Raw genomic sequence first — 48,832 nt, 5'->3', positions numbered from 1 at the left:
ACAGCGGCGATTCGCTCAGCTGCAGGCGGATCCACACCGACACGCCCAGCAGCAGATGAAGTCGGAAGGCAAGGGTTCCAAGACCCCGTTCCGTGACAGCCTCAAGGGCGGCAACCTGAAGCTGATGCTGCTGGTGCTGCTGGGTGCTGCGGCCGGCCAGGCCGTGGTCTGGTACGGCGGCCAGTTCTATGCACTGTTCTTCCTGAGCAGCATGCTGAAGGTCGATGCCACCACGTCCTACCTGCTGATCGCCGCCGCGCTGGCGCTGGGCGTGCCGTTCTTCATCTTCTTCGGCTGGCTGTCCGACCGTATCGGCCGCAAGAAGATCATCCTGGCCGGCTGCCTGCTGGCCGCCGTCACCTACATCCCGATCTTCAAGGGCCTGACCCACTTCGCCAACCCGGCCATCGAAGAAGCCCGCAGCAGCTCGCCGGCCCTGGTGGTCGCCGATCCGAACACCTGCTCGTTCCAGTTCGATCCGGTGGGCCTGCGCAAGTTCACCAGCTCCTGCGACGTGGCCACCGCCGCGCTGACCAAGGCGGGCGTGCCGTATGACGTGCAGCCGGCCGCTGCCGGTTCGCTGGCCATGGTCAACGTGGGCAGCGCCAGCGTCACCTCGTACGAGGCTGCCGGCCTGACCAAGGAAGAAGGCAAGGCCAAGGCCGATGCCTTCGGTGCCGAACTGAAGACCGCGCTGACCACGGCGGGCTACCCGGCCAAGGCCGATGGTTCGCGCATCAACTACGCCGGCACGATCTTCATGCTGTGGCTGCTGGTGCTGTACGTGACCATGGTCTACGGCCCGATCGCCGCCTACCTGGTCGAACTGTTCCCGACCCGCATCCGCTACACCTCGATGTCGCTGCCGTACCACATCGGCAACGGCTGGTTCGGTGGCTTCCTGCCGGCGATCTCCTTCGCGCTGGTGGCCGGTACCGGCAACCTGTACTACGGCCTGTGGTACCCCATCATCATCGCGCTGATGTCGGTGGTGATCGGTGGCCTGTTCCTGCGTGAGACCAAGGACGTGGACATCACCAAATAACCGGTGGGTTCCATGCAATGAAGGAAAGGCCGCGGTGCAGACCGCGGCCTTTCTGCTTGTGGGAACGGGGGTAGAGTCGACCGTTGGTCGACTGCACTTGGCGGGATTGTTGAAAACCCCGCGCTCCGCGCGATAGTCGACCAACGGTCGACTCTACCGTTGCCCGGCGCAGTTGCCCCTCCCATCGAGACGACGGTTGCGCGATCCCGCAGCCCGTATAGTCGGCCCATGACCATCATCGCCTCGGCCGACCTCCCCGCCATCCTGCACACCCTGCGCAGCGCCTGGCAGGCCCAGCGCCCTTCGCTTGACCAGCGCGAGGCCGATCTGCGCCGCCTGCGCGAGGCGCTGAAGGCGCGCATGGATGACATGGCCCAGGCCATCGCCGAAGACTTCGGCCACCGCGCCCCTGTCGAATCGAAGCTGGCCGATGGCATGAGCGTGCTGTCGGCCATCGACCACCTGCGCCGTCACCTGCGCCGCTGGTCGAAACCGCAGCCTGCATCGGCCGGCTGGAAGCTGTGGCCGGCGCGCGCGCAGTTGCGACCGACGCCGCTGGGCGTGGTCGGGGTGATCTCACCCTGGAACTACCCGGTGACCTTGGCACTGGTGCCGCTGGTCACGGCCATCGCCGCCGGCAACCACGTGCTGCTCAAACCCTCTGAACACACCCCACGCACCAGCGCGTTCCTGGCCGACCTGCTGGCCAGCGTGTTTCCACCCGAGCGCGTGGCAGTGGTGCAGGGCGGGGCGGACGTGGCGGCGGCGATGTCCTCGCTGCCGCTGGACCATCTGCTGTTCACCGGCTCGACCGCCGTGGGGCGCAAGGTGATGGCGGCGGCGGCCGAGCATCTGGTACCGCTGACGCTGGAGCTGGGCGGCAAGTCCCCGGCCATCGTCTGCCGCGATTTCCCGCTGGACAAAGCCGCCGCACGCTTGGCCACCGGCAAGTGGTTCAACGCAGGCCAGACCTGCATTGCGCCGGATTACGTGCTGATCGACACCGCACGCCAGCGCGAGTTGGTGCAGGCGTTGCAGCAGCAGGTGCGCGAGCGCTATGGCGATTTCAGCAATGCCGACGACTACACGCGCATCATCAACGACGGCCAGTACCAGCGCCTTCAGGGCTATCTGGCGCAGGCACGCGAGCGCGGCGCGCCGGTGATTCCGCTGGCGCAGGTCGATGAGGCACGTGCCGACCGCGAACGCCTGCTGGTACCGACCGTGGTACTGGACCCGCCGGATGACCTGGACCTGATGCGCGAGGAGATCTTCGGGCCGATCCTGCCGGTGCGGGCCTACCCGGACCTGGATGCCGCGCTGGCCGACGTGCTGTCCCGCGACCGGCCGCTGGCGCTGTATCCCTTCAGCCACGACACGGCGACGGTGGAGCGCATCCTCGGCCAGGTGGTGGCCGGTGGGGTGACGGTCAACGACACCCTGCTGCACTTCGCCGCCGATGGCCTGCCGTTTGGCGGGGTGGGGGCCAGCGGCATGGGCGCGTACCACGGCCGGGCCGGGTTCGATGCGATGAGCAAGCAGCTGCCGGTGCTGTGGCAGTCGCGCTGGGCAGCCAGTGACCGGCTGCGGCCGCCGTATTCGAAGATTGCGGGGTTGTTGAAGCTGCTGCTGCGGTAGTGCCGGCCGCTGGCCGGCAACTGCATCCCGGCCGAGGGTTCATGGGATTGCCGGCCAGCGGCCGCCACTACCGGCGCGGAGCTCGGCGTTCCTGGAACCATGCGTAGGCGGCGGCTTCCAAGTCGCCCTCCTTCGCGATGACAGAGCCATCCTCATCCAGCAACGTGTAGCTGCGCTGGTCATTGCCCAGCGACGCGCTGCCATCCAGGCCGAGGAGCAGCGTGTACATCACGTCTGTGGCGAACGTCCTGAGCAGGTCGTGCAGTTGCGCGGTCTGTTCGGAAGACAGGCCCATTGCGGTGATCTTTGCTTCGCATTCCGTGCCGGGCATGCTGGCCGCTGACAGCAACCTTTCCTTTTCTGCGTACCAGTTGGCGACGAATGCATCTGCGTCCACGGTGATTCCATGCGATGGGGAGGGCGGCCTGGATTGTACGGGAGGGGGGAAGAACAGCCGTCAGCGTGCTGGCGGAACGTTGCCGGCCAGCGGCCGGCACTACCGGATCCGCCCGCCCGGGGCCAGCGGCCGGCAAGACCGGGCCAGCCTGCCCGGGTAGAATGCGCCCATGAAAATCGCCTCGTGGAACGTCAATTCGCTCAATGTCCGCCTGCCGCACCTGCAGCAGTGGCTGAAGGACTTCGGCCCGGACATCGTCGGTATCCAGGAAACCAAGCTGGAGGACCACAAATTCCCCGATTCTGCATTGGCCGAAGCTGGCTATCGCAGCGTGTTCGCCGGCCAGAAGACCTACAACGGCGTGGCCCTGCTGTCGCGTGAGCCGGCGCAGGACGTGCAGATCGGCATTCCCGGTTTTCAGGACGAGCAGAAGCGCGTCATCGCCGGCACCTTCGGCGAGCTGCGGGTGATCAACCTGTATGTGGTCAACGGTCAGGACATCGGCACCGACAAGTACGACTACAAGCTGCGCTGGCTGGAGGCGGTACACGCCTGGATCATGCAGGAACTGCAGCGCCATCCGAAGCTGATCGTGATGGGCGACTTCAACATCGCCCCGGACGCGCGCGATGTGCACGACCCGGAGGTCTGGAACGAGAACCACATCCTGACCTCCACCGCCGAGCGCGGCGCACTCAACAAGCTGCTGCAGCTGGGCCTGCACGATGGCTTCCGCCTGCACAACGACGAGGCCGGCGTGTTCAGTTGGTGGGATTACCGCGCAGCCGGTTTCCGCCGCAACCTGGGCCTGCGCATCGACCTGACCCTGGTGTCCGACGCACTGAAGGGCAGCGCGGTGGCCTCGGGCATCGACCGCGAGCCGCGCACCTGGGAACGCCCGAGCGACCATGCGCCGGCGTGGGTCGAGATCGGTTGAACGAACGGGGCCCGACAAATGCCGGGCCCCGTGCTGATGCGTCCGCCGGCCAGCGGCCGGCACTACCGCTGCTTCACCGTATGCTCCTGCGGGTGAACAGGTTGACGATGGCCAGCAGGATCACCGCGCCGATCAGCGAGAACAGGAACGTGCGCAGGGTGATGGCATCGTTGATGCCGCCGCCGAACAGGAAGCCGGCAATCAGCGCGCCGACGATGCCCACCACGACGTTGAGGATGATGCCCTGCTGGGCGTCGCGACGCATGATGATGCTGGCCAGCCAGCCCACGATGCCGCCAACGATCAGCCAGATGATGATGCCCATGAACGTAACCTCTGCAAGGGGAAGGGACGAGCGCCAGTTGACGCGCACCGCCGTGAACTTGTCGTGCAATCCCGTGATGGGCGCGTGCGGATGAGCCTGCCAGCCACCCTGGACGGGCCCTGGCGCTTCGGCCCGGTGACGGTCTGGCGCTGCCCGCATGTGCCCGGCCAGCGCGGCGAGCCGCAGGCCCGGCGGGTGCTGGCGCAGGCGCTGGGCGGCGAACCCGATGCCCTGCCGCTGGTGCGCGACGACAAGGGCCGCCCGGAACTGGCCGGCGCACTGGCCCACTACGGCACCGGCTGGAGCCACAGCGGCGAGGTGCTGCTGGTGGCGCTGGGCGAGGGCGTGCGGCTGGGCGTGGATCTGGAACTGCTGCGTCCGCGCCCGCGGCTGCTGGAGATCGTGCAGCGCTTCTTCCACCCCGACGAGGTGACCTGGCTGCAAGGACTGCCCGCCGACGAGCGCGAACACTGGTTCTTCCGTGTGTGGTGCGCCAAGGAAGCGCTGCTCAAGGCCCACGGCCAGGGCATTTCCTTCGGCCTGCACCGCCTGCAGCTGGCCCCCGGCGACGATGGCGCCCTGCACCTGCGCTGGTGCGACGCCGAACTGGGCCGGGCCGCGCGCTGGCACCTGCACGAATGGCAGGCCAGCGGCCAGTTCCGCGCGGCATTGGCCTGGCATGCCGATTGACGCCGCGCAGTGAAGCGGCGAACCGGCGGGCAAAACCGGCGATAATGCCGGCATGAGCGAACACGATCTTCCCGCCGGCGTGGTCTCCACGCTGGAACAGGGCCTGGCCAGCCTGGGCCTGGCGGCCGCACTGGCGCCGCCGCTGCTGCGTTACCTGGCGCTGCTGCACCGCTGGAACGGCACCTACAACCTCACCGCCATCCGCGATCCGCAGGAAATGGTCACCCGCCACCTGCTCGATTCGCTGGCGATGCAGCCGTTCGTGGCCGATGGCAGCCTGGCCGATCTCGGTACCGGCCCCGGCCTGCCCGGCATCCCGCTGGCCATCGCCTGCCCGGGCCTGCAGGTCACCCTGGTGGAGAGCAACGGCAAGAAGGCGCGCTTCATGCGCGAGGCCGTGCGCCAGCTGGGCCTGGCCAATGCACGCGTGGCCGAATCGCGCGCCGAGGCATTGGACGAGGCCGGCCGCTACGACCAGCTGACCGCGCGCGCGATGGATACGCTGGCGGGCATTGTCCGCGTCGGCGGCCATCTGCTGCGCCCCGGCGGCGTGCTGCTGGCCATGAAGGGCGTCTACCCGCACGACGAGATCGCGGCCCTGCCGGCAGGCTGGCAGGTGCGCGAGGTGACCCCGCTGAACGTGCCCGGCCTGGCCGGCGAACGACACCTGGTCACCGTGACAGGCCCCTGAACCGCGCCGCCGACCCGTTGCGGAACAACGGGTTGGCGATCCCAGATTTCCGCACGGGGCCGGTTGTACGCATAATGAGCGGTCCCAGCACACGTCGACGAGGCACACCCGCATGGCCCGCATCATCGCCATCGCCAACCAGAAGGGTGGCGTCGGCAAGACCACGACCGCCGTCAACCTGGCCGCTTCCCTGGCCAACGCACCCAAGCGCGTGCTGTTGGTCGACCTGGATTCGCAGGGCAACGCGACCATGGGCAGTGGCGTGGACAAGCGCGAGCTGGTCTCCTCCACCTACGATCTGCTGCTGGGCGAAGCCAACGCCGCCGACGTGCGCGTGGCCACGGCCGAGGGCTACGACCTGCTGCCGGGCAACATCGACCTGACCGCCGCCGAGATCCAGCTGATGGCGCAGGAAGAGCGCGAGCAGCGCCTGAAGCGCGCGCTGGCGCCGATCCGCGACGAGTACGACTTCATCCTGATCGACTGCCCGCCGGCGCTGTCGCTGCTGACGCTCAATGCGCTGGCTGCCGCCGATTCGGTGCTGGTGCCCATGCAGTGCGAGTACTACGCGCTGGAAGGCCTGAGCGCGCTGGTGGAAACCATCGAAGCGCTGCGCACCAACCTCAACCCGGTGCTGGAAATCGAAGGCGTGCTGCGCACCATGTTCGACGTGCGCAACAACCTGGCCAACGCGGTGTCGGCCGAACTGACCGAGCACTTCGGTGACCGTGTGTTCCGCACCATCGTGCCGCGCAACGTGCGCCTGGCCGAGGCGCCCAGCCACGGCCAGAGCATCGTCGGCTATGACCGCGCCTCGCGCGGCGGCGTGGCCTATCTGGGCCTGGCTGGCGAGATCATCCGCCGCAACAACGAACGCAACAAGGCCGCCAAGGCCGTGGAGACTGCCTGATGACCAGCAAGCCTGCCGCCAAGAAGCGAGGCCTCGGCCGCGGACTGGACGCCCTGCTGGGCCCCAAGGGCGCAGCCAGCCAAGTGCAGGCCACCACTGCGGTCATCGAACCCCTGCCGGGTGAAGTGCTGCGCAAGCTGGCCGTGGGCCAGCTGCAGCCGGGCAAGTACCAGCCACGCCGCGAGATGGACGAAGGCAAGCTCTCCGAGCTGGCCGATTCGATCAGGTCGCAGGGCGTGATCCAGCCGATCCTGGTGCGCCAGCTGCCGGCGGGCAACTACGAAATCGTCGCCGGTGAACGCCGCTGGCGCGCATCGCAGCTGGCGGGGCTGGACGAAGTGCCGGTGGTGGTGCGCGAGCTGGAAGACCGCACCGTCATCGCGATGGCGCTGATCGAGAACATCCAGCGCGAAGACCTCAACCCGCTGGAAGAGGCCGAAGCGCTGCAGCGTCTCATCAGCGAATTCACCCTGACCCACGCCGAGGCCGCCGAGGCCGTTGGCCGCTCGCGCGCGGCGGTGTCCAACCTGTTGCGTCTGCTGGAGCTGCCGGTGGCCATCCGCCTGCTGCTGGAAACCCGCCGCCTGGAAATGGGCCATGCCCGCGCGCTGCTGACGCTGGCCCCGGAACTGGCCGGCAAGCTGGCCCAGGAAGCGGCCGATGAAGGCTGGTCGGTGCGCGAGGTCGAGCGCCGTGCGCAGGCCTTCGCCGCCGGCAAGGTGCCGAGCAACCGCCCGGTGGCCGCGCCGAAGGTGCAGCAGGCCGACATCGCTTCGCTGGAAACTGAGCTGTCCGAATCGCTGGGCACCAAGGTGGCCATCAACCACGGCCGCGGCGGCAAGGGCAAGCTGATCATCCATTACACCGATCTGGACACGCTGGACGGCGTGCTGGAAAAGCTGCGCACCCGCCAGGGCTGAGCGGCCCGGCACAGGTCGGTCGGCGTATCCCCGTGACGTCGGCCGCTGCGACGACCGCGGGGTGCATTGAACGAGACCGGCCATGACCATCCTGCTTACCGGCGCTGCCGGCTTCATCGGTGCCTACACCGCCCGCGCGCTGCTGGACGCCGGCCAGGCCGTGGTCGGCCTGGACAACTTCAACGACTACTACGACCCGCAGATCAAGCGTGACCGCGTGGCGGCGCTGTGCCCCACGCTGGACCTGCGGACGCTTGACCTGACCGACCGCGAGGGCCTGGCCGCGCTGTTCGATGAAGTGCAGCCCACGGCGGTGATCCACCTGGCCGCGCAGGCCGGCGTGCGTTATTCGCTGGAAAACCCGCATGCCTACGTCGACAGCAACCTGATCGGCTTCGTCAACATGCTCGAGCTGTGCCGCCACCGCGGCGTGCAGCATCTGGTCTACGCCTCCAGCAGTTCGGTGTACGGCGATTCGGCAACACCGCCGTTCTCCGAGGACCAGCGCGTGGACCAGCCGCGTTCGCTGTATGCGGCCACCAAGGCGGCCAACGAGCTGATGGCCTACACCTATGCGCAGCTGTACGGCCTGCATGCCACTGGCCTGCGCTTCTTCACCGTCTATGGCCCATGGGGCCGGCCGGACATGGCGCCGCTGCTGTTCTCGCGCGCGGTGCTGGCCGGGCGCCCGATCGATGTGTTCAACGAAGGGCGCATGCAGCGCGACTTCACACATGTTTCCGACATCGTCGCCGGTATCCTCGGCGCCCTCGCGCACCCCGCCGACGGTCCGGTGCCGCACCGGGTGTTCAACCTGGGCAACCATACCCCGGTCGAGCTGGAGCGCTTCATCAGCGTGATCGAGCAGGCCGCCGGGCGCCCCGCGCAGAAGGTCTACAAGCCGATGCAGCCGGGCGATATGGTGCGCACAATGGCCGACACCCGACGCGCTCATGAGGCCTTCGGCTTCGATGCGGTGACCCCGATCGAGCTGGGCCTGCCGCCGGTGGTGCGGTGGTGCCGCGAGTATTTTGGCGACCGTGCCTGATGATTCATCCTCACGCAGCCGTGTTCATCTTCGGATAACCTCGGCTTCGGAGAATGCGCGGTCTTTGTATCCCTGCTGGCTGAGTGACCCATGAGCCACCCCGAGCTTTCCGTTGTCGTCCCGGTGTTCAACGAGCGCGACAATGTCGCGCCCCTGGTCGGCGAAATTGTTGCCGCGCTGCGCGGTCGTCTACCCTTCGAGATCGTCTATGTGGACGACAACTCACGCGATGACAGCCTGGCCGTGCTGCAGGGCCTGAAGGCCAGCACGCCTGAACTGCGCGTGCTGCACCACGTCAGCCAGAGCGGGCAGAGCACCGCGGTGCGTACCGGCGTGCGCAACGCCCGTGCACCGTGGATCGCCACCCTGGATGGCGATGGCCAGAACGATCCGGCCGATATTCCGAAGCTGCTGGCTGCGCGGCAGAGCGCCGATGCCCAGGTGAAGCTGTTCGCCGGATGGCGCGTCAACCGCCAGGACAGCGGCAGCAAGCGCTGGGCCAGCAAGTGGGCCAACGCCATCCGCGCGCGCATGCTGTGCGACGATACGCCCGACACCGGCTGCGGCATCAAGCTGTTCGAGCGCGAGGCTTTCCTCGATCTGCCGTACTTCGACCACATGCACCGCTACCTGCCCGCGCTGATGCAGCGCGCCGGCTGGAAGACCATCAGCGTGCCGGTCAACCACCGCCATCGCACGGCGGGCGTGTCCAAGTACAACAACCTGGGCCGTGCCCTGGTCGGTATCCGCGACCTGCGCGGCGTGGCCTGGCTGATCACCCGCAGCAAGCGCACTGCGGTGGAGGAGCGTTGATGGACCTGGAGCTGCACTGGCTCGACCAGCCGCTGACCTGGCTGTACTGGACCGGTCTGCATGTGACCGGCTGGAAGGTGATCGGCTACACCGGCGCGCTGATGTTCGGCGGCCGCTGGCTGGTGCAGTTCGTGGCGTCCAAGCGCGCCGGCAAGCCGGTCATCCCGCGCCTGTTCTGGTACATGAGCGTGGTCGGCAGCCTGATGACCCTGAGCTATTTCCTGTTTTCGGCCAAGCAGGATTCGGTGGGCGTGCTGCAGAACCTGTTCCCGGCGTTCACGGCGTTGTACAGCCTGCATCTGGACATCAAGCATCGCGGCTGGAAGCGGGACAAGGCCAGCCATTGAGGGCTGGGGTCGGATCCCGTTCCGCAGGAACGGGCTCTGACCCCGGCGTCTGCACGTGCGCCAACCAAGGTTGGCGGCTACCAGAGCGGGGCCGCTTGCAGTGGGTAGAGTCGACTGTCAGTCGACTATCGCGCGCAGCGCAGGGGTTTTCCGTGCTGGCCGAAGAGCAGCCGACCAACGGTCGGCTCTACCACAGGCAGGACCTTCGTCCCATGCCATGAGCGTTGCACGGTGCGATGATCGGGATCTGCCTTCCCGGGAACCTGTACTCGTGAAAACCCGCCTCGCCGTTGCTCTGCTGATTGCCCTGTCCGCCCCCACTGCGGTCGCTCTGGCCGCGCCGCCCGCTGCCGCTCCGGCCAGCGTGGCCGCTGAATCGCCCGCCGATGCCGCCTTCCGCGCGCTGTATGAAAAGGAATGGAAGTGGCGCCAGGACGGCGGCGGCGAAGCCAGCGAGGACGAGGATGCGCCGGCCAATGCCACGCGCATGCCCGATGTCGGCCCGGCCGCCCAGCAGGCCCGCCTCAAGGTCTGGGACCAGACCCTGGCCGACCTGAAGAAGATCGACGTCAAGGCGCTGTCGGCCGACAACCAGGTCAACTACGCGATCTACCGTGACCAGGTGTTCAACCTGGCCGAAGCAACGCGCCTGCGTACCTACGAGATGCCGTTCAATTCGGATTCCTCGTTCTGGTCCAACCTGTCCTTCATGGCCCGGCGCGAGATGAAGACCGCGCAGGACTACCGCAACTACATCGCCCGCCTGAATGACGTGCCGCGTTACTTCGGCCAGCAGACCGACAACATGCGCGCCGGTCTCAAGCGCGGTTTCAGCGTGCCGCGTGCGGTGCTTGACGGCCGCGAGGTGTCCATCGCCACCGTTGCCGAGCTGAAGGATCCGACCGCCTCGCCGTTGTACGCGCCGTTCAAGAAGCTGCCCGCCAGCATCCCGGCCGCCGAACAGGCCGCCCTGCGCCAACAGGCCAGCGCCGCCATCGGCGGCAAGGTCGTGCCGGCGTTCCAGCAGCTGCGCACCTTCTTCGTCAGCGAATACGTGCCGCAGGCGCGTACCACCCTGGCCGCCGAAGCCATGCCGGACGGCAAGGCGTTCTACAGGCAGCAGATCCACGAATACACCACGCTGGACCTGTCGCCCGATGAGATCCACCGCATCGGCCTGGGTGAAGTGGCGCGCATCCAGAAGGAGATGAACGACATCATCCAGCAGGTGCAGTTCAAGGGCAGCTTCGCCGAGTTCCTGACCTTCCTGCGCACCGACCCGCAGTTCTATGCCAAGACCCCGGAGGAACTGCTGTCGCACGCTGCCTGGATCGCCAAGCGTGCCGACGGCCAGCTCGGCAAGTACATGACCCTGCCGCGCGCCCGCTTCACCATCGTGCCGGTACCGCCGGACATCGCGCCGTTCTGGACCGCCGGCCGTGGCGGCATGGGCACCTACTGGGTCAACACCTACAACCTGCCCTCGCGCCCCCTGTACAACCTGCCCGCGCTGACCCTGCATGAGTCCGACCCGGGCCATGCGCTGCAGGGCGCAATCGCCTCCGAACAGAAGGATCTGCCGGAGTTCCGCCGCAACGCCTACATTTCCGCCTATGGCGAAGGCTGGGCGCTGTACTGCGAGAAGCTGGGCGTGGAAATGGGCATCTACGAAACCCCCTACGAGGATTTCGGCCGCCTGACCTATGAAATGTGGCGCGCCGCGCGCCTGGTCATCGACACCGGCGTGCACAGCAAGGGTTGGACCCGCGCGCAGGCCATCGCCTACCTGCGCGACCACACCGCGCTGAGCGAGCATGAAGTGACCACCGAAGTGGACCGCTACATTTCCTGGCCCGGCCAGGCACTGAGCTACAAGCTGGGCGAGATCGCCATCGTGCGCCTGCGTGCGCAGGCTGAAAAGGAGCTGGGTGACAGGTTCGACATCAAGGGCTTCCACGATGTGATCCTGAGGCAGGGCTCGGTGCCGCTGCCGGTGCTGGAACAGCAGGTCCAGGCCTACATCGCCGAGCGGAAGAAGGCCTGACCGGGCACGCCGCCGGGCATGGCCCGGCGCTACCGGAATGCACACAGGGGTAGCGCCGGGCCATGCCCGGCGAGCCCCTGCGATTGTGTAACGGCGCCACCGGCCGCTACATTCCGGCAGATGCTCCGCTTCGTGCGCCGCCGACCGTCGTTCCTGCTCCGCCTGCTGATGCTGGTGGTGGTGGCGTGCGGCACCGTGGGCGGTGCCACCGCGTCGGCGCTGGGCGAACTGCACGAAATGGCCCACCAGGATCATCCGGCTGCGCCGCATGACGCGGCCGGGTTCGAGTCCGGGCACGATCCGGACGATACCAACGCACGCCTGCTGCATGCGCTCGTGCATTGCGGGCATTGCCACGGGCAGGGCGGCATGCTGCCGTTCGCACTGGCCAGCTGGGAACTGCCAACGCCGCCTTCGGCAGCCGCGCCGACCACGGTCGAGCCCGACGTCCGCCCCGCGCCGCTGGAATCGCTGCTGCGCCCTCCGATCCAGGCCTGATCGATCGCCCGCCATGCGCGGGCCCTCTGATCCTGTCCTGCGTTTTCCGGAGTATTTCCCATGTGGATCCGCCTGGCCGCCTTCGCGGCCCTGGCGATCGCGCCGTGCGTGCACGCACAGGCGCCATCGTCGCTTGACCCGTTGACCCTGGACGCGGCCGTCGACCGCGTCGCCCGCACCCATCCCGACCTGCGCCTGCCCACGCTGCAGCGCCAGGCCGCACAGGCGCGCCTGGACGGCGCCGCCTTCAAACCCGCGCTGGTGTTCGGCGTGGACATCGAGAATGCGCTGGGTACCGGCGCCAACCGTGGTTTCGATGCCGCCGAAACCACGGTGACATTGGCCGGTGTCCTTGAGCGTGGCGGCAAACTTGATGCCCGCCGCGCCGTGGCCCAGGCCAACCTCGATGCACTGGCCCCCCAGCGCGAGATCACTCGCCTGGATCTGCTGGCCGAGACCGCGCGCCGCTATCTGGCCATCTCCGCGGCCAGTGCGCAGTACCGCATTGCGCTGGACGACATTGAACAACGTCGCCGCGCGGTGGCCGCCGCGGGCCTGCGCCTGCAGGCCGGTGCTTCGCCAGCCTCGACGCTGATGACCGCGCAGGCGGCCCTGGCCCAGGCCGAGCTGGACCGCGACCGCGCCGGGCAGGCCGGGCACGCGGCACGCATGGCCCTGGCCGCGCTGTGGAATGCGCGCGAGGTGGATTTCGAGGCGGTGACCGGCGACCCGATGCAGCTGCCGGCCCTGCAACCGTTCCAGGCCTTGGCCACGCTGCTGGCGCAGACGCCGGAACTGGCGGTGATCGCCAACGAGGCGCGCGTGCGTGAGGCGCAGCTGCAACTGGCGCGCAGCCAGCAGCGCAGTGATGTGTCGTGGCAGCTGGGGGTGCGCCACCAGCGCGAACGCGGCGACACCGCCTTCGTGGGCGGCTTCAGCATGCCGCTGGGCAGTGCCCGCCGCGCTGAACCCGAGATCCGCGCAGCGCAGGCCGAACTGGCCATGAGCGCGGTGGAACGCGAGGCACGCGCCCTGCAGCTGTACGCCACTCTGGCCGAAGCGCATGGCCGCTACGCCACCGCGCGGCTTGAGGTGCAGCGCATGGGCAGCGACGTGCTGCCGCAGCTGCAGAAAGCCGAAAAGGTCGCCGAAACCGCCTGGCGTGCAGGTGCCATCAGCTACCTGGAATGGGCGCAGCTGCAGGCCATGCGTATCGAGGCGCGCCAGCGCCAGCTTGACGCCGCCCTGTCGGCACAGACCGCCCTGATCGAAATCCAGCGCCTGAGCGGGCAGCCGCTGCTGGCCACCCCTGCTGAAGGAACCCTGCCATGAAGGCCTCCGATACCCTGATCCGCCTGGCTGCCGTGTCCCTGCTGCTGGCCGCGCTGACCGCGTGTGATGGCAAAGCACCGCCGCCGGAGTCGGCCGCCGCCGATGGCCACGATCATGCCGAAGGTGAAGACCATGGCGACGAAGACGCCGCCGAGCGCACCACCATCACCGCCGCGCAGGCCAGGGACGCGGGCATCGTCAGCGCCGCCGCAGGCCCCGGCACCATTGCCGACGAGCACGACGTGCAGGGCCTGTTGGCGCCCGTGGATGGCCGCACTGCGCAGGTCACCGCACGCTTCCCCGGCCCGGTGCGTGCGCTGCGCGCCAACGTTGGCGACCGCGTGCGTGCCGGCCAGCCGCTGGCCAGCATCGACAGCAACCTCAGCCTGACCACCTACAGCGTGGCCGCCCCGATCAGCGGCGTCGTGCTGTCGCGCCTGGTGCAGGTGGGGGCGGTGGCGGCAGAAGGGCAGGTGCTGTTCGAGATCGGTGATCTGTCGCAGCTGTGGGTGGACCTGCACATCTTCGGTGCCGACACCCAGCACATCACCGCCGGTGTACCGGTCACCGTCACCCGCATGACCGATGGGGTCAGCCAGACCACCACGCTCGAACGCGTGCTGCCCGGTACCGCCACGGCCAGCCAGAGCACGGTGGCGCGGGCCAGCGTGGACAACCGCGATGGCCTGTGGCGCCCGGGCGCGGCGGTGCGTGCGCGCATCGTGGTGGCCAGTACCCCGGCCAGCATCGTGGTGCCGTTGACGGCCCTGCAGACGCTGGATGGCAAGGACGTGGTGTTCGTCCGCGACGGCGATACCTACACCGCTCGCCCGGTCACGCTGGGTGCACGCGACGCCGGCCAGGTCGCGGTGAATGCCGGGCTGCGCGCAGGCGAACAGGTGGTGGTCGAGCAGAGCTACACGGTGAAGGCCGATATCGGCAAGGCGGGGGCCAGCCATGAGCACTGACCTCGCTCCACGTCCCGGCGTGCTGGAACGCATCATCGCCGGAGCCATCGCACACCGCTGGCTGATGCTGGCCCTCACCCTGGTGCTGGTACTGGTGGGCAGCTGGAGCTTCACCCGGCTGCCGATCGACGCTACACCGGACATCACCAACGTGCAGGTGCAGGTGAACACCGCTGCACCGGGCTACTCACCACTGGAAAGCGAACAGCGCATCACCTATGCGGTGGAAACCGCGATGGCCGGCCTGCCGAAGCTGGACCACGTGCGTTCGCTCTCGCGCTATGGCCTGTCGCAGGTCACGGTCGTGTTCAAGGATGGCACCGACCTCTACTTCGCCCGCCAGCAGGTGGCCGAGCGCCTGCAGCAGGTACGTTCGCAGATTCCAGCCGGCTTGGACCCGCAACTGGGGCCGATCGCCACCGGCCTGGGCGAGATCTTCATGTACACCATCGATGCCGATCCTACGGCGCGCAAGGCCGATGGTACGCCGTACACCGCCACCGACCTGCGCACGCTGCAGGACTGGGTGATCCGCCCGCAGCTGCGCAACGTGCCGGGTGTCACCGAGGTCAACACCATCGGTGGCTTCCAGCGCCAGGTGCACATCACCCCCGATCCGGCACGGCTGCGCGCGCTGGGCTTCACGCTGGAGGATGTGGCCAGCGCGGTCGAAGCCAACAACCAGAATGTCGGCGCCGGTTACATCGAGCGCAATGGCCAGCAGTTCCTGGTGCGCGTTCCCGGCCAGGTGGCCGATCTGCAGGAGATCGGCAACATCGTGCTGGACCGCCGCGAAGGCGTACCGATCCACGTGCATGACGTGGCCGAGGTAGCCGATGGCCCCGAGCTGCGCAGTGGCGCGGCCACGCAGAACGGCCATGAAGTGGTGATGGGTACGGTGGTGATGCTGGTCGGGGCCAACAGCCGAGAGGTGGCGCAGGCTGCGGCGGCCCGGCTGCGGCAGGCACAGGCCAGCCTGCCCAAGGGCGTGACCGTTACGGCCAGCTACGACCGCACCGCACTGGTGGACCGCACCATCCAGACCGTCGCACGCAACCTGCTGGAAGGCGCGCTGCTGGTGATCGTGGTGCTGTTCGTGCTGCTCGGCAATGTACGCGCGGCACTGATCACGGCAGCGGTCATTCCGCTGGCAATGCTGTTCACGCTCACCGGCATGGCGCGCGGTGGCGTATCGGCCAATCTGATGAGCCTGGGCGCGCTCGACTTCGGCCTCATCGTCGATGGTGCGGTGATCATCATCGAGAACTGCCTGCGCCGGTTCGGCGAACGCCAGCACGCATTGGGGCGTGACATGACGGTGGCCGAACGCTTCGCCGAAACCGCCAGTGCCACCGCTGAGGTGATCCGGCCCAGCCTGTTCGGCCTGGGCATCATCACCGCGGTGTACCTGCCGATCTTCGCGCTGACCGGCGTGGAAGGAAAAATGTTCCACCCGATGGCGATCACGGTGGTGCTCGCACTGACCGGTGCGATGCTGCTGTGCCTGACCTTCGTGCCCGCCGCCATCGCGATGTTCCTCGGCGGCCGCGTGCAGGAAAAGGAAAACCGCCTGATGGCCTGGCTGCGCCGGCGCTACCAGCCGCTGCTGGCGTTCACCCTGCGCCGCGGGGGCTGGGTGGCCGCCGCGGCAGTGGTGCTGGTGCTCGGTTGCGGCGTGCTGGCCACGCGGCTGGGCAGTGAATTCGTGCCCAGCCTGGACGAAGGCGATGTGGCGATGCATGCCATGCGCATTCCCGGTACCAGCCTGGCCCAGTCGGTGCAGATGCAGGTGCAGATCGAACGCCGCCTGCTGCAGGTACCGGAAGTGGCCAAGGTCTTTTCCAAGATCGGCACGCCGGAAGTGGCGTCCGACCCGATGCCGCCCTCGGTGGCCGATACCTTCATCATGATGAAACCCCGCAGCCAGTGGCCGGACCCGCGCAAGCCACGGGCCACGTTGCTGGCCGAACTGGAAAAGAGCGCCGAACAGCTGCCGGGCAACAACTACGAGTTCACCCAGCCGATCCAGATGCGCATGAACGAGCTCATTTCCGGCGTGCGCGCGGATGTGGCGGTGATGCTCTACGGCGATGACCTGGACACGCTGCGGCAGGTTGGCCAGCGCCTGCAGAAAGTGGTATCGGCCGTGCCCGGTGCGGCCGATGTGCGGTTGGAGGAAACCAGCGGCCTGCCGCTGCTGACCGTGCTGCCGGACCGGCAGAAGCTGGCCGGCTACGGGCTCAACCCCGGCCAGGTGCAGTCCACCGTGTCCGCGGCGGTCGGTGGCCAGGTGGCCGGGCAGCTGTTCGAGGGCGACCGCCGCTTCGACATCGTGGTGCGCTTGCCGGAGAAGCTGCGGCAGGACCCGGCAGCATTGGCCGACCTGCCCATTTCGCTGGAAACCGCGTTGGCCGGAGGCAATGCCGATGAACTCAGCCGTGGCCAGGCCACCGGAAGCGGCATGGCCCGCACGGTGCCGCTGCGCGAACTGGCGCGCATCGAGAACAGCGAAGGCCCGAACCAGATCAACCGCGATAACGGCAAGCGCCGCATCGTGGTCACCGCCAACGTCCGCGATCGTGATCTGGGCAGCTTCGTGGCCGAACTGCAGCAGGCGGTACAGGGCAAGGTCGAGCTGCCGTCCGGCTACTGGGTCGACTATGGCGGCAGCTTCCAGCAGCTGATTTCGGCCAGCCAGCGCCTGGCGGTGGTGGTGCCGGTCACGCTGGTGCTGATCTTCGCGTTGCTGTTCTGGGCCTTTGGTTCCGGTCGCGATGCGGCCATTGTGTTCACCGGCGTGCCGCTGGCGCTGACCGGGGGTGTGCTGGCTCTGGCCCTGCGTGGCCTGCCGTTGTCGATTTCGGCGGGGGTGGGCTTCATCGCGTTGTCCGGCGTGGCAGTACTGAACGGACTGGTGATGATCAGCTTCGTGCGCCACCTGCGCGAACAGGGCCGGCCGCTTACCGACGCTGTCCGCGACGGTGCGCTGGGCCGGCTGCGGCCGGTGCTGATGACTGCGCTGGTGGCCTCGCTGGGCTTCGTGCCGATGGCCTTCAATGTCGGCGCCGGTTCGGAAGTGCAGCGCCCGCTGGCCACCGTGGTGATCGGCGGCATCGTGTCTTCCACGCTGCTCACCCTGCTGGTGTTGCCCGTGCTGTACCGCTGGCTGCACCGTCGCGAGCCCTGACAGGAGGGGTCAGACCTCTTCCGCAGGGAAAGGCTCTGACCCCATCCATTCAAGCGGGTTCGGGTGGGTGCAACATCAAAAGGCTCTTCGCCCAGCGCGGTGATGAGCGTATTGAAGTGCAGGGCCGTCATGCAGTGGGCTTCGATGATGGCAATGCCTGCCTGGCCACCGGCGTGGCCGGGCTGGTGGAGGTGTTGGGCTGACGCGCATTGTTGTGGAGCCGAGCCCACGCTCGGCCGCTCTTCGCCGATTCCCGCCAAACCCGCGCTGTGCGCGCCAGCCGAGCATGGGCTCGGCTCTACCGGCATGCGAAAATCACCACAGTACGCAACAGGAACCATCGCCCCACATGAGTCGCATCGTCGCACTGGATACCGAAACCACCGGTATTTCCCATCGCATGGGCCACCGGGTCATCGAAATCGGTGCGGTGGAACTGATCGATGGCCAGCTCACCGGCCGCCAGTTCCACACTTACCTGCAGCCACAGCGCTCGGTGGACTGGGGCGCGCAGCGCGTGCATGGCATCAGCGATGCGATGCTGGTCGGCAAGCCGCTGTTCTCCAGCAAGGCTGCCGAGCTGCTGGAATTCCTGCGTGGCAGCGAGATGGTCGCGCACAACGCCACCTTCGATGTCGGCTTTCTCGACAACGAACTGCGTCTGGCCGGTATTCCTGGCAGCCTGGCCCAGTACTGCCGCATCACCTGCAGCCTGAAGCTGGCGCGGGGGCGCTGGCCTGGACAGGGCAACAAGCTGGACGATGTGCTGCAGCGCCTGCGTATTCCTGGCAACCGCGGCCTGCATGGCGCGCTGAAGGATGCGCACCTGTTGGCGCAGGTGATTCCGCACCTTCGTTGATACGGCAACAAGCGCTTCAGCCGAGCATGGGCTCGGCTCTACAGGGTCTGAAACCTGCGCTCTATCATCGCGACCGCAGTGGCCACCCCATCTTCGCCAGCCATCGCCGCGCCCAGTGCAGCGGCACGCGCACGTGCAGCGCCGTCCTCGGCGAACACAATCGCCGCTCTCAGCGCAGCCGTATCCAACTGCGTCGGTGACAGTGGCGCGGGTGCAACGCCCAGCGCCTGCAGGCGTCGGGCCCAGAAGAACTGATCGGCGGCAAACGGCATCACCAATGAAGGAATGCCAGCGCGGCAGGCCGAATGGGTGGTGCCGCTGCCGCCATGGTGGATGGCCAGCGCGCAGCGTGGGAACAGCGCTTCATGCGGCGTCGGATCGAGCACGAACACGCTAGCCGGCAATGCACCTGAAGGCAGTCCAGCCCAGCCCGGAAACAGCAGCACGCGGCGCGGCGCCAGCGCCTGCAGCAGCGCCGGCAGCACATGCTCGCGGTCGAACCCGGTCATGCTGCCAAAGCCGAGATAGACCGGCGGCGGGCCGCCGTCGAGGAAGGCCTGCAACGTCGCCGGCGGCGACCAGGGTTGTTCCGGCATGCGCCATTGGCCGCACACCTCGTGGTCGGCGGGCCAGTCTGCGGGCGGCGGCAGCAGGTGCGGGGAAATGCCATACAGCATCGGCAGGCCAGTCCACAGCGTGCGACGCGGTGGCTGCCCCAGCGTGGCGCGCGCCGCGTTGATCGGTCCGCGGAAGGTGCGCCAGACCGTCTGGTTGACCAGCCCGTAGCTGGCCCGGCGCAGGACGCCGGGGAGCGGCATCGGCGGCAGGAAGGGCGAGGCGAACGCGCGCGACGGGGTCAGCGGGATCATGCCGGTGCCGATCGCGGGCAGCCCACGGCGCTCGGCCACGCTCAGCCCCACCAGGGCGGCCAACCCGCCGGTCAGCACGGCATCGCAGCCGGCGGCGGCCGCGTCGGCCTGCGCCATCCAGGCCGGCACGTGGCGGCCTGCCATCCGCGCCAAGCCGCGCGACGCGGCGGCCAGATGGTTGCCGCGTGCCACCAGCGCCACCACGTCGTCGTGGATGTCGCCTTCCAGCGCCGCATGCGGCACACCCAGATCACGCGCGCTGCCCAGCGTGCCCTGTTCGGCCAGCAGCATCACCTCATGCCCAGCCTGGCGCAGCCCATGGCACAGCATCACCAGTGGCCGGGTGTCGCCTTCGGTTCCATAGGTCAGGGCCAGCAGTCGCATCGGGGGCTCCACATGGGAGGCCAGTATGGCCAGCCCGGTCATGAACAGGACGTGCGCCGTTCAGCCCACGCCGCCCACGCCTGTGGGTAACTTGCGCAAGTGCTTGAACCCATGCATAATGCGCGGCTCGCTGTGTCCGGTTTCCGACCGGGCGGCGCCCCCGGGAGCACGTCCCCGGCCGCCCAACGCCAGCGTAACCCTTTGATTCTCTTGACGTGTGGTGGGCAACCACCGAGGCCGCCGTCTCCCGGGCTACGGGCTGACACAACCATGCGGATCCATCCGCAGGAGCCTGGCCATCCATGGCCAGACTTTCCAGAAAATCTATCGAGGTGCGCAATGTCCCGCGTATGCCAGGTTTCCGGCAAGCGAGTGCAGACGGGTAACAACGTCTCGCACGCCAACAACAAGACCCGTCGTCGTTTCCTGCCCAACCTGCACGAGCGCCGCTTCTGGGTTGCCAGCGAAAACCGCTGGGTGAAGCTTCGTGTTTCCGCGCATGCACTGCGCACCATCGACAAGAACGGTATCGATTCCGTTCTGGCTGAGCTGCGTGCGCGCGGCGAAAAGGTCTGAGGAGTAGACGATCATGGCAGGCAAGCGCGATAAGGTCCGTATGATTTCGACCGCCGGTACCGGTCACTTCTACACGACCGACAAGAACAAGAAGAACACCCCGGGGAAGATGGAATTCTCCAAGTACGATCCGGTCGTGCGCAAGCACGTCCCGTACAAGGAAGGCAAGATCAAGTAATCCGCGCGGATTGCTGGTCGCTTCCGAAGAAACCCGCCCTCGTGGCGGGTTTTTTTGTGCCCGGTGTTCCTGTGGTGGGTGCCAACCATCCCAACCCCGGTAGAAGCCAGCCAGCCCAATCCCGGTGGGTGCCAACCGTTGGGCGCCACGTCGCCCGCCCGGTAGGTGCCAACCGTTGGTTGGCACGTCGGTCGAAGGCTGGGCAGAATGGCCCATCACCTGCCGACGGACGACGCGATGCTGTTCGAGTGGTTGCTGGGTTCGTACCTGCTGCTGATCGACTGGCTCATCCGGCTGGTCGCGCTGTGCTGGATCCCCACCCGTACCACGCCGGGGGCGGCGCGCAGCTGGCTGCTGCTGGTCGGCTTCGTGCCGCTGCTGGGCCTGCCGTTGTACCTGCTGTTCGGCCACCCGTGGCTGTCGCGCGAACGCATCCGCCGGCAAGCCGAGGCATCGCAGGTCATCCGTGAGGAACAGGCGCTGCAGCGCCGCCTGCGCTGGACACCGGAGGCCGACACCGCCAGCGCCGAAATCGTGCCGCTGGTGCAGCGGCAGGGCGATTTCATGCCGGTGCACGGCAATGCCGTCGATCTGCTCACCGACTACGACGAATCGCTGCATACGCTCATCGCCGATATCGACCAGGCCGAGGATCGTGTCCACCTCCTGTATTACCTGATGTTCGATGACGCCGTGGGCGAAGCCATCGTCGAGGCCCTGCAGCGCGCCGCAGCACGTGGCGTGCAGTGCCGCGTGCTGCTGGATGCAGTGGGCGCCAAACGCGGCCTGCGGGCCTACCGCAAGCGCCTGCAGGCGCGCGACATCGAAGTACGGGCGATGCTGCCCGGCGGCCTGCGCTGGCGCCGCAGCGGGCGCATGGATCTGCGCAACCACCGCAAGATCGCGGTGATCGACAACGAAGTGGCCTACGTCGGTTCGCAGAACCTGGCCGGTCCCCGGTTCGTGCCTGGCCACCCCAACCGTGAACTGGTCGCGCGCGTGCGCGGGCCGGCGGTGGCCCATCTGGAGGCGGTGTTCGCCAGCGACTGGTACATGGAAACCGGCCAGCGCCTGGAGGTCATCACCGATGTGCCGGTGTGCGGTGATGACATCGCCACCCAGCTGCTGCCCAGCGGCCCGGCCTACCCGTACAGCAACGCGCGTGATGCAGTGGCGGCGATGATCCACCTTGCACGGCGGCGCCTGGTGATGGTCACCCCGTATTTCGTGCCCGACGAAGCGACACTGAGCGCACTGCGCATCGCCGCGCTGTCCGGCGTGCAGGTGCAGCTGATCCTGTCGGCCAGCAACAACCAGCGGCTGACCTCTTGGGCGCAGGAGGCGTACTACGACGAACTGCTGCGCTGTGGCGTGCAGATCGCGCTGTACGAGCCGCAGTTCCTGCACGCCAAGCACATGAGCGTGGACGAGGACATCGCCGTGCTCGGTTCGATCAACATGGACATCCGCTCCTTCGCGCTGAATGCCGAAATCGGTCTGATCTGCTACGACCGCACACTGGTACAGCAGCTGTGTGCCATCGAGGATGACTACCTGCGCCAATCGCGCATGCTGGACCTGGAGCAGTGGCGCAAGCGCCCGGCCTGGCGCCGCAGCCGCGAAGGCATCGCGCGGCTGGCTGATGCGTTGATGTGAGTGCACGGGCCACCGCCGTGGAAACGGCCCGATGCGGCCACCCAGGCCGTCACCCGCCATGGCCTACAATCGGTCCATGACTGATTCACCGCGACATGGCGAACTGGACCTGGCGATCATCGGTGGCGGCGCGGCCGGCGTGCTGGTGGCGATCCAGGTGCTGCGCCAGGCCCAAGGGCCGCTGGCGTTGGCCCTCTTCGAACCGGCCTCGCTGCTGGCCCAGGGCATTGCCTATGCCACGCCGTGGCCGGAGCACCTGCTGAACGTGCCGGCGGCGAAGATGAGCGCCTTCCCCGACCAGCCCGGCGATTTCCTCGACTACCTGCAGGCCGTCAATGCCTGCCCGGGCGAGGCCCGCGAGCTGCTGGGCGAGCGTTACGTAAGCCGCCACCACTTCGCCGCCTACCTGCAGCAGCGCCTGCAGGACGCGGTGGCTACCAGCCCGGCGCAGCTGCAGGTGATCGCGCAGCCGGTACTGGGCCTGCAGCCGGATGACCACGGCTACCACCTGCAGCTCGGCGATGGCAGCACGCTGCACGCGGCGCAGGCGGTCGTTGCCACCGGCAACAGCATGCGTCCGCTGCCGGTGGTCGGCGCCGATGCGCTGCCTGCCGACGACGTGGTCGAGGCCTGGGACTATGACGGCGTGCGTACGCTGGCCGGTGCCCACGCGCTGGCCATCGTCGGTTCCGGCCTGAGCATGGCCGACACCGTGCTGGCCCTGATCGCCGCCGGCCATAGTGGTCCGCTGCACGTGATCTCGCGCCACGGCCTGTTGCCGCTGCCGCACGCGCATGGCGTGCTGCCCGAATTCGACCCGGCCGCGCTGCTGCCGATGACCCTGCGCCAGCGTGTGCGCGCCCTGCGCGGCTTCGCCCGGCAGACGCAGGCCGATGGCCAACCGTGGCAGGGCGTGATGGATCGCATCCGCCCGCATGGCCAGGCGCTGTGGTGCAGCCTGGACGAGGCCGACCAGCGACGCTTCCTGCGCCATGTGGTGCGCTATTGGGATGTGCACCGCCACCGCATCGCCGAGGACGTCGATGCCCAGCTGCAGGCCCTGCAGGCCAGTGGCCAGCTGCAGCTGCACCGTGCCCGGCTGCAGCGCATCTGGCGTGAAGGCGACGCGCTTCACCTGTCCGGTCGCGATGCTGCCGGTACCGAACAGCAGTGGATGATCGCCGCGGTGGTCAACGCCACCGGCGTCGAGACCCGCGCCACCGCGCTGCGCAACCCGTTGCTGCAGCAGTTGCTGGCAGACGGGCTGGCCCGCCCCGGGCCGCATGGGCTGGGACTGGACAGCAGCGTGCCCGGTGACCGCCTGTGCAGCGCCCGTGGTGCCGCGCAGGCGCGGCTGGGCGTGCTCGGCAGCCTGCGCATCGGCAGCCTGTGGGAAAGCCTGGCCGTGCCTGAACTGCGTCAGCAGGCGCAGGCACTGGCTGCGCAGGTGGTCGCAGGAGCCGCGACGGCGATGCCGTAAAATGGGGGCATGGATGTCTCCCACCTGCTCGATGGCCTGAACCCGGCCCAGCGCGAAGCTGTCTCCGCTCCCCCCGGCCACCACCTGGTGCTGGCCGGTGCCGGTTCCGGCAAGACCCGCGTACTCACCCACCGCATCGCCTGGCTGCATGAAGTCGAAGGCGTGCCGACCCATGGCATTTTTGCGGTGACCTTCACCAACAAGGCCGCTGGCGAGATGCGTCACCGCATCGACGCGCAGCTGCCCAACGGCAGCCGCGGCATGTGGATCGGCACCTTCCACGGCCTGGCCAACCGCCTGCTGCGCCTGCACTGGCAGGACGCCAAGCTGCCTGAAGGCTTCCAGGTGATGGATTCGGACGACCAGCTGCGGCTGGTCAAGCGCGTGGTGCAGGCGCTGGAAATCGACGACAGCAAGCACCCGCCCAAGCAGATTGCCTGGTGGATCAACGAACAGAAGGATGAGGGCCGCCGCCCGCAGCACATCCAGCCCGAGCCGCATGATGCGTGGCTGGAAACCATGCGCCAGGCCTACATCGAATACCAGGCGCGCTGCGACCGCGCCGGCCTGGTCGACTTCGCCGAGCTGCTGCTGCGTGCGCACGAACTGCTGCGCGACAACCCGCCGCTGCTGGCGCACTACCGAGCGCGCTTCCGCGAAATCCTGGTGGACGAGTTCCAGGATACCAATGCCATCCAGTACGCCTTCGTGCGTGTGCTGGCCGGGCACGAAGGCCATGTGTTCGTGGTGGGCGATGATGACCAGGCCATCTACGGCTGGCGTGGCGCCAAGGTCGAGAACGTGCAGGGCTTCCTGCGCGATTTCCCCGGCGCGCAGACCATCCGCCTGGAACAGAACTATCGCTCCACCGCCAACATCCTCGGCGCGGCCAACGCGGTCATCGCGCACAACCCGGACCGCATCGGCAAGGAACTGTGGACCGACAGCGGCGACGGTGAGCCGATCGATCTGTACGCGGCCTACAACGAGATGGACGAGGCCCGCTACATCGTCGAGCGCGCGCGCCAGTGGGTGCGCGATGGTGGCAGCTACACCGAAGTGGCCGTGCTCTACCGCAGCAACGCGCAGTCGCGCGCGCTGGAAGAAGCGCTGCTGAGCGAACAGGTGCCGTACCGCGTGTATGGCGGCATGCGCTTCTTCGAGCGTGCGGAAATCAAGGACGCGCTGGCGTATCTGCGCCTGTTGTCCAACCGCAACGATGATGCCGCCTTCGAGCGCGCGGTGAACACGCCCACCCGCGGCATCGGCGAGCGCACGCTGGATGAAGTGCGCCGTGAGGCGCGCGCGCAGGGCATTTCGCTGTGGGAGGCCACCATGCTGGTCACCCAGGGCACCGCGCTGGCCGCCCGTGCGCGTAATGCGCTGGCCGGCTTCCTGGTGCTGGTGAACGAGCTGCAGGCGCAGACCCTGCACATGACCCTGGCCGAGCGCGTGGACCATGTGCTGTCGCGCTCGCAGCTGCGCGAGCACTGGAGCAAGGAAAGCCGCAATTCACTGGATTCGGAATCGCGCACCGACAACCTCGACGAACTGGTCTCGGTGGCCTCGCGCTTCCTGCGCCGCACCGACGACATCGAGGAAGTGGGCGAGGACATGGACGAGCTGGTCGCGTTCCTGGCCTACGCCGCGCTGGAGGCCGGTGAAGGCCAGGCGCAGGCGGGCGAGGAGGGCGTGCAGCTGATGACCCTGCACTCGGCCAAGGGCCTGGAATTCCCGCTGGTGTTCCTGGCCGGCATGGAAGACGGCCTGTTCCCGAGCGCGCGTTCGCTGGAAGAAAGCGGCCGTCTGGAAGAAGAGCGCCGGCTGGCCTACGTGGGCATCACCCGCGCGCGGCAGAAGCTGGTGCTGTGCTACGCCGAATCGCGTCGCATCCATGGCCAGGACAACTACAGCCTGCCGTCGCGCTTCCTGCGCGAGATCCCGCGCGAGCTGCTGCACGAAGTTCGCCCGAAGGTGCAGGTCTCGCGGCCGGCCTCGCTGGGCAGCAGCCGGGTGATGGGCCACGCCTCCATCGAGGCACCGCCGCTGAAGCTGGGTGCGCTGGTTACCCATCCCAAGTTCGGCGAAGGCATGGTGACCGACTACGAAGGCAGCGGCGCCCACGCCCGCGTGCAGGTCGAATTCGCCGACGCCGGCAGCAAGTGGCTGGTGATGGCCTATGCCAACCTGACGGTGATCTGATCACCGGCGAGGGCGCGGCGGGACACCTGTAGAGCCGAGCCCATGCTCGGCTGCTTCTGCGGTGAAAATCAGCCGAGCATCGGCTCGGCTCTACAATAGGCCCCATATCTTCCAGGAATGCCCCCCATGACCGAACCGACCTTCCACGTCACCGTGAAGTTGAATGCCCGGCTGCAGCCCGAGCACCGCCACGAGCTGTTCGAGGACCCGCTCGATGCGCTGCTGCAGGCGGCGAAAGTGGGCGAACTGACCGGCGGTGGCACCGCGATCTCCGATCTGGGCGAAGTCGAGTACGGCGACATCGAAGTGGCGCTGGTTGACGTCAACGGTGTGCCGAAGCTGATCGATCTGCTGGAGCAGCTGGGTGCGCCCAAGGGTTCGCAGCTGCAGGGCGCGGGCGAGGCCGACCGTGCCTTTGGCGTGACCGAGGGCCTGGGCATCTACCTGGATGGCCTGAACCTGCCGGACGAAGTCTACGAACAGTGCGATTCCAACCACGTGTTCGAGCAGTTGTCGGAGAACATCGATGGCCTGGGTGAGATCTGCAGCTGGTGGCAGGGGCCGACCGAGACCGCGCTGTACATGTATGGCGAGTCGTTCGAGAAGATGCGTGATGCAATCGCGGCGTTCGTGGCCAGCTACCCGCTGTGCCAGAACGCGCGCATCGTGCAGATCGCCTGAGCGACGTGGTCGTAGAGCCGAGCCCATGCTCGGCTTCTTCATCCGCAGCCGACCATGGGCTCGGCTCTACACGAGAATGGCGCGGCGGGCGTCAATCGCTTGCCGCATTGATCCAGCTCAAGGCGCGGCCTGCACATCCGGTGTGCAATGGTGGCGTTCCCACACGGCAGACCGCCACGGAGCTCTATCATGTACACCCGCATCCTGATCGCCACCGATGGTTCCGAGCTGTCCGACAAGGGTCTGGCCAAGGGACTGGAGCTGGCCAAGGATCTCAATGCCGAGGTCGATATCGTGACGGTCTCCGAGCCGTGGGCGGTCGGCATGTATGACGCCATGGGCTGGAGCGTGGGCTACATGAACAGCCCCGAATACAAGGCCGACCGTGAGGAAGGCGCGCAGAAGGTGCTGCAGCCGGCGCTGGCCAAGGCCGCCGAACAGGGCATCCGGGCCAACCCGGTTCACGTGCTGGACCGCTATGCCGCCGACGGCATCATCGAGACCGCTGCCGAGCGCAACAGCGACCTGATCGTGATGACCTCGCATGGCCGCCGTGGCGTCACCCGCGTGCTGCTGGGCAGCCAGACTGCCGAGGTGCTGGCGCGCAGCACGCTGCCGGTGCTGGTCATCCGCTGATCCGCGCCCACTGATTCACGCCCACTGATTCAAGCGTCCCCGGGGAGGGGACCGGCGCCGGCATGCAGGATGTGTGCCGGCGCCACTTTTTTTCTTAGGGGCCTGTGCGCGCGCTCAGGCTGCAATGCCTGTGCCCGCCGTCTGCAGCATTGTCGCCACGTGGCTGGCGACATGCCGAAGTGTGCCAGGAAAGCCCGCTGGAACTGACGTTCGGACGCGAACCCCACTTCATACAGCAGCCAGGTGACGCTGCAGCCCGGATCTCGATCCAGGTGACGGTGCGCCAGCCAAAGCCTGCGCGTGCGGATGTAGCGCGCGACCCCGCCCTGCGGCTGGAACAACCGGTAAAGCGTGGGCCGCGAAAGGGCGAACGCGTCACGGATCATCCGCTCATCCAGGTCGCATTCGCCCAGATGGATATCGATGAAATCGACGATGCGCAGCAGGCGTGGGTCCAGCGCGCTGCCGTTGCAGATGCGCTGGTGCGGGCGGTGTGTACCCAGATCGTCGGCGAGGGCATGGACGACAGAGGTTGAGGTGTGATGGAAGCTCATGGTGATGCAGTCCCGGCCCTTCCCCAGGGCCTGTCAGACAGGTAACCGTCGAAAGTGGCGCAAACCTGTCACGACCCGTAGCGATTGCATCAGCTGTGCTGGCTGAGACGAAATGTCGGGGTGTGCTCCGCCGCCACGCCCAGACTTGATGCGCATCGACGCTGGCAGCTGCAGGCCGACCGACGTGTCCTGTCATCCATCGGAGTCCCCGGCCATGGCCTACAGCGAACGGTAGCCGCTGCTGGTTCTTGCCGGACATGTGCACCTGTGCCGACCTTGCGCGGGCAGCCTCGGGGTGGGGGTCGTTCGCTCTTGTGCATGTCCTGGGCGGTGGTTGATGGCCATCTGGTCACCAGGGCCGCTGTGCCGTGTCCGCGTTTTTTTCCTCGCGCCGAGCATGGCGCGTGGTCGCCGGCGCCTGGCCGCGATCATCCGTCATTGGAGAACGTACCTGTGTCGTTGAAGCTTTCACGTCTTGCCCTCGTGCTGGCCAATGCACTGCCCTTGGCGGCCTTTGCCCAGGTGGAACCTGCCGTCACCACGCCGTTGGCGGCGCTGCCCGGGGCAGCCGCGCGCGACGCCGCGCAGACCCTGCCCGTGCGGGGCTTCGTCGCCACCGAGGTGGGCGATCATCCGCAACGGGGCATCACGCCGCAGCGCATCCAAGCGCTGCTGGACGACTACTTCGCCCGCGTATGCAACGGCCACGACGTGGCCACCCTGGACATGGCGCAGCTGCAGGGCGCTGCCCAGGCCGTTACCGATGCCTACCGCGCCGCCGGCTTCCTGGTCAGCCAGGCCTACCTGCCGCCGCAGACGCCGGGCGCCGACGGGCGCATCGAAGTGCGTGTGCTGGAAGGCCGCATCGGCAAGGTGGTGGTGCAGGGCAACGACCGCTACCGCAGCCACACCCTCAGCAACGTCGCCGATCGCCTGCGCGGCCAGCCGCTGCGCAAGGCCGACATCGACAGTGCGCTGCTTTACGCACGCGACCTGCCGGGCGTGTCGGTCTCATCGGTGCTGCAGCCGGGCGAGAACGTGGGCGAGACCGACCTGGTGCTGGTCGCGCGCGAGAGTGGCAAGCCCTATGAAATCAGCACCAGCGTGGACAACCACGGCACCGAATTGACCGGTCGCGGCCGCGCCCAGGTCGGCCTGACCTGGAACAGCCCGCTGGGTCTTGGCGATGTGTTCGCTGCCAGTGGCAACTACAGCTTCGACCCGGAAGCGGCGCGCGGCGGCGCGCTGTCCTACAGCGTGCCGGTGCAGGCCGTGCAGGGCCTTTCGGTGCTGGCCGGGGCCAACCGCAGCGAGCTGGAGGTCAACCAGGGCGGCGGCTTGCGCATCAAGGGCCCGGCGGCGCAGAGCTATGCCGGTGCCGACTGGAAGTTCATCAACACCCCGTCTCTGCAGATGACCAGCTCGGCGCGCTACCTTCGCGAAACCTCGCGCTTCGAGATGCTGGGCTTCCTGCTTTCAAAGCAGAAGTACGACGTGGCCGAACTGGGCGTGAGCCTGCGCCACACCGATACCCGCTTCAACGGCATCAACCTGGCCCAGTTCAGCGTGCGTCGCTCGCTTGAGGATCGCTCCGCGCCGCTGGATGTGATCAACAGTACCCGCGACAGCCAGTTCACCGTGGCCCGCCTGGGCCTGCTGCGCATGCAGTACCTCAGCCGCAACCAGCGCGTGCTGGTCAAGTTCAATGGCCAGTTCAGCAACAACTCGCTGCCGGCGCTGGAACAGTTCCAGGCCGGTGGCAATGACAGCGTGCGCGGCTACGCGCAGGGTGAAGCGCTGGGCGACCGTGGCTGGTACGGCGCCGTGGAATACCACGTGGACGCGCCGGGTTTCGGTGAGCGCAGCTCGCCCTTCCGCGGTGTTCCGTGGCGCGAGGTGCTGGAGTTCGACGTGTTTGCCGACCAGGCGCGGGTGTTCGATGCCGACGGCACGCAGTCACCGCTGGACCTGGCGTCAGTGGGGGCCGGGGCCACGTTCCGCCTGCGCCACCTGAAGAACCTGGAACTGCGGCTGGCGGTGGCCAAGCCGACCAGCACCCTGCGCGCCAGCGATGGCGACGACCTGCGCGTGTATGCGCGTCTTGGCATGACCTTCTGAAGGACCGGACCATGAACCGCATCTATCGCCTCGTTTTCAATGCTGCCCTCGGCCAGGTCCAGGTCGCCGGTGAGTTCGCCAACGCGCCACAATGCCGTGCAACACGCGCGGGCCGCGCTGGGCAGCTGTTGCTCTCGTTGCTGGCTGCAGCAGTGCTGGCCGTCCTGGCGCCGGCCACGCAGGCCGCTGACCTGCCGACCGGGTTCGCTCCGGTAAGCGGCAGCGCCACGCTCACCCAGGCGGGCAACACCATGAGGATCAGCCAGAATGGCAAGGTCTCGCTGATCAACTGGACCACCTTCGACATCGCGACCGGCCATGCTGTCGCTTTCGACATGCCCAGTACAGCGTCCGGCTCGATCAACATCATTTCCGGCGGCTCCTCGCAGATCAGCGGCAGTCTTTCCTCCATCGGCAACGTCGTGCTGGTGAACACCAGTGGGATCATCTTCAATCAGGGTAGCGTCATCGATGTAGGCGGACTGCTCGCGACTTCCCTGCCGCCCACCAATACCTTCAACGTCGGCGCTGGCAGCGAGCTGCCGCTGAACTGGGAATTCAAGGCATCGGGCGCTCCTGCTGCCATCGTCAACGAAGGCACCCTCATCGCACAGAGCGGCGGCGTCAATCTGATCGGCGGCAGAGTGGTCAACGCCGGCGACATCTCCGCCGCTGGCAACGTCAGCCTGGTCGTCGGTAACCGCGTCACGTCCAGCCTGATGTCTCCCAACGGCACAGAACCGGGACGCTGGAACCACGTCGTCACCGACGTGGCCACAAGCAGCGGAAGCTGGGCTGTGAACAACACCGGAAGGCTTTCCGGCAGCGCAATCGACCTTCACGCCAAGGTCAACAATGCGCTTTTCTCCGGTGGCATCAACAGCACCGGCATCATGCAGGCGCATGGCATCAATGGCGGCAGTCTGATCGTGCAGACCAGCGGTGCCGCCCATCTGGACTTCGGAGCGACCACCAACATCGGTCTGGTCAGCAGTGAGAGTTCGCAGCTGAGTGCGCTGGGCACGCTCAATGCCAGTTCCATTTCGCTCATGGCCAACGGGCCCCTCGAACTGGGCGCCAGCCTCAACGCTGGCAACATTTCCCTCATCGGTTCCAGCATTTCGCAGCAGTACGATGGCGCCGTAGGCGCGCTGAAGGGCGACGTGGCGCTGGAGACGCAGGGCAACGCCCAGCTTGACAGCAGCAGCAACGCCATCACCAACCTCAGAGGTTTCGTGGGGCTTGGCCTGCTACTGAGCTCGACGACCGACGTGGCACAGAACGGACCGCTCGCCGTAGCGGGCTCCACCCTGCTCAACGGCCTTGCCGATCCCTCCGGCAGGATCGCCGGCTTCACCTTCGACAGGACTGACAACATCTTCGCCACTACCATCAATGGTGCAGGCGGGGCCTTGGTGCTGAACAGTTCCGGGCTGCTGAACCTGGGTAGCCTCGACGTGGTCAGCCTCGCCGTCCAGGCCAATGCGATCAGGCTTATGGGCAGCATCGGCAGCGTCGGAAGCCAGACCTACACTGGTCCGTTGACCGTTTCCGCCGCCGCCACGCTGTACAGCACCGGCAGTGGTGCACTCACATTCAACGGAACGATCAATGGCGCCGGTGCGCTGATGATGGATACCGACGGTGCCGTCACCTTCGGCGGGGCGGTCGGCGGCTCCTCGGCGTTGGGGACATTGACTCGCGTCGGCGCCGGTACGACGTGGCTGAACGGAAACGTCACCACCAGCGGTGCCATCGACATCGCCGGCAATGTGCTGCTGGGGGGCGATGTGCAGCTGCGCAGCACGTCGGGACAGGCCATCAGCCTGGGCGGTACGGTAGACAGCTCCGGGGCCGCACGCGCGCTCGTCGTCGATACCAGTGGCGCGACCACCTTCGGTGGTGCGATCGGTGCCACCACCGCGCTGGCATCACTGCAGACCCTGGGCGGTGGCAGCACACGGCTGGGTGGCAATGTCACCACCAGCGGTACCATCGACCTGCAGGACAATCTGCTGCTCGGCACTGACGCGGCGCTGACCAGCACCGGCAACCAGGCCATCACCCTGGGCGGTACCGTGGACAGCACCGGCGGCGCACGCTCGCTCACGCTCGCGACCAATGGGCTGGCGACGTTTGGCGGCAGCGTGGGCGGCAACAGTGCGCTGTCTTCGCTGCAGCGCACGGGTACCGGCGGCACCCGGGTGGGCGGCAACATCACCGCTACCGGCGATATCGTGCTGCAGGGCGGCCTGCAGGCCACCGGTTCGACCGCCATCTCGAGCACCGGCAACGGGCGCATAGACGTGGGTGGCCCCATCACGGCCAGCGGCGGCGTGGCCCTGTCCGGCGGTGACATCATCGTGGGCGGCGACATCAGCGCCGCCAGCGTGGGCATCGACGCTGCCACGTTCTCCGGGGCTGGCATCACCAGCAACAGCACACTGGACATCAACGTGGCTAATGGCGCGTTGCTGCAGAATGGTGCCTATATCGCAGGTGGCAATGCAGCATTCAGCGCGGCCGGTGACATCGTCCTGACCAATGCGCAGAACCAGCTGGGCGGCCCGGTGTCGCTGCACGGCGAGGATGTCACCCTGGCCAACCAGGGCAATCTGCGGCTCGGCAGCGTCGATGCGCAGACGCTGCAGGTGAACAGCACCGGGTCGATCAGCCAGGCGAACAACACCCACCTGGATGTCACCGGCACCAGCAGCTTCACCAGCACCGGCGGCATCTCGCTGCTGGGCACCGGCAACGCATTGGCCGGGGCTGTATCCCTGAGCGGCGGCGCCGCCCAGATCACGGCCAGCGGTGACCTGCGCTTCGGTGCCCTCACCGTGGATTCGCTGATTGCCAACGCAGATACCGTCTACCTGCCACAGCTGCTGACCACCCTCGGCGGGCAGTCCTACAGCGGCAGGCTGATGCTGGAAGGCGACACCGCCCTCAGCAGTACCTTGGGAGCGCTGGCGTTCACCGGTACGCTGGAAGGCCCGCATGCCCTGTCGCTGCATGCCAGCGGCACAGTCCTGCTGGGTGCCACGGCAGACATCGGCTCGCTGGGCTCCACCGCCACCGAAACACAGCTGGCGGCCGACCTCACCACCGCCGGTGACATCAGCCTGGCCAACACCCGCGTGGTCGGCGATGTAGCGCTGACCAGCACGGCCGGTTCGGTGCAGATCAACGGCGTCGTCAATGGGCTGCAGGACAACAGCGATTCGCTGTCCATCGCCGCCGATGGACAGATCGCGCTGCAGGGCGCAGTCGGCAATGCCGATCGCCTGCACGACCTTTCACTGTCGGCCGCAACGGTGTCGACGGTCGCGGTGGAAGTGGGCAACCGCCTTGCCATCGACAGCATCGGCAGCATCAACCAGGGAGGCCGCTACGGCGTCGGCGGAACGGCCCGCTTCGCATCCAGCGGGGATATCACGTTGCTGCATTCCAGCAATGCATTCGGCGGTGATGTCGAGCTGACCGGCAACCACGTGCAGATTGCCGCCCAGGGCCCGCTGTCGCTGTCGGGGGTCGACGCGGACCTGCTGCTGGCGACGTCAGGCGACCAGCTCAGCGTGCGCGACGCCCGCGTGGCCTCCTCCTCCACGTTGACCGGCCAGGCCGTGTTGCTGGATGACGTGGCCCTTGGCCAGACCGCCGATGTGGTTGCACTGGGTGGGAACATCACCCAGCAGGGCGGCGTGCGTGTGGATGGCCCGAGCCAGTGGATCGCCGCAGGCAACGTGCTGCTGGACAACGACGCCAACCAATTGAATGGTGCGGTCACTGCGCAGGGCAACACGGTGTCACTGGCCACCGCTGGCGCGCTTGACGTCGCCAACGTACAGGCATCGGGCCAGGCCACGCTGCGCGGCAATGGCGTGTACCTGGGCTCCGTGCAGGCCACGGGCCTGCAGGTGGACAGCAGCGCCGGCATCACCCAGGGCAGCGCATTGAACCTGGCTTCCGGATCGCGGTTCACTGCCGTCGACGACGTGCTGCTGGACAACGCCGGCAATGCGTTCGGCGGCGGCATACAGCTGGTGGGCCGCAACATCGACATCCGCAGTGCCGGTGGGCTGCTGCTGAACGGCGTGGAGGCCAGCGGCAGCCTGCGCGCCGCTGCAGCAGGCGGCAGCCTGCTGCAGAGCGGCGATGTACGCGTGCAGGGCCGCAGCGATCTGCTGGCCGTCGGCAGCGTGCAGCTCGACCGTGCGGGCAACCAGTTCGGCGGGCCCGTGGCTGTGGAAGGCCAGTCCATCCTGCTGCGGGCAGGCAGTGGTCTGGACATGGAGAGCGTCCGCAACGGCAGCAACGGCGCCGTGCAGCTGCTGGCGACGGGCGATATTGATGTGGCTGGCGATGCCATCGATACCGGCAACAGCCTGCTGAGCCTGTTGTCCTCCGCCGGTCAGGTCCGCACCGCCACTGCGCTGCGCGGAGGCCAGGTCAGCATCGGGGGCGTGGAGGGCATCCGCATCGGCGGCGACATCACCGCCACCACGCTGGCCATGACCTCGGCCCGCAACGATGTGCTGCAGCAGTCCGGTCGCATCCAGTCCGGCAATGCCCTGTTGAGCGCCGGGCAGGGCGATCTGCGGCTGACCAGTGCCGACAACCGCTTCAACGGCGTGACCACCCTCTACGGCCGCGACGTAGACATGGCCGCGGGTGGACTTCTGCTGGGCGACGTCGCCGTCAGCCGCAACCTGAAGCTGGACAGCAGCGGCAGCATCACCCAGCAGGCACAGATGCGCGTCACCGGCACCAGCGATCTGCGCGCCGCCGCCGACATCACCCTGCTCAACACCGGCAACGACTTCGGGGGAGATGTTGCACTGCGTGCCCAGCAGGCAGGCATCCATGCCGGCCAGGCACTGTCGCTGGCACAGGTGCATGTGGACGGCCTGGTGGCCAGCGCCGTGGGTGATCTGTCGCTGCACGATGCCACTGTGGCCGGCCAGGCACAGCTGGACGGCGCGTCGATCACCCTGGCCCGCGCGGACGTGGGCAGGCTCGATGCCACGGCCAGCAACGGCAGCATCACCCAGACCGATCGCGCAGGCCTGGGCGCAGGCAGCACATTGACCGCCAGCGGTGACGTGCTGCTCGCCCATGCCGGCAACCAGCTGGGCAGCGGTCTGCAGGTGCAGGGCCGCAACGTCAGCCTGTCCACGCTGGGCGTGCTCGACCAGGCCGATGTGCTGGCCACCGGCCTGGTACAGCTGGCTGGCGAAGGCGTGCAGCTGGGTGCGGTCAACGCAGGCAGCCTGCAGGTGGACAGCACGGGCGACATCGGCCAGCGCGTTGCACTGCAGGTGGCGGGGGACAGCCGCTTTGCCGCCAGCGGTCACATCGCGCTGGACAATGCCGGCAACCAGTTCGGCGGCGGCGTGCAGCTCTCCGGCAACGATGCAAACATCGCAAGCGCCGGCCGCCTGCGTCTGGATGGTGTGGCGGCAGCCGGTGACTTCACCGCCGTGGCCCATGGTGGCAGCATCGGCCAGACCGGCAGCGTGCAGGTGCAGGGCCGCAGCGACCTGACGGCCCGCGACGACATCATCCTGCAGGCGGCCGGCAACAGCTTCGGCGGCGCGGTGGCGCTGGACGCCGCCGCCATCACCCTGCAGGCCGACAGCAGCCTGCAGGTGGACGGCCTGCATACCCGCAACGATGGCACGGCCTGGCTGCAGGCCGTGGGCAATCTGTCGCTGGTGGGCAATGCGGTTGATCTGGGAAGTGGCGCGCTGCTGGCCAACGCAACGGCCGGCGCATTGAGTACCGGCACAGCGTTGAAGGGCGGCGCGGTGGTACTGCAGGGCCGCGATGGCGTGGCGGTGGGCGGCGACATCACGGCCGGGCAGCTGGTACTGAACAGCAGTGCCGGTGACGTGCAGCAGCAGGCCGGACGCATCCAGGCCAGCGGCCCCAGCGCCGTGGTGAGCAACAGCGGCGACATCGTGCTGGGCAACACCGGCAACCGTTTCGATGACACCCTGCTGTTGATCGGCCGCGATATCCGCCTGGCCGCAGGCGACCTGCAGCTGGACGGTGTGCAGGCCAGCGGCGATCTGCAGCTGGACAGCAGCGGCAGCATCACCCAGAGCGAGGGCATGCGCGTGGCCGGCAGCACCGATCTGCGCGCCGCCGGTGACATCACCCTGCAGCACGCCGGCAACCGCTTCGATGGCGAGGCGGCGCTGCGCGGTGGCCGGGTCGCCATCCGTGCCGATGACGGCCTGTCGCTGGCCGGTGTCGCCGTGGATCAGCTGGATGCCAGCACGCTGGACGCGTTGTCGCTGACCGATGCGGTAGTCAGCGGCGACGCCGTGTTGCAGGGCGGCTCGATCCTGCTGTCCGGCAGCGATGTCGGCAGGCTTGATGCCACGGCCAGCGCCGGCAACATCACCCAGAGCGGTGCCATCAGCGCGGGTGCGGGCAGCCAGCTCAGCGCCAGCGGTGACATCGTGCTGGACGACAGCGGCAACCAGCTGGGCAGTGGTCTGCAGGCACAGGGTGGCAACATCACCCTGGCCAGTGCCGGTCTGCTGCATCTGACCAACCTGCAGGCCAGCGGCATGGCGCAGCTCAGTGGCAAGGATGTGGTTCTGGGCGTGCTGGCTGCCGACCGCCTGTGGGTCGACAGCGGCGCGGGCATCGGCCAGAGCGGTGCGCTGGTGATCGGCCACGACAGCCGCTTCAGCGCCGCAGACGATGTGATCCTCGACAATGCCGGCAACCAGTTCGGTAGTGGCGTGCAGGTGGATGGGCGCGACGTGCGCATCGCCAGTGCCGGTGCACTGCAGCTGGACGGGGTGACCGCCAGGGGTGACCTGGCTGCACGCGCACTCGGCGGTGATCTGACCCAGGGCGATGCGCTGACGGTGGCCGGTCGCAGCGATCTGCTCGCCAGCGGCACCCTGGTTCTTGCCGATGCAGGCAATCAGTTCGGCGGCGCCGTGGCACTGCAGGGGCAGGCGGTGGTACTGCAGGCCGGTGGCAACCTGCACGTGGATGGCGTGCGCAACGCCACCAACGGCGGGGTGCAGCTGTCGGCGGCGGGCGATCTGCAGGTGGACGGCACGGCCATCGATACGGGCACGCAGGCGCTGGTACTGACCAGCCACGGCCAGCTGCGCAGCGGCACGGCGCTGCAGGGCGACAGCGTGCGGCTGCACGGTGGCAGCGGTGTGCTGCTCGGAGCGGATGTGTCCGCCGGCCGTGACCTGCAGCTGGGTAGTGGTGGCGGCGATATCGTGCAGTCGGGCGGTCGCATCGTGTCCGGCGGCAGCACCGGGGTCGATGCAGGCAGCGGCAATGTCATCCTGGCCCAGGCGGGCAATGACTTTGGCGGCACGCTCGATCTGCGTGGCGCGAACATGGATGTTGCCGGTGGTGACCTGCAGCTCGCCAGCGTGACCGCCACGGGCGCGGTGGCGCTGGACAGCAGCGGCTCGATCATCCAGACCGGCGCAGTGGTGGCGGCCGGTGATGCCCGCTTCAACGCGGCCTCCAGCATTACGCTGCAGCAGGGCGGCAACCGCTTCGGCGGCAACGTGGCTGTGCAGGCGCAGCAGGTCGCTATTGCCAGCGATGCGGCGCTGGCCCTGCAGGCCGATATCAGCGGTGATCTGCAGGCCCGCAGCGGCGGACGGCTGCAGCTGCAGGGCGAAGTAGGCGGCACGGCCCGCCTGCTGGGCGGCCAGGTGAATCTGGGCCGGACCACCGTGGGTGGAAACCTGCAGGTGGACAGCAGCGGCACGCTCAGCCAGGACGCCGCGATTTCGGTGGCCGGTGCAACGCGCCTGTCCAGCCGCGGTGCGGTGGTCATGGACAACGCAGGCAACACCTTCGGTGGTGATGTGGATGTAGCCGGCAACCACATTGCGCTGGCGGCCAGCGGCGATCTGCATCTGGCGCAGGTGGACACCTCCGGCGGCGCCGGTCTGGTGCCGCAGGCGGCGGGCGGCGCGGTGCAGATCGCGGCCACCGGCAACCTGGTGCTGCCGGCCACGATCATCGATACGGGGACGGCGGACCTCAGCCTGTCGTCCGGTGGCGTGCTGCAGACCCGGGCGGCGCTGGCCGGTGGCAATGTCAGCCTGGGCGGAAGCCAGGGCGTGCAGCTGGGCCACGACGTGCGTGCCGGCGGCACGCTGGCCGTGGACAGCAATGGCAGCATCACCCAGTCCGCCGGCACGCTGAGCGCAGCGCGGCTGCAGGGGCGCGCGGGCGGGGCCGTGGTGCTCACCGGAGCCAACCAGATCGATGCACTGGGCGATTTCACGGCGGCCAGCCTGGATCTGGCCACCCAGGGCGGGCTGCAGGTGCAGGGCAACGTGCGCAGCAGCGGCAACCTGCAGCTGCAGACCCGTGGCGGTGATCTGCAGATCGATGGCAGCGTGCAGGGTGACAACGTGCGCCTGCTCTCGGCCGGGCACATCGCTGCCGGTGACAACGGCAGCATCATTGCCACCACCCTCAGCGGCCGCGCCGCCGGTGCCACCCGCCTGGGTGAAGCCGGCCGGTTCGTGGCCAACCAGGTGCAGACGCTGGGCGACTTCCAGTCACGCGGCGGCTTCAGCCTGACCAACGCCCGCACGCTCACCCTGGCCTCGGTCAACGGCAGCAGCTGGAGCGTCGATGCCGGCATCGCCGACTTCTTCCTCAAGGTCGATGGCGGTGACCTGCTGCAGTCCGGCACCACACCGGTGTACGCCGGTACCAGCCACTGGTGGTCCAGCGGGCACAGCGGTACGCAGCCGGCACCGATCTACCTTGTCAGCGATGGCATCCAGCACACAGTGGATCATGTCGGCCAGCCGCCGGCCTACTTCTACGCGTACAACCGGCAGTCGATGCCGCTGGTGCTGGTCGGCGCACTGAACGTGCCCACCGCCATCCTCGGCGCACGCGCACAGGGTGGTGTGCTGCCACGTGTGGCGTACCTGGACATGGGCGCCCTGAATGTGCAGTACCACGTCTTCCGCATCGTGCAGGCGGGTATCCGCCTGCCAGCCGGCCAGGCCCCGGCCTGCGACAGCGCCGATCCGGACGCGGAGTGTGCGCAATGATTCCTGATGATTCCTGCCATGCCCGGCCACGCGCGCCGAGCGCGTGGCGGGGGCCGAGGAACCGGACTGTGAACGGGGGGCGATCAGGCGCTGGCGTCCCTGCAGCATCCGCGACCTGCGCGTAGCGGTATACCTGGCCACCGCCCGGAGCCTGCGCACGACTGGCTTGCCTGCGCAGCCAGCCGTTCGTGCACCGGCACCGATGTGCAGGATGCATGCCGGCGCCAACTTTATTTGCCGCCTACGACGATCCATCCACGCATGGCGTGGATCCACCCGCCTCATGGGCGGAGTCGGATCCCTTCCCATCGGACAGGGCTCTGACCCCGGCAGCGGATCCCATGCGGATCACCAGCTGTACAGCTTCCAGTACACCGGCGAGACGCCGTCCTTCCTGCTGTCCATGCGGCCATCGCCGTTCTGGTCGTACATGTAGTACGGCGCGCCGCGCGACGGGGTCACCTTGACCATCCGCAGCTGGCCCGACACACGGTATTCCTCGACCACATCGCCGTTGTCCATGGTCCGGCTGGACACATCGGCGCCTTTGACGTCAACCGGGGGAGCGCCCGCACCGCCCATGCTGGTGCAACCAGCAAGCAGGAGCAGGGAAGCCAGCATCAGGGTCTTCATCGGGCAGGGCCTTTGCAGCGGTCGGGCCTCGATTATGCCCCATCGCTGCGTCGTGGCCGTGTCGCCGCGGTGCAGGCACGGGCGCGTAGAATCGTCGCATGAGCAGATTAGTCCTGATCGACGGGTCCAGTTACCTGTACCGCGCGTTCCACGCGCTGCCGCCCCTGTCCAATGCAGAGGGCGAGCCCACCGGCGCGCTGTTCGGCGTGGTCAACATGCTGCGCTCCACGCTGAAGGAGCGTCCGGCCTACGTCGCCTTCGTCGTCGATGCCCCGGGCAAGACCTTCCGTGACGACCTGTACGACCAGTACAAGGCCAACCGCCCGCCGATGCCCGATGAACTGCGCAGCCAGGTCGAGCCGATGTGCCGCATCGTCGAGGCGCTGGGCATCAGCATCCTGCGCATTCCCGGTGTGGAGGCCGATGATGTGATCGGCACGCTGGCCCTGCAGGGCGTGGCGCAGGACCTGGAGGTCACCATTTCCACCGGCGACAAGGATTTCGCCCAGCTGGTCCGCCCCGGCATCGAACTGGTCAACACCATGACCGGCAGCCGCATGGATTCGGACGCGGCGGTGATGGAGAAATTCGGCGTGCGTGCCGACCAGATCGTCGACCTGCTGGCGCTGATGGGCGACACCGTGGACAACGTGCCCGGCGTGGAGAAGTGCGGGCCGAAGACCGCCGCCAAGTGGCTGGCCGAATACCAGCACCTGGACGGCGTCATCGCAGCCGCGCCGACCATGAAGGGCAAGATCGGCGAGAACCTGCGCGCGGCGCTGGAGCGCCTGCCGCTGAACCGCGCGCTGGTGACCATCCGCACCGACGTCGAGCTGGACGCATCGCCGGCCACCCTGGCGCTGCGCGAGCAGGACGTGCCGGTGCTGAGCGAACTGTACGCCCGCTACGGCTTCACCCAGGCGCTGAAGGAGCTGGGCGGCCCGCTGCCGGCACCGGCTGCCGCAAGCGAAGCCACGCCGAGCCTGCGCGGCACCGCCGCTGGTTTCGCCCGCGTCAGCGCCGAGGCGCCGGCTGCCGGTGAACTGGACCCGGCGCTGTCCGCACCGGGCGACTACGAAACCGTACTGACCGGCGAGCAGCTGCAGGCCTGGGTCGAGCGCGTGCAGCAGGCCGACCTGGTCAGTTTCGATACCGAAACCGATGCGCTGGACGCGATGCGTGCGCGCCTGGTGGGCATCAGCCTGGCGGTCGAGCCGGGCAAGGCCGCCTACATCCCGGTCGGCCACGATTATCCGGGCGCACCGGCACAGCTGCCGCTGCAGCAGGTGCTCGACGCGCTGCGCCCGGTGCTGCAGGACCCGGCAAAGAAGAAGCTGGGCCAGCACGGCAAGTACGACCTGCATGTGCTGCGCCGCCATGGCGTGGAGGTGCAGGGCTACCACGACGACACCATGCTCGAGAGCTTCGTGCTCAATTCCACCGCCACCCGCCACGACATGGATTCGCTGGCCCTGCGTTACCTGGGCTACACCACCATCAAGTTCGAGGACGTGGCCGGCAAGGGCGCCAAGCAGATCCCGTTCTCGCAGGTGGGCATCGACGAAGCCAGCCGCTATGCGGCCGAGGACGCCGACATCACCCTGCGCCTGCACCACGCACTGCAGCCGCAACTGCTGGCCGAACCGGCACTGGACAGCGTGTACCGCGACATCGAGATGCCGCTGGTGCCGGTCCTGACCCGCATCGAAGCCAATGGCGTATGCATCGATACCGATGAGCTGCGCCGGCAGAGCCACGACCTGTCCTCGCGCATGCTGGCCGCGCAGCATAAGGCCACCGAACTGGCTGGGCGCAGCTTCAACCTGGATTCGCCCAAGCAGCTGCAGGCGGTGTTGTTCGATGAGCTGAAGCTGCCGGCGGTGGTGAAGACCCCCAAGGGCCAGCCCAGCACCAATGAAGAAGCGCTGGAGGCGATTGCCGACCAGCACGAACTGCCGCGGGTGATCCTCGACTACCGCGGTCTGGCCAAGCTGCGCAGCACCTACACCGACAAACTGCCGGAAATGGTCAACCCGGACACCGGCCGCGTGCATACCAGCTACCACCAGTCCGGCGCCGCCACCGGCCGCCTGTCATCGTCTGATCCGAACCTGCAGAACATCCCGATCCGCACCGAGGATGGCCGCCGCATCCGCCGCGCCTTCGTGGCACCGGAGGGCTTCCAGCTGCTGGCCGCCGACTATTCGCAGATCGAACTGCGGATCATGGCCCACCTGTCCGAAGACCCGGGCCTGGTGCGCGCCTTCGAACAGGGCGCCGACGTCCACCGTGCCACCGCCGCCGAGGTGTTCGGGCGCACGCTGGAGGAGGTGACGCCGAACGAGCGTCGCGCGGCCAAGGCCATCAACTTCGGCCTGATGTATGGCATGAGCGCCTTCGGCCTGGCCCGCAACCTGGGCATCGACCGTGGCCAGGCGCAGGATTACGTGGCGCTGTACTTCAGCCGCTACCCGGGCGTGCGCGATTTCATGGAGCGCATGCGCCAGCAGGCGCGTGACCAAGGCTACGTGGAAACCCTGTTCGGCCGCCGCCTGTATCTGAATGACATCCACGCCCGCAACCAGGGCCTGCGTGCCGGCGCCGAACGCGCGGCGATCAATGCGCCGATGCAGGGCACCGCAGCAGACATCATCAAGCGGGCGATGGTCTCGGTGGACCAGTGGCTGCGCGACAGTGGTGCGCCGGCGCGGATGATCCTGCAGGTGCACGACGAACTGGTGTTCGAAACCGAAAGCAGTTTTGTCGAAGACTTGCGTTTGCAGGTTGTCGAACGCATGTCGCAAGCGGCTCAGTTGCGCGTGCCGCTGGTCGTCGACACCGGCGTTGGCGCGAACTGGGATGAGGCGCACTGATTCGCATTCAGGCTAAAAACGCCATGAATCGTTCATTTGTACGATTTTTCTGACTCAAACATGAATGTTTCCGGCATGCGCCTACAATTAATTGGGCCCCTTCACGAACCGTTAGTGTTCGGAGTGGTTTTATAACTCCCGACAGGCGCAACGCCTGTTGTGGATCTCTCCCATCCCCTGGAGCAGATCTCGGAACGGGGGCTCCTCCCCAAGCGCCCGTTCCCCGGCCCCGTTGACCTCCCCCTGGTCAGCGGGGCTTTTTATTTTCCGGGTTCAGATCCCTTTACCCGTCGGGCAAAAAGCTCTGACCCCAAGTGCTAGGCTGTGACACCGCTCCGCAAGGGAAACCGCAATGCCCGATCTGTTTGCACTGGCGATGCCGTGGTGGGAATTCATCCTGCGCGCGGTGGTGGTCTATGTCGTCGTGCTGGGCATGGTCCGCCTCAGCGGAAAGCGCGCGCTGGGGCAGATCACCCCGTTCGATGTGCTGCTGATCGTGCTTCTGGGCAATGCCGTGCAGAACGCGCTGCTGGGCACCGACACCTCGCTGGGCGGTGGCCTGCTGCTGGCCGCCACGCTGATCCTGCTCAACTATGGCGTGGGTTGGTTGACCACCCGCAACCGGCGCATGGAACGGCTGATCGAAGGCGAGCCGGTGGTGATCGCCCGCGACGGCCGCCTGCTGGCCGCGGTGCTGCGCCGCGAGCTGGTCAGCACGGCCGATTTCGAAGCCGCGCTGCGCCAGCAGGGCTGCCTGCGCGTGGAAGATGTCGAACTGGCGCTGCTGGAAACCACCGGCCACATCACCATCATCCCGCGGCAGAACTCCGCGTAGCGTCGAAAGCAGCCGAGCATCGGCTCGGCTCTACACTGCAGAAATCCGCATAGAGCCGAGCCCACGCTCGGCTGCCCTTCGCGTGGCGCTACGGCCTCACACCCAGTCGCGCGGCACCAGGTAATCGGCCAGCCGCGCTTCGGCGCTGCCGGTGTCCGGGCTGAAGCCATATTCCCAGCGTACCCGCGGCGGCAGGCTCATCAGGATGCTCTCGCTGCGGCCGCCACTCTGCAGGCCGAACAGCGTGCCGCGGTCATAGACCAGGTTGAACTCCACGTAGCGGCCGCGACGGTACAGCTGGAACTCGCGCTCGCGTTCGCCGTAGGCGGTGTCCTTGCGCTGCTGGACGATCGGCAGGTACGCATCGAGGAAGCCATCGCCCACCGCGCGCAGGTAGTCGAAATCGCGTTCGAAGTCGCCGTGCAGGTCGTCGAAGAACAGGCCGCCGACACCGCGCGTTTCGTTGCGATGGCGCAGGAAGAAATACTCATCGCACCAGCGCTTGTGCGCGGCGTAGCGTTCCTCGCCGAACGGCGCGCACAGGTCACGCGCCACACAGTGCCAGTGCTGCACGTCTTCATCGAAGGGATAGAACGGGGTCAGGTCGAAGCCGCCACCGAACCAGCTGGCCACCACTTCACCATCGCGCTGCGCCTGGAAGAAGCGCACGTTGGCGTGGGTGGTGGGCACGTAGGGGTTGAGCGGGTGGAACACCAGCGATACGCCGGTGGCGCGCCAGGACGCGCCGGCCAGTTCCGGGCGGTTGGCCGATGCCGATGGCGGCAGGCGGCTGCCGCACACATCGGAAAAGCCGATGCCAGCCTGCTCGAACACCGCACCCTCGCGCAACACGCGGGTGCGCCCGCCACCGCCCTCGGCCCGCTGCCACAGGTCTTCCTGGAAGCGGGCCCGGCCGTCGGCAGCCTCGATGGCTGCACAGATGCGGTCCTGGAGGTCGATGAGGTAGGCGCGCACGCGCTCGAATTCGTTCATGGCGCGTACTTTACCGCAGGGCCTGCCCAAAGCTGCGGGCAGGCCCTGGCGGGCTCAGCGCTTGCGGTTGGAGTTGCGTGGCGGGGTGCCCCCTGCCGCCGTGTCTTCCATGGCTTTCTGCAGGGCCCGGCCCAGTTCCAGCGCGCCCCAGTTGCCGGTTTCCAGCACGTCGCAGGCGACGTGGCGGCCACTGCCATCGGCGTTGCACAGCTGCCGCAGCGTGGCATGGGCATCCACCTCGGGGCTGTGCTCGTGGGCGGTGACCAGGTTCTCGCAGCCCTCGCGCACGCCCGCGCGGCACACGGTGGTGAAGTGGCCGGCCGCCTGCGGCCACTGCCCGGACATCGCCAGGCGATTGCCCAGCACGTTGCAGCCCTGCAGCCTGCCCTGTGCGCAGCAGTCCTCGGCAGACCCGTCGGCCAGCGCCTGCGGGCAGTCCTGCGGCAGCGGCAGCACGGTGTACTGCTTCGGCGCGCTGCAGCGGGTGGCGCCATCGCCGGTGGCGGTGAACACCTGGTAGCGGGTCCACCTGTCCAGGCCGAGCAACTGACCGCCCGGCAACGGACGCAGCACGAAGTCGCCGCCCTTGTCATGACGGATGCGGATGTCGCCGTCTTCGATACGTGCACGCAGCTGGCTGTTCCAGCCGGTGCCGACCAGGCCGGCATCACCGAATTCCAGCGTATCCATCAGGCCGCCATCGGCCTGGAAGCTGCCGCAGGGAAGTGTGATGGCCGGCTGTGGCTTCAGCGCAGGACCCAACGCCTGCAGCGCGGGCAGATGGGTGCAGTCGGCGCCTTCACCCCCCGTTGCGCAGGACAGCGCCAGTGCCTGCACCGCCTGCAGGTGGTCGCCCGATTCCCAGGCCAGCTCGGCCACGCGCGCGCAGAAGCGGTCATGCGGAACCTGCTGGCACAACTGCAGCAGCTGCTGGCGCTGTCCGCTGGGAACCACCACCGGTGTCGACGGGGACACCATCGACTTCATCGCTTCGGCCATCGCCACGCCCATCACCGCCCTGACGATCTTTTCCTGCAGCGCTTGATCGTCTTCCAGTGCGGCGGCACAGGCGGGCGTCTCGTTGCTGAAGCCGCCCTCGCGGCAGGCGGCGGGCAGCTCGATGCCGGCCAACGCCGCATCGACGATGGCGTTCTGTCCGGATGCGTCCGGCTTGGCCGGCACACTGGCATCGTCATGCCAGCGATCGGCCAACTGCAGGCACATGCCGGGCACCCCTTCGCGGCACGCGGCTTCCAGCGCGGCAGGCGTCGCTTCGCGACGGTTGTCCAGGCAGGCCGCCGCATCGGCCAGGCAGCTTCCCTCAGCGGCGGCGGCCGCGACGGCGCAGGTTGCCGGCTCCTGCAGGTTGAAGACCGTGCCATCCACCTCGACCGTGCGGCCGCGGTCGCGTACCTGCAGTTCCCGGGGCAGCCCGTATTCAAGGTTCACCAGCTGCAGTTTCCCATCGATCTGCTGGAAAGCGACCGGAGAGGGCGCGCTGCCGAAGTGCTTCTGCTCGCCACGGTTGGCTGATTGGATGCGCAGGGTGCCGCTTCCTTCTTCGGCCTTGAACAGGCCACACTGCGGTGACTGTGCGGCGGCCATCGGCGCAGCCAGCAACAGTGCCCAGGCCAGCCAGCGGCGGCGCGGTGGGGGTGAACGCATGTCGTCTCCTTGACGATCGAACGGAAAACTCCAGACGCGACGGCGAACCAAGGCCCTCGCGCGGGGGCGTGCATTGTGCCGTGCCCGGCATGAGCTTGTAACGCTGGTAGCCGTTACGAGTATCCATGCTGAGCAGGTCGCCATGGCCAAGCTGGCGCAGCACGAGAGCTTCAGCGTCCTGCTGCAGGTGGATGGCGCCATCCTGAAGGCGGGCCCGCGAGCCGTCGCCGACGTCGAGCAGATCGATAACGCCACCATCAGTCTGGTAGCGGCCGCGCGGCACCTGCTGCAGCGGAACCCGGCGCAGATCGGCGACGAGGGCACGCCGTGGCGCGATACGCTCACAGGCGCTGGCACAGCCTGCATCGCAGTTCACCTGCAGGGTTCGCACCGCCAACGTCGGGTCAAGTGCAATGCCGCACTGCGGTAGCCACCGTACTGCAGGACTGCGGGGGCCGTTGACGGCGGGCGGTGCGACAGAAGCCAGGCATGCAGGCAGAAACAGGCAGGCAAGCAAGCGCATGTGGCCACCTTGGCCAGCGATGACGGCAGATCAGCGGTAGCGCGCGCGGATGTCCGGCCGCAGCAGGCGCCACGCCAGCCAGCCCTGCATGCCTGCAAACAGCACCGAGGTGCCGACCAGGGTGACGGTGAACAACAACCGCTGCATGTTCAGTTCCTGCGCCATCGCGGCGTTGTCGGCGATCAGCGCGATCAGCTGCCGCAGCACGCGGTCCAGCCACCAGGCAATCACGAAGTTGGCCGCCGCGCTCAGCACCAGGGTCCAGACATAGCCCCACAGGCCCCACAGGCGTTCACGCCACAGCCCCCAGCTGGCGGCCGCCGAGGCCAGGCAGAGCACGGCGGCGCCCAGCGATGCGCCCACCGGGTTGGCCAGCATCCACCACAGGCTGCGATCCACCCGGTGTTCCCACGCCAGGCTGACCAGGTGCTGCCAGAAGGGCGTAGCACGCAGGGGCAACGCGACCAGCCCCTGCAGCACGAAGTACACGGCCAGCAGCAGGCACAGCCAGAACGAGCCCATCGCTACCGGGCCCACCCAGTGGTTGCTGCGGGGCGTGGCGGGCGGCGCGGGGATCGGGGGAATGGGCGCTGACATCCAGTGTCCTTGCAGGCGGTGCCCGCGCAATCAGCGGGCCGTCGCCAGGGCGGCGACCGCCGGCAGGATATGGTGTTCGCTCAGGGGTGCCAAGCGCAGGCCATGCGGTGGCCGCAGCGGCACCCAGGCCAGCTCGGCGATCTCCGCGCGTGCGCTGGGCATGCCCGCCACCTGCACCCACCATGCCTGTGCCTGCACGCGGTGGCCGGGTTCGTTCACCGCCCAGTCCTCGAACCGGCCCAAGGCCATCGCGCTGGCAGCATCGAGCTGTACGCCCAGTTCTTCGTCCAGCTCGCGGGCCAGGGCCTGCAGCGGCGCTTCGCCCGCCTCGGGCTTGCCACCGGGCTGGATGAAGCGGTCGGCGCCGTGCTTGCGCACCACCAGTGCCCGGCCGCGGTCATCCAGGATGACCGCGGCCACGATGTGGATCGTGGCCGCGGCGTCGCTCACTTCAGGTTCTGCTCGAACAGCTTGAGGATGCGCTTGTACTGGTCCAGCCAGGAATCGGCACGCACGTAGCCGTGGCGTTCCAGCGGGTACGGGGCGATGGACCAGTTGTCCTTGTGCAGTTCGATCAGGCGCTGGGTCAGGTGCACCGAGTCCTGGAAGAACACGTTGTCATCCATCATGCCGTGGGCGATCAGCAGGTTGTCCTGCAGGTTCTGCGCGTACTCGATGGGCGAGGACGTACGGTACGCCTCCGGGTCGATGTCCGGGGTGTTGAGGATGTTGCTGGTATAGGCGTGGTTGTAGTTCTGCCAGTCCAGCACCGGGCGCAGCGCGGCACCGGCCTTGAACGTGCCCGGCGAACGGAACAGCGCCATGAAGGTCATGAAGCCGCCGTAGGAACCGCCGTAGATGCCGGCGTGCTCGCGGTCACCCTGCTGGGTGTCGACCAGCCAGTCCAGGCCGTCCTTGTAGTCTTCCAGCTCCGGGTGGCCCATGTTGCGGTAGATGGCCGTGCGCCAGTCGCGGCCGTAGCCCTCGCTGCCGCGGTAGTCCATGTCCAGCACGATGTAGCCCTTCTGCACCAGCAGGTTGTGGAACATCTGCTCGCGGAAGTAGGCCGGGTAGCGCTGGTGCACGTTCTGCAGGTAGCCGGCACCGTGTACGAACATCACGATGGGGTACTTCTTCCCCGGCTCCTTGTGCTCGGGTTCGTAGTACTTGGCCCAGACCACGCCGGCACCGTGCTTGGACGGTACCGCCACCAGTTTCGGCTGGATCCACTCGCGTGCCTTGTATTCGGCGGTGCGGGTGTCGGTCAGCACGCGCGCCTGGCCACCGGCACTCGGCACCACGGCCAGCTGGGCCGGCAGGTAGGCGGCGGAGTAGCGCACCAGCAGCTGCTGGCCATCGGGCGACAGCGAGAAGTCTTCCACGCCGTTGAGGCTGGTCAGTTCGCGCACCTGGCGGCTGCCGGTGTCGACCGCGCAGACTTCATAGTCGTGCGGGGCCTGCTGGTTGCACAGGAAGTAGAAGCCCTTGCCATCGGCCGACAGCACCGGCGCGGAGGTTTCCCACTTGCCGCTGGTCAGCGCCTGCGGCCTGGCCGAACCGGCCTGGGTGTACAGGTGCGAGTAGCCCGATTCCTCGGACAGCAGCCACAGCGTGCGGCCGTCGGCCATCCAGCCGAAATCGTTGAAGCCCCAG

Annotated in this window: 38 protein-coding genes and 1 pseudogene; 29 read left to right on the top strand and 10 right to left on the bottom strand. The window is 67.7% G+C overall.

Annotation, left to right across the window (positions count from 1 at the left end; all coding sequences use genetic code 11):
* Positions 1-1,045 (top strand): MFS transporter (locus tag ACQKDV_RS03770; RefSeq protein WP_427782448.1); only part of this gene is annotated, 1,045 nt, incomplete at its 5' end.
* A gap of 228 nt (positions 1,046-1,273) precedes the next feature.
* A complete protein-coding gene (locus ACQKDV_RS03765) occupies positions 1,274-2,683 on the top strand; it encodes a coniferyl aldehyde dehydrogenase (protein WP_427782447.1) in 1,410 nt (469 codons plus the stop codon).
* A gap of 67 nt (positions 2,684-2,750) precedes the next feature.
* On the opposite strand, the gene ACQKDV_RS03760 is transcribed toward ACQKDV_RS03765, so the two are convergent.
* Positions 2,751-3,080 carry a hypothetical protein gene (locus ACQKDV_RS03760; protein ID WP_427782446.1) on the bottom strand — a complete coding sequence of 110 codons (330 nt, stop codon included), beginning with the start codon at positions 3,078-3,080 and terminating at the stop codon, positions 2,751-2,753.
* Between the two features lie 169 nt (positions 3,081-3,249).
* On the opposite strand from ACQKDV_RS03760, the gene xth reads away from it, so the two are divergent.
* Positions 3,250-4,017 carry an exodeoxyribonuclease III gene (xth, locus tag ACQKDV_RS03755; protein ID WP_427782445.1) on the top strand — a complete coding sequence of 256 codons (768 nt, stop codon included), beginning with the start codon at positions 3,250-3,252 and terminating at the stop codon, positions 4,015-4,017.
* Between the two features lie 73 nt (positions 4,018-4,090).
* Here xth and ACQKDV_RS03750 read toward each other — a convergent pair whose 3' ends face one another.
* Positions 4,091-4,342 carry a GlsB/YeaQ/YmgE family stress response membrane protein gene (locus ACQKDV_RS03750; protein WP_427782444.1) on the bottom strand — a complete coding sequence of 84 codons (252 nt, stop codon included), beginning with the start codon at positions 4,340-4,342 and terminating at the stop codon, positions 4,091-4,093.
* Positions 4,343-4,432: 90 nt separating this feature from the next.
* On the opposite strand from ACQKDV_RS03750, the gene ACQKDV_RS03745 reads away from it, so the two are divergent.
* The 14 genes and pseudogenes from ACQKDV_RS03745 (at position 4,433) to dnaQ (ending at position 18,649) form a co-directional block, all read left to right on the top strand.
* Positions 4,433-5,032 (top strand): 4'-phosphopantetheinyl transferase family protein, encoded by a 600-nt coding sequence (locus ACQKDV_RS03745; protein WP_427782443.1) that lies wholly within the window; start codon positions 4,433-4,435, stop codon positions 5,030-5,032.
* A gap of 52 nt (positions 5,033-5,084) precedes the next feature.
* Positions 5,085-5,723, top strand: coding sequence for a 16S rRNA (guanine(527)-N(7))-methyltransferase RsmG (gene rsmG / locus ACQKDV_RS03740; RefSeq protein ID WP_427782442.1), 639 nt, complete (start codon positions 5,085-5,087; stop codon positions 5,721-5,723).
* A 112-nt stretch (positions 5,724-5,835) separates the two neighbouring features.
* Positions 5,836-6,633: a ParA family protein gene (locus tag ACQKDV_RS03735; protein ID WP_427782441.1), complete on the top strand. Its 798-nt coding sequence runs from the start codon at positions 5,836-5,838 to the stop codon at positions 6,631-6,633.
* On the top strand, positions 6,633-7,553 hold the full coding sequence (locus tag ACQKDV_RS03730) for a ParB/RepB/Spo0J family partition protein (protein ID WP_427782440.1): 921 nt from the start codon (positions 6,633-6,635) through the stop codon (positions 7,551-7,553). The genes ACQKDV_RS03735 and ACQKDV_RS03730 overlap by 1 nt, the downstream gene beginning before the upstream one ends.
* Before the next feature lie 82 nt (positions 7,554-7,635).
* Complete coding sequence (locus ACQKDV_RS03725; RefSeq protein ID WP_427782439.1) at positions 7,636-8,601, top strand: NAD-dependent epimerase/dehydratase family protein; 966 nt, start codon at positions 7,636-7,638, stop codon at positions 8,599-8,601.
* Positions 8,602-8,691: 90 nt separating this feature from the next.
* Positions 8,692-9,414 carry a glycosyltransferase family 2 protein gene (locus tag ACQKDV_RS03720; RefSeq protein WP_427782438.1) on the top strand — a complete coding sequence of 241 codons (723 nt, stop codon included), beginning with the start codon at positions 8,692-8,694 and terminating at the stop codon, positions 9,412-9,414.
* Positions 9,414-9,761, top strand: coding sequence for a lipid-A-disaccharide synthase N-terminal domain-containing protein (locus tag ACQKDV_RS03715; protein ID WP_427782437.1), 348 nt, complete (start codon positions 9,414-9,416; stop codon positions 9,759-9,761). The genes ACQKDV_RS03720 and ACQKDV_RS03715 overlap by 1 nt, the downstream gene beginning before the upstream one ends.
* A 271-nt stretch (positions 9,762-10,032) precedes the next feature.
* Entirely contained in the window at positions 10,033-11,805 is a 1,773-nt protein-coding gene (locus tag ACQKDV_RS03710; RefSeq protein WP_427782436.1) for a DUF885 domain-containing protein, read from the top strand.
* Between the two features lie 132 nt (positions 11,806-11,937).
* Complete coding sequence (locus ACQKDV_RS03705; RefSeq protein ID WP_427782435.1) at positions 11,938-12,303, top strand: hypothetical protein; 366 nt, start codon at positions 11,938-11,940, stop codon at positions 12,301-12,303.
* Between the two features lie 60 nt (positions 12,304-12,363).
* Positions 12,364-13,635: a TolC family protein gene (locus ACQKDV_RS03700; protein ID WP_427782434.1), complete on the top strand. Its 1,272-nt coding sequence runs from the start codon at positions 12,364-12,366 to the stop codon at positions 13,633-13,635.
* Positions 13,632-14,603 (top strand): efflux RND transporter periplasmic adaptor subunit, encoded by a 972-nt coding sequence (locus ACQKDV_RS03695; protein WP_427782433.1) that lies wholly within the window; start codon positions 13,632-13,634, stop codon positions 14,601-14,603. The genes ACQKDV_RS03700 and ACQKDV_RS03695 overlap by 4 nt, the downstream gene beginning before the upstream one ends.
* Before the next feature lie 19 nt (positions 14,604-14,622).
* A complete protein-coding gene (locus ACQKDV_RS03690; RefSeq protein ID WP_427782452.1) occupies positions 14,623-17,790 on the top strand; it encodes an efflux RND transporter permease subunit in 3,168 nt (1,055 codons plus the stop codon).
* 89 nt (positions 17,791-17,879) lie between these two features.
* Positions 17,880-17,975, top strand: a pseudogene (locus ACQKDV_RS03685) (LysR family transcriptional regulator); the annotation flags it as partial.
* A 164-nt stretch (positions 17,976-18,139) separates the two neighbouring features.
* Positions 18,140-18,649: a DNA polymerase III subunit epsilon gene (dnaQ, locus tag ACQKDV_RS03680; RefSeq protein ID WP_406233893.1), complete on the top strand. Its 510-nt coding sequence runs from the start codon at positions 18,140-18,142 to the stop codon at positions 18,647-18,649.
* A gap of 38 nt (positions 18,650-18,687) precedes the next feature.
* Here dnaQ and ACQKDV_RS03675 read toward each other — a convergent pair whose 3' ends face one another.
* Positions 18,688-19,902 (bottom strand): nucleotide disphospho-sugar-binding domain-containing protein, encoded by a 1,215-nt coding sequence (locus tag ACQKDV_RS03675; RefSeq protein ID WP_427782432.1) that lies wholly within the window; start codon positions 19,900-19,902, stop codon positions 18,688-18,690.
* Between the two features lie 339 nt (positions 19,903-20,241).
* Between ACQKDV_RS03675 and rpmB the strand changes: the two genes are divergently transcribed.
* The 7 genes from rpmB to ACQKDV_RS03640 all read left to right on the top strand — a co-directional run bounded on the left by rpmB (position 20,242) and on the right by ACQKDV_RS03640 (position 27,311).
* Positions 20,242-20,478: a 50S ribosomal protein L28 gene (gene rpmB, locus ACQKDV_RS03670; protein WP_005411638.1), complete on the top strand. Its 237-nt coding sequence runs from the start codon at positions 20,242-20,244 to the stop codon at positions 20,476-20,478.
* 10 nt (positions 20,479-20,488) lie between these two features.
* A complete protein-coding gene (rpmG, locus tag ACQKDV_RS03665) occupies positions 20,489-20,656 on the top strand; it encodes a 50S ribosomal protein L33 (protein ID WP_170272460.1) in 168 nt (55 codons plus the stop codon).
* A 237-nt stretch (positions 20,657-20,893) separates the two neighbouring features.
* Positions 20,894-22,312 carry a cardiolipin synthase gene (gene cls, locus ACQKDV_RS03660; RefSeq protein WP_427782451.1) on the top strand — a complete coding sequence of 473 codons (1,419 nt, stop codon included), beginning with the start codon at positions 20,894-20,896 and terminating at the stop codon, positions 22,310-22,312.
* Between the two features lie 58 nt (positions 22,313-22,370).
* Positions 22,371-23,792: an FAD/NAD(P)-binding protein gene (locus ACQKDV_RS03655; RefSeq protein WP_427782431.1), complete on the top strand. Its 1,422-nt coding sequence runs from the start codon at positions 22,371-22,373 to the stop codon at positions 23,790-23,792.
* Positions 23,793-23,801: 9 nt separating this feature from the next.
* Complete coding sequence (gene uvrD / locus ACQKDV_RS03650) at positions 23,802-25,994, top strand: DNA helicase II (protein ID WP_427782430.1); 2,193 nt, start codon at positions 23,802-23,804, stop codon at positions 25,992-25,994.
* Between the two features lie 126 nt (positions 25,995-26,120).
* The gene (locus tag ACQKDV_RS03645) at positions 26,121-26,675 is read left to right on the top strand and encodes a hypothetical protein (RefSeq protein WP_427782429.1); all 555 of its coding nucleotides are present in this window, start codon (positions 26,121-26,123) and stop codon (positions 26,673-26,675) included.
* Positions 26,676-26,864: 189 nt separating this feature from the next.
* Positions 26,865-27,311, top strand: a complete 447-nt coding sequence (locus ACQKDV_RS03640; protein ID WP_427782428.1) for a universal stress protein — start codon at positions 26,865-26,867, stop codon at positions 27,309-27,311.
* A 29-nt stretch (positions 27,312-27,340) separates the two neighbouring features.
* Here ACQKDV_RS03640 and ACQKDV_RS03635 read toward each other — a convergent pair whose 3' ends face one another.
* Positions 27,341-27,865, bottom strand: coding sequence for a helix-turn-helix domain-containing protein (locus tag ACQKDV_RS03635; RefSeq protein ID WP_427782427.1), 525 nt, complete (start codon positions 27,863-27,865; stop codon positions 27,341-27,343).
* A gap of 459 nt (positions 27,866-28,324) precedes the next feature.
* Here ACQKDV_RS03635 and ACQKDV_RS03630 point away from each other — a divergent pair, with 459 nt between their 5' ends.
* On the top strand, positions 28,325-29,983 hold the full coding sequence (locus ACQKDV_RS03630) for a ShlB/FhaC/HecB family hemolysin secretion/activation protein (RefSeq protein WP_427782450.1): 1,659 nt from the start codon (positions 28,325-28,327) through the stop codon (positions 29,981-29,983).
* Positions 29,984-29,994: 11 nt separating this feature from the next.
* The gene (locus tag ACQKDV_RS03625; protein WP_427782426.1) at positions 29,995-39,060 is read left to right on the top strand and encodes a filamentous hemagglutinin N-terminal domain-containing protein; all 9,066 of its coding nucleotides are present in this window, start codon (positions 29,995-29,997) and stop codon (positions 39,058-39,060) included.
* Between the two features lie 348 nt (positions 39,061-39,408).
* Here the strand turns inward: ACQKDV_RS03625 and ACQKDV_RS03620 are convergent, their stop codons facing one another.
* Positions 39,409-39,693 (bottom strand): DUF2782 domain-containing protein, encoded by a 285-nt coding sequence (locus ACQKDV_RS03620; protein ID WP_427782425.1) that lies wholly within the window; start codon positions 39,691-39,693, stop codon positions 39,409-39,411.
* Positions 39,694-39,791: 98 nt separating this feature from the next.
* Between ACQKDV_RS03620 and polA the strand changes: the two genes are divergently transcribed.
* Both polA and ACQKDV_RS03610 read left to right on the top strand, forming a co-directional pair.
* Positions 39,792-42,566: a DNA polymerase I gene (gene polA, locus ACQKDV_RS03615; RefSeq protein ID WP_427782424.1), complete on the top strand. Its 2,775-nt coding sequence runs from the start codon at positions 39,792-39,794 to the stop codon at positions 42,564-42,566.
* Positions 42,567-42,918: 352 nt separating this feature from the next.
* The gene (locus ACQKDV_RS03610; RefSeq protein WP_427782423.1) at positions 42,919-43,401 is read left to right on the top strand and encodes a DUF421 domain-containing protein; all 483 of its coding nucleotides are present in this window, start codon (positions 42,919-42,921) and stop codon (positions 43,399-43,401) included.
* A 96-nt stretch (positions 43,402-43,497) separates the two neighbouring features.
* Here the strand turns inward: ACQKDV_RS03610 and hemF are convergent, their stop codons facing one another.
* Together hemF and ACQKDV_RS03600 are read right to left on the bottom strand one after the other, a co-directional pair.
* Positions 43,498-44,394: an oxygen-dependent coproporphyrinogen oxidase gene (gene hemF, locus ACQKDV_RS03605; RefSeq protein WP_427782422.1), complete on the bottom strand. Its 897-nt coding sequence runs from the start codon at positions 44,392-44,394 to the stop codon at positions 43,498-43,500.
* Between the two features lie 54 nt (positions 44,395-44,448).
* Positions 44,449-46,059 (bottom strand): hypothetical protein, encoded by a 1,611-nt coding sequence (locus ACQKDV_RS03600; RefSeq protein ID WP_427782421.1) that lies wholly within the window; start codon positions 46,057-46,059, stop codon positions 44,449-44,451.
* A 142-nt stretch (positions 46,060-46,201) separates the two neighbouring features.
* Between ACQKDV_RS03600 and ACQKDV_RS03595 the strand changes: the two genes are divergently transcribed.
* Complete coding sequence (locus ACQKDV_RS03595) at positions 46,202-46,489, top strand: hypothetical protein (protein ID WP_427782420.1); 288 nt, start codon at positions 46,202-46,204, stop codon at positions 46,487-46,489.
* Positions 46,490-46,612: 123 nt separating this feature from the next.
* On the opposite strand, the gene ACQKDV_RS03590 is transcribed toward ACQKDV_RS03595, so the two are convergent.
* From ACQKDV_RS03590 to ACQKDV_RS03580, 3 genes are all read right to left on the bottom strand, one after another.
* A complete protein-coding gene (locus ACQKDV_RS03590) occupies positions 46,613-47,179 on the bottom strand; it encodes a hypothetical protein (RefSeq protein ID WP_427782419.1) in 567 nt (188 codons plus the stop codon).
* A gap of 30 nt (positions 47,180-47,209) precedes the next feature.
* Complete coding sequence (locus ACQKDV_RS03585; protein WP_427782418.1) at positions 47,210-47,629, bottom strand: NUDIX hydrolase; 420 nt, start codon at positions 47,627-47,629, stop codon at positions 47,210-47,212.
* Positions 47,626-48,832, bottom strand: a 1,207-nt coding sequence (locus ACQKDV_RS03580) for a S9 family peptidase (RefSeq protein WP_427782417.1), incomplete at its 5' end; no start/stop codon positions are given. The genes ACQKDV_RS03585 and ACQKDV_RS03580, both read right to left, overlap by 4 nt.

It is taken from the genome of Stenotrophomonas sp. NPDC077659, from assembly GCF_050268705.1.
Taxonomy (GTDB): domain Bacteria; phylum Pseudomonadota; class Gammaproteobacteria; order Xanthomonadales; family Xanthomonadaceae; genus Stenotrophomonas.
Note: the sequence above shows the minus strand (reverse complement) of the source record. Positions and strands in the feature narration are given on the sequence as shown.

Coding starts and splice junctions, on each gene's coding strand:
- ACQKDV_RS03765 (WP_427782447.1), top strand. CDS start 1,274: ATGACCATCATCGCCTCGGCCGACCTCCCCGCCATCCTGCACACCCTG.
- xth (WP_427782445.1), top strand. CDS start 3,250: ATGAAAATCGCCTCGTGGAACGTCAATTCGCTCAATGTCCGCCTGCCG.
- ACQKDV_RS03750 (WP_427782444.1), bottom strand. CDS start 4,342: ATGGGCATCATCATCTGGCTGATCGTTGGCGGCATCGTGGGCTGGCTG.
- ACQKDV_RS03745 (WP_427782443.1), top strand. CDS start 4,433: ATGAGCCTGCCAGCCACCCTGGACGGGCCCTGGCGCTTCGGCCCGGTG.
- rsmG (WP_427782442.1), top strand. CDS start 5,085: ATGAGCGAACACGATCTTCCCGCCGGCGTGGTCTCCACGCTGGAACAG.
- ACQKDV_RS03735 (WP_427782441.1), top strand. CDS start 5,836: ATGGCCCGCATCATCGCCATCGCCAACCAGAAGGGTGGCGTCGGCAAG.
- ACQKDV_RS03730 (WP_427782440.1), top strand. CDS start 6,633: ATGACCAGCAAGCCTGCCGCCAAGAAGCGAGGCCTCGGCCGCGGACTG.
- ACQKDV_RS03725 (WP_427782439.1), top strand. CDS start 7,636: ATGACCATCCTGCTTACCGGCGCTGCCGGCTTCATCGGTGCCTACACC.
- ACQKDV_RS03720 (WP_427782438.1), top strand. CDS start 8,692: ATGAGCCACCCCGAGCTTTCCGTTGTCGTCCCGGTGTTCAACGAGCGC.
- ACQKDV_RS03715 (WP_427782437.1), top strand. CDS start 9,414: ATGGACCTGGAGCTGCACTGGCTCGACCAGCCGCTGACCTGGCTGTAC.
- ACQKDV_RS03700 (WP_427782434.1), top strand. CDS start 12,364: ATGTGGATCCGCCTGGCCGCCTTCGCGGCCCTGGCGATCGCGCCGTGC.
- ACQKDV_RS03695 (WP_427782433.1), top strand. CDS start 13,632: ATGAAGGCCTCCGATACCCTGATCCGCCTGGCTGCCGTGTCCCTGCTG.
- dnaQ (WP_406233893.1), top strand. CDS start 18,140: ATGAGTCGCATCGTCGCACTGGATACCGAAACCACCGGTATTTCCCAT.
- ACQKDV_RS03675 (WP_427782432.1), bottom strand. CDS start 19,902: ATGCGACTGCTGGCCCTGACCTATGGAACCGAAGGCGACACCCGGCCA.
- rpmB (WP_005411638.1), top strand. CDS start 20,242: ATGTCCCGCGTATGCCAGGTTTCCGGCAAGCGAGTGCAGACGGGTAAC.
- cls (WP_427782451.1), top strand. CDS start 20,894: ATGCTGTTCGAGTGGTTGCTGGGTTCGTACCTGCTGCTGATCGACTGG.
- ACQKDV_RS03655 (WP_427782431.1), top strand. CDS start 22,371: ATGGCCTACAATCGGTCCATGACTGATTCACCGCGACATGGCGAACTG.
- uvrD (WP_427782430.1), top strand. CDS start 23,802: ATGGATGTCTCCCACCTGCTCGATGGCCTGAACCCGGCCCAGCGCGAA.
- ACQKDV_RS03645 (WP_427782429.1), top strand. CDS start 26,121: ATGACCGAACCGACCTTCCACGTCACCGTGAAGTTGAATGCCCGGCTG.
- ACQKDV_RS03640 (WP_427782428.1), top strand. CDS start 26,865: ATGTACACCCGCATCCTGATCGCCACCGATGGTTCCGAGCTGTCCGAC.
- ACQKDV_RS03635 (WP_427782427.1), bottom strand. CDS start 27,865: ATGAGCTTCCATCACACCTCAACCTCTGTCGTCCATGCCCTCGCCGAC.
- ACQKDV_RS03625 (WP_427782426.1), top strand. CDS start 29,995: ATGAACCGCATCTATCGCCTCGTTTTCAATGCTGCCCTCGGCCAGGTC.
- ACQKDV_RS03620 (WP_427782425.1), bottom strand. CDS start 39,693: ATGAAGACCCTGATGCTGGCTTCCCTGCTCCTGCTTGCTGGTTGCACC.
- polA (WP_427782424.1), top strand. CDS start 39,792: ATGAGCAGATTAGTCCTGATCGACGGGTCCAGTTACCTGTACCGCGCG.
- ACQKDV_RS03610 (WP_427782423.1), top strand. CDS start 42,919: ATGCCCGATCTGTTTGCACTGGCGATGCCGTGGTGGGAATTCATCCTG.
- hemF (WP_427782422.1), bottom strand. CDS start 44,394: ATGAACGAATTCGAGCGCGTGCGCGCCTACCTCATCGACCTCCAGGAC.
- ACQKDV_RS03600 (WP_427782421.1), bottom strand. CDS start 46,059: ATGCGTTCACCCCCACCGCGCCGCCGCTGGCTGGCCTGGGCACTGTTG.
- ACQKDV_RS03595 (WP_427782420.1), top strand. CDS start 46,202: ATGGCCAAGCTGGCGCAGCACGAGAGCTTCAGCGTCCTGCTGCAGGTG.
- ACQKDV_RS03590 (WP_427782419.1), bottom strand. CDS start 47,179: ATGTCAGCGCCCATTCCCCCGATCCCCGCGCCGCCCGCCACGCCCCGC.